Source organism: Streptomyces sp. NPDC048196 (assembly GCF_040652715.1).
In the GTDB taxonomy this organism is placed as follows: domain Bacteria; phylum Actinomycetota; class Actinomycetes; order Streptomycetales; family Streptomycetaceae; genus Streptomyces; species Streptomyces siderophoricus.
In genome coordinates, this window is sequence record NZ_JBEZMM010000001.1 from 676,383 (window position 1) to 732,842 (window position 56,460).

Annotated in this window: 52 protein-coding genes and 3 pseudogenes (1 of these 55 cut by a window edge); 22 read left to right on the top strand and 33 right to left on the bottom strand. The window is 69.3% G+C overall.

The annotated features are described in order from the left end of the window. Position 1 carries a 1-nt sliver of a hypothetical protein gene (locus tag AB0E02_RS03160; protein WP_362135347.1) on the top strand. It extends 167 nt beyond the left edge of the window, so only 1 of the gene's 168 nt is visible here; its start codon lies off the left edge, out of view; its stop codon straddles the left edge of the window (only 1 of its three bases is visible, at position 1). 22 nt (positions 2-23) lie between these two features. Here the strand turns inward: AB0E02_RS03160 and AB0E02_RS03165 are convergent, their stop codons facing one another. Continuing rightward, complete coding sequence (locus tag AB0E02_RS03165) at positions 24-626, bottom strand: TetR/AcrR family transcriptional regulator (protein ID WP_362135349.1); 603 nt, start codon at positions 624-626, stop codon at positions 24-26. Positions 627-697: 71 nt separating this feature from the next. Between AB0E02_RS03165 and AB0E02_RS03170 the strand changes: the two genes are divergently transcribed. The 4 genes from AB0E02_RS03170 to AB0E02_RS03185 all read left to right on the top strand — a co-directional run bounded on the left by AB0E02_RS03170 (position 698) and on the right by AB0E02_RS03185 (position 6,268). Beyond that, positions 698-1,525 (top strand): class I SAM-dependent methyltransferase, encoded by an 828-nt coding sequence (locus tag AB0E02_RS03170; RefSeq protein WP_362135351.1) that lies wholly within the window; start codon positions 698-700, stop codon positions 1,523-1,525. Between the two features lie 791 nt (positions 1,526-2,316). Further along, a complete protein-coding gene (locus AB0E02_RS03175; protein ID WP_362135353.1) occupies positions 2,317-3,498 on the top strand; it encodes an FAD-dependent monooxygenase in 1,182 nt (393 codons plus the stop codon). Further along, complete coding sequence (locus AB0E02_RS03180; protein WP_362135355.1) at positions 3,498-5,036, top strand: hypothetical protein; 1,539 nt, start codon at positions 3,498-3,500, stop codon at positions 5,034-5,036. The genes AB0E02_RS03175 and AB0E02_RS03180 overlap by 1 nt, the downstream gene beginning before the upstream one ends. A gap of 140 nt (positions 5,037-5,176) precedes the next feature. After that, positions 5,177-6,268 carry a DUF2993 domain-containing protein gene (locus AB0E02_RS03185; RefSeq protein WP_362135357.1) on the top strand — a complete coding sequence of 364 codons (1,092 nt, stop codon included), beginning with the start codon at positions 5,177-5,179 and terminating at the stop codon, positions 6,266-6,268. A gap of 37 nt (positions 6,269-6,305) precedes the next feature. Here the strand turns inward: AB0E02_RS03185 and AB0E02_RS03190 are convergent. Together AB0E02_RS03190 and AB0E02_RS03195 are read right to left on the bottom strand one after the other, a co-directional pair. After that, a pseudogene (locus AB0E02_RS03190) lies at positions 6,306-6,426 on the bottom strand (IS5/IS1182 family transposase); the annotation flags it as partial. Between the two features lie 22 nt (positions 6,427-6,448). Then, entirely contained in the window at positions 6,449-7,390 is a 942-nt protein-coding gene (locus tag AB0E02_RS03195; protein ID WP_362135359.1) for an AraC family transcriptional regulator, read from the bottom strand. 55 nt (positions 7,391-7,445) lie between these two features. Between AB0E02_RS03195 and AB0E02_RS03200 the strand changes: the two genes are divergently transcribed. Continuing rightward, complete coding sequence (locus tag AB0E02_RS03200) at positions 7,446-8,303, top strand: SDR family oxidoreductase (protein WP_362135361.1); 858 nt, start codon at positions 7,446-7,448, stop codon at positions 8,301-8,303. A gap of 309 nt (positions 8,304-8,612) precedes the next feature. On the opposite strand, the gene AB0E02_RS03205 is transcribed toward AB0E02_RS03200, so the two are convergent. Next, a complete protein-coding gene (locus AB0E02_RS03205; protein ID WP_362135363.1) occupies positions 8,613-9,263 on the bottom strand; it encodes a LysE family translocator in 651 nt (216 codons plus the stop codon). Between the two features lie 588 nt (positions 9,264-9,851). Between AB0E02_RS03205 and AB0E02_RS03210 the strand changes: the two genes are divergently transcribed. After that, complete coding sequence (locus AB0E02_RS03210; protein ID WP_362135365.1) at positions 9,852-11,297, top strand: oxygenase MpaB family protein; 1,446 nt, start codon at positions 9,852-9,854, stop codon at positions 11,295-11,297. 353 nt (positions 11,298-11,650) lie between these two features. On the opposite strand, the pseudogene AB0E02_RS03215 reads toward AB0E02_RS03210, so the two are convergent. The 3 genes and pseudogenes from AB0E02_RS03215 to AB0E02_RS03225 all read right to left on the bottom strand — a co-directional run. Further along, positions 11,651-11,858, bottom strand: a pseudogene (locus AB0E02_RS03215) (transposase); the annotation flags it as partial. A 22-nt stretch (positions 11,859-11,880) separates the two neighbouring features. Beyond that, complete coding sequence (locus AB0E02_RS03220; RefSeq protein WP_362135368.1) at positions 11,881-12,609, bottom strand: DUF6333 family protein; 729 nt, start codon at positions 12,607-12,609, stop codon at positions 11,881-11,883. 112 nt (positions 12,610-12,721) lie between these two features. Next, a complete protein-coding gene (locus AB0E02_RS03225) occupies positions 12,722-13,306 on the bottom strand; it encodes a hemopexin repeat-containing protein (RefSeq protein ID WP_362135370.1) in 585 nt (194 codons plus the stop codon). Between the two features lie 541 nt (positions 13,307-13,847). Between AB0E02_RS03225 and AB0E02_RS03230 the strand changes: the two genes are divergently transcribed. Beyond that, positions 13,848-15,089 carry a phage tail tip lysozyme gene (locus AB0E02_RS03230; protein WP_362135372.1) on the top strand — a complete coding sequence of 414 codons (1,242 nt, stop codon included), beginning with the start codon at positions 13,848-13,850 and terminating at the stop codon, positions 15,087-15,089. Between the two features lie 232 nt (positions 15,090-15,321). Here AB0E02_RS03230 and AB0E02_RS03235 read toward each other — a convergent pair whose 3' ends face one another. Beyond that, a complete protein-coding gene (locus tag AB0E02_RS03235; protein ID WP_362135374.1) occupies positions 15,322-16,020 on the bottom strand; it encodes a VOC family protein in 699 nt (232 codons plus the stop codon). Between the two features lie 438 nt (positions 16,021-16,458). Here AB0E02_RS03235 and AB0E02_RS03240 point away from each other — a divergent pair, with 438 nt between their 5' ends. After that, positions 16,459-17,586 (top strand): NADH:flavin oxidoreductase, encoded by a 1,128-nt coding sequence (locus tag AB0E02_RS03240; RefSeq protein ID WP_362135376.1) that lies wholly within the window; start codon positions 16,459-16,461, stop codon positions 17,584-17,586. Between the two features lie 145 nt (positions 17,587-17,731). Here AB0E02_RS03240 and AB0E02_RS03245 read toward each other — a convergent pair whose 3' ends face one another. From AB0E02_RS03245 to AB0E02_RS03295, 11 genes are all read right to left on the bottom strand, one after another. Then, complete coding sequence (locus AB0E02_RS03245; RefSeq protein WP_362135378.1) at positions 17,732-17,935, bottom strand: hypothetical protein; 204 nt, start codon at positions 17,933-17,935, stop codon at positions 17,732-17,734. Positions 17,936-18,113: 178 nt separating this feature from the next. After that, positions 18,114-18,611, bottom strand: coding sequence for a GNAT family N-acetyltransferase (locus AB0E02_RS03250; protein WP_362135380.1), 498 nt, complete (start codon positions 18,609-18,611; stop codon positions 18,114-18,116). A 79-nt stretch (positions 18,612-18,690) separates the two neighbouring features. Then, on the bottom strand, positions 18,691-19,080 hold the full coding sequence (locus AB0E02_RS03255; RefSeq protein ID WP_362135382.1) for a nuclear transport factor 2 family protein: 390 nt from the start codon (positions 19,078-19,080) through the stop codon (positions 18,691-18,693). Positions 19,081-19,432: 352 nt separating this feature from the next. Next, positions 19,433-19,726: a hypothetical protein gene (locus tag AB0E02_RS03260; RefSeq protein WP_362135384.1), complete on the bottom strand. Its 294-nt coding sequence runs from the start codon at positions 19,724-19,726 to the stop codon at positions 19,433-19,435. Between the two features lie 370 nt (positions 19,727-20,096). Further along, positions 20,097-21,383 (bottom strand): helix-turn-helix domain-containing protein, encoded by a 1,287-nt coding sequence (locus AB0E02_RS03265; protein WP_362135386.1) that lies wholly within the window; start codon positions 21,381-21,383, stop codon positions 20,097-20,099. Positions 21,384-21,524: 141 nt separating this feature from the next. Next, positions 21,525-22,499: an FAD-dependent monooxygenase gene (locus AB0E02_RS03270; protein WP_362135389.1), complete on the bottom strand. Its 975-nt coding sequence runs from the start codon at positions 22,497-22,499 to the stop codon at positions 21,525-21,527. Positions 22,500-22,559: 60 nt separating this feature from the next. After that, positions 22,560-23,231: an FAD-dependent oxidoreductase gene (locus AB0E02_RS03275; protein ID WP_362135391.1), complete on the bottom strand. Its 672-nt coding sequence runs from the start codon at positions 23,229-23,231 to the stop codon at positions 22,560-22,562. Between the two features lie 24 nt (positions 23,232-23,255). Then, the gene (locus tag AB0E02_RS03280) at positions 23,256-24,176 is read right to left on the bottom strand and encodes a VOC family protein (protein WP_362135393.1); all 921 of its coding nucleotides are present in this window, start codon (positions 24,174-24,176) and stop codon (positions 23,256-23,258) included. Between the two features lie 74 nt (positions 24,177-24,250). Next, positions 24,251-25,630 carry a fumarylacetoacetate hydrolase family protein gene (locus tag AB0E02_RS03285; protein ID WP_362135395.1) on the bottom strand — a complete coding sequence of 460 codons (1,380 nt, stop codon included), beginning with the start codon at positions 25,628-25,630 and terminating at the stop codon, positions 24,251-24,253. A gap of 427 nt (positions 25,631-26,057) precedes the next feature. Continuing rightward, positions 26,058-27,200, bottom strand: coding sequence for an extracellular solute-binding protein (locus AB0E02_RS03290; RefSeq protein WP_362135397.1), 1,143 nt, complete (start codon positions 27,198-27,200; stop codon positions 26,058-26,060). A 425-nt stretch (positions 27,201-27,625) separates the two neighbouring features. Then, a complete protein-coding gene (locus AB0E02_RS03295; RefSeq protein ID WP_362135565.1) occupies positions 27,626-30,325 on the bottom strand; it encodes a SpoIIE family protein phosphatase in 2,700 nt (899 codons plus the stop codon). 611 nt (positions 30,326-30,936) lie between these two features. Between AB0E02_RS03295 and AB0E02_RS03300 the strand changes: the two genes are divergently transcribed. Both AB0E02_RS03300 and AB0E02_RS03305 read left to right on the top strand, forming a co-directional pair. Continuing rightward, positions 30,937-31,551, top strand: coding sequence for a ParA family protein (locus AB0E02_RS03300; protein WP_362135399.1), 615 nt, complete (start codon positions 30,937-30,939; stop codon positions 31,549-31,551). Continuing rightward, positions 31,548-31,838 (top strand): hypothetical protein, encoded by a 291-nt coding sequence (locus AB0E02_RS03305; protein WP_362135401.1) that lies wholly within the window; start codon positions 31,548-31,550, stop codon positions 31,836-31,838. The genes AB0E02_RS03300 and AB0E02_RS03305 overlap by 4 nt, the downstream gene beginning before the upstream one ends. Positions 31,839-31,958: 120 nt before the next feature. Here AB0E02_RS03305 and AB0E02_RS03310 read toward each other — a convergent pair whose 3' ends face one another. The 5 genes from AB0E02_RS03310 to AB0E02_RS03330 all read right to left on the bottom strand — a co-directional run bounded on the left by AB0E02_RS03310 (position 31,959) and on the right by AB0E02_RS03330 (position 37,531). Beyond that, positions 31,959-32,420 carry a zinc ribbon domain-containing protein gene (locus AB0E02_RS03310; RefSeq protein WP_362135403.1) on the bottom strand — a complete coding sequence of 154 codons (462 nt, stop codon included), beginning with the start codon at positions 32,418-32,420 and terminating at the stop codon, positions 31,959-31,961. A 334-nt stretch (positions 32,421-32,754) separates the two neighbouring features. Continuing rightward, entirely contained in the window at positions 32,755-33,756 is a 1,002-nt protein-coding gene (locus AB0E02_RS03315) for a DUF1259 domain-containing protein (protein WP_362135405.1), read from the bottom strand. A 744-nt stretch (positions 33,757-34,500) separates the two neighbouring features. After that, positions 34,501-34,926 carry an SMI1/KNR4 family protein gene (locus AB0E02_RS03320; protein ID WP_362135407.1) on the bottom strand — a complete coding sequence of 142 codons (426 nt, stop codon included), beginning with the start codon at positions 34,924-34,926 and terminating at the stop codon, positions 34,501-34,503. 285 nt (positions 34,927-35,211) lie between these two features. Then, on the bottom strand, positions 35,212-35,748 hold the full coding sequence (locus AB0E02_RS03325) for an SMI1/KNR4 family protein (protein ID WP_362135409.1): 537 nt from the start codon (positions 35,746-35,748) through the stop codon (positions 35,212-35,214). A 334-nt stretch (positions 35,749-36,082) separates the two neighbouring features. Next, positions 36,083-37,531: a pyridoxal phosphate-dependent aminotransferase gene (locus AB0E02_RS03330; protein ID WP_362135412.1), complete on the bottom strand. Its 1,449-nt coding sequence runs from the start codon at positions 37,529-37,531 to the stop codon at positions 36,083-36,085. Between the two features lie 609 nt (positions 37,532-38,140). Between AB0E02_RS03330 and AB0E02_RS03335 the strand changes: the two genes are divergently transcribed. Together AB0E02_RS03335 and AB0E02_RS03340 are read left to right on the top strand one after the other, a co-directional pair. Beyond that, on the top strand, positions 38,141-38,680 hold the full coding sequence (locus AB0E02_RS03335; RefSeq protein ID WP_362135414.1) for a helix-turn-helix domain-containing protein: 540 nt from the start codon (positions 38,141-38,143) through the stop codon (positions 38,678-38,680). Next, the gene (locus AB0E02_RS03340; protein WP_362135416.1) at positions 38,677-39,972 is read left to right on the top strand and encodes an MFS transporter; all 1,296 of its coding nucleotides are present in this window, start codon (positions 38,677-38,679) and stop codon (positions 39,970-39,972) included. Before AB0E02_RS03335 ends, AB0E02_RS03340 begins: the two co-directional genes overlap by 4 nt. Before the next feature lie 201 nt (positions 39,973-40,173). On the opposite strand, the gene AB0E02_RS03345 is transcribed toward AB0E02_RS03340, so the two are convergent. From AB0E02_RS03345 to AB0E02_RS03370, 6 genes are all read right to left on the bottom strand, one after another. Continuing rightward, complete coding sequence (locus AB0E02_RS03345; protein ID WP_362135418.1) at positions 40,174-41,835, bottom strand: hypothetical protein; 1,662 nt, start codon at positions 41,833-41,835, stop codon at positions 40,174-40,176. A 38-nt stretch (positions 41,836-41,873) separates the two neighbouring features. Further along, positions 41,874-43,058 (bottom strand): hypothetical protein, encoded by a 1,185-nt coding sequence (locus AB0E02_RS03350; RefSeq protein WP_362135420.1) that lies wholly within the window; start codon positions 43,056-43,058, stop codon positions 41,874-41,876. After that, positions 43,055-43,420 carry a hypothetical protein gene (locus tag AB0E02_RS03355; RefSeq protein ID WP_362135422.1) on the bottom strand — a complete coding sequence of 122 codons (366 nt, stop codon included), beginning with the start codon at positions 43,418-43,420 and terminating at the stop codon, positions 43,055-43,057. Before AB0E02_RS03355 ends, AB0E02_RS03350 begins: the two co-directional genes overlap by 4 nt. Positions 43,421-44,213: 793 nt before the next feature. After that, entirely contained in the window at positions 44,214-44,744 is a 531-nt protein-coding gene (locus tag AB0E02_RS03360) for a GNAT family N-acetyltransferase (RefSeq protein ID WP_362135424.1), read from the bottom strand. Positions 44,745-45,362: 618 nt separating this feature from the next. Further along, on the bottom strand, positions 45,363-46,571 hold the full coding sequence (locus AB0E02_RS03365) for a PP2C family protein-serine/threonine phosphatase (RefSeq protein WP_362135426.1): 1,209 nt from the start codon (positions 46,569-46,571) through the stop codon (positions 45,363-45,365). A 611-nt stretch (positions 46,572-47,182) separates the two neighbouring features. After that, positions 47,183-47,554, bottom strand: a complete 372-nt coding sequence (locus AB0E02_RS03370; RefSeq protein ID WP_362135428.1) for a VOC family protein — start codon at positions 47,552-47,554, stop codon at positions 47,183-47,185. Between the two features lie 78 nt (positions 47,555-47,632). Here AB0E02_RS03370 and AB0E02_RS03375 point away from each other — a divergent pair, with 78 nt between their 5' ends. After that, positions 47,633-48,094, top strand: a complete 462-nt coding sequence (locus tag AB0E02_RS03375; protein WP_362135430.1) for a MarR family transcriptional regulator — start codon at positions 47,633-47,635, stop codon at positions 48,092-48,094. Positions 48,095-48,235: 141 nt separating this feature from the next. On the opposite strand, the gene AB0E02_RS03380 is transcribed toward AB0E02_RS03375, so the two are convergent. Then, on the bottom strand, positions 48,236-48,589 hold the full coding sequence (locus AB0E02_RS03380; RefSeq protein ID WP_362135574.1) for a hypothetical protein: 354 nt from the start codon (positions 48,587-48,589) through the stop codon (positions 48,236-48,238). On the opposite strand from AB0E02_RS03380, the gene AB0E02_RS03385 reads away from it, so the two are divergent. Both AB0E02_RS03385 and AB0E02_RS03390 read left to right on the top strand, forming a co-directional pair. Next, the gene (locus AB0E02_RS03385) at positions 48,549-48,857 is read left to right on the top strand and encodes a hypothetical protein (RefSeq protein WP_362135567.1); all 309 of its coding nucleotides are present in this window, start codon (positions 48,549-48,551) and stop codon (positions 48,855-48,857) included. The two genes, AB0E02_RS03380 and AB0E02_RS03385, sit on opposite strands and share 41 nt — an antisense overlap. Further along, a complete protein-coding gene (locus tag AB0E02_RS03390; RefSeq protein WP_362135576.1) occupies positions 48,824-49,072 on the top strand; it encodes a hypothetical protein in 249 nt (82 codons plus the stop codon). Before AB0E02_RS03385 ends, AB0E02_RS03390 begins: the two co-directional genes overlap by 34 nt. On the opposite strand, the gene AB0E02_RS03395 is transcribed toward AB0E02_RS03390, so the two are convergent. Next, positions 49,046-50,269 (bottom strand): helix-turn-helix domain-containing protein, encoded by a 1,224-nt coding sequence (locus AB0E02_RS03395; RefSeq protein ID WP_362135432.1) that lies wholly within the window; start codon positions 50,267-50,269, stop codon positions 49,046-49,048. The two genes, AB0E02_RS03390 and AB0E02_RS03395, sit on opposite strands and share 27 nt — an antisense overlap. Positions 50,270-50,392: 123 nt before the next feature. Between AB0E02_RS03395 and lysA the strand changes: the two genes are divergently transcribed. Further along, positions 50,393-51,703 (top strand): diaminopimelate decarboxylase, encoded by a 1,311-nt coding sequence (gene lysA / locus AB0E02_RS03400; RefSeq protein ID WP_362135434.1) that lies wholly within the window; start codon positions 50,393-50,395, stop codon positions 51,701-51,703. A 223-nt stretch (positions 51,704-51,926) separates the two neighbouring features. Next, positions 51,927-52,397: a hypothetical protein gene (locus tag AB0E02_RS03405; RefSeq protein WP_362135436.1), complete on the top strand. Its 471-nt coding sequence runs from the start codon at positions 51,927-51,929 to the stop codon at positions 52,395-52,397. Between the two features lie 88 nt (positions 52,398-52,485). Here AB0E02_RS03405 and AB0E02_RS03410 read toward each other — a convergent pair whose 3' ends face one another. Continuing rightward, positions 52,486-52,896, bottom strand: a complete 411-nt coding sequence (locus tag AB0E02_RS03410) for a MerR family transcriptional regulator (protein WP_362135438.1) — start codon at positions 52,894-52,896, stop codon at positions 52,486-52,488. A 65-nt stretch (positions 52,897-52,961) separates the two neighbouring features. Between AB0E02_RS03410 and AB0E02_RS03415 the strand changes: the two genes are divergently transcribed. From AB0E02_RS03415 to AB0E02_RS03430, 4 genes and pseudogenes are all read left to right on the top strand, one after another. Continuing rightward, positions 52,962-54,101 (top strand): alkene reductase, encoded by a 1,140-nt coding sequence (locus tag AB0E02_RS03415; protein WP_362135440.1) that lies wholly within the window; start codon positions 52,962-52,964, stop codon positions 54,099-54,101. Positions 54,102-54,395: 294 nt separating this feature from the next. After that, a pseudogene (locus tag AB0E02_RS03420) lies at positions 54,396-54,671 on the top strand (GNAT family protein); the annotation flags it as partial. 169 nt (positions 54,672-54,840) lie between these two features. Beyond that, on the top strand, positions 54,841-55,863 hold the full coding sequence (locus tag AB0E02_RS03425) for an endonuclease/exonuclease/phosphatase family protein (protein ID WP_362135442.1): 1,023 nt from the start codon (positions 54,841-54,843) through the stop codon (positions 55,861-55,863). A gap of 149 nt (positions 55,864-56,012) precedes the next feature. Continuing rightward, positions 56,013-56,219 (top strand): transposase, encoded by a 207-nt coding sequence (locus AB0E02_RS03430; protein ID WP_362135444.1) that lies wholly within the window; start codon positions 56,013-56,015, stop codon positions 56,217-56,219. Positions 56,220-56,460: the final 241 nt, after the last annotated feature.

Here is a 56,460-nt window from a genome sequence, read left to right on the forward strand (position 1 = left end):
ATCACAGAGTCACCAGACGGCCTTTAGGCCGGTCGTCGTTGGACGGCATCGGCGATGACCGCTGTCACGAGCTTGTTGACGGCTGTCGTGGTCGGCGGGCCGGGGTCGCGGTCTGCGAACAGGAGATGCCCGCCGCCGACCAGGGAGAGGGTGAGGGAGTCGATGTCGGCGTCGGCCGCGATGCGGCCCTGTTCACGCTCGGCGGTCAGATAGGCAGAGATCGCAGTCGTGGCCTGGGCGAGGATCGCGATGCCGCCGCCGGGCCTGGCTTGGCGCAGCCGTGCGCGTAGCTCGTCCCGGAAGGTGATGAGCGGGATGATGGCCACCGGAACCGGTCCGAACAGGGTGGTCAGCGCGGTGGTGAGGTTGTCGGCCACCGTGCCGGTGCCGACGGCCTCGCGCAGCGCACTCGCGTGCGTCTCAAGTTGCGCGGCCCGGTCGAGCACCAGGTCGGTGAGGAAGGCGTCGAAGTCGGTGAAGTGCCGATGCAGGACGCCTTTGGCGCAGCCCGCCTCGTCGGTGACGGCCCGGCTGGTCAGCGCGTTCGGCCCGTCTCGCAGAAGTATGCGTTCGGCGGCGTCGAACAGCTGCTGTCGCGCGTCGCGAAGGTGCACCCCAGTCGGCACTCGCAGATCCTCTCGTGCGTCAATCTGCTGACATTCTTGCCCAGTGGGCACACGCCCACTAAGGTGGGCGCATGCCCATTTTACCGCGAGAGCAATCAGAACCGTCTCCGGCGGAGCCGCACAAGGCCAGGCGGATGGCTGAATCGTTCGGTATGGACGCGCAACGCTACGACCAAGCCAGACCCGGCTACCCCGATGCACTGGTGGCGCGGATCGTCGCCGGAAGTCCCGGGCCTGACGTGCTCGACGTCGGCTGCGGCACCGGCATCGCAGCCCGCCAGTTCCAGGCCGCCGGCTGCACCGTGCTCGGCGTCGAACCCGATGCGCGGATGGCCGACTTCGCGCGAGCCCGTGGCCTGCAGGTCGAGGTGGCGGCCTTTGAAGCCTGGCAGCCGGCCGGCCGGACGTTCGACGCGGTCATCGCCGCCCAGTCATGGCACTGGGTGGATCCGGCCACCGGCGCCCTGAAGGCGGCACATGTGCTGCGTCCAGGGGGACGGCTGGCGATCTTCGGGCACGTGTACGAGCCGCCTGCCGAGGTGGCCGAACCGTTCGCCGCCGCCTACCGGCGGGCGGCGCCCGACTCCCCGCTCAACGGCCAACCGGTCCGACGTCCGCTCGAGCTCTACCAGGCGGCATACGCGAAGGTCGCCGACAAGATCCGCGAGAGCGAACAGTTCAACGATCCCGAACAGTGGGGATTCGACTGGGAGCAGTCCTACACGCGCGACCAATGGCTGGACCTGCTACCCACCACTGGTGGCCTCACGCAGCTCCGTCCCGATCAGCTGGCCGAGATATTGGACGCGGTCGGGGAAGCCATCGACTCCCTGGGCGGACGCTTCACGATGAACTACACCACGCTGGCCGCGACCGCCGTACGCGCTGGCGCCGCCTGAGTCCATCCGCTCCGCCGAGTCGCCGCCGACCTGGAAATCCGCGGACGCCGACCTGGAAAAACACGGACAATTCGACGCTCTGCCGGGCGTCGGCGGGGGAGTGCGGCCAGTCGCTTAGGCGGTCATTGACGGATCGATATGTGGGGCCGAGGTCGCGTCAGGGACGCCGGCCGAGCGGCTCGTGCGCCAGCCGCCGGGCACCATGTCGTGCGGCGATCCTTCACAGCCGCACCGGCGGCACCACCGGCCCAGCCACCGCCGCACCGGCGCACCACCGGCCCAGCTCAACGACTCGGCGCGCCAGCACAGAGACGCACGCCAGCGCAGACACGAGCGATCGACGTCATGGGCACACGGTCCCCCCCGTCTTCCGCAGACAAGGGCGCGCTGCCTCGCAGCAGTGCGCCCTTGTGCGTTGCCCGCGCATGGCCTTCTGCGCAACGGCAGCCCGCGGATCGGCCTGTGCCAGGACGACCTTTCCTGGACTCCGCGATCATTGCGAGACAGCCCTTGAAGCGTGTTGCACAACTCCGTGATCCGGGCATTTGCCCTGGATGGGTGGGGCGTTGAGGGCTGAGGCGTAGTGAGTTGAGGCGTCCACTGCAAAGGGAACGACGCTCCAGCCACTCCTCCCAACGCAGGTCCGCCCCTCGGAACGTTGACAGGCTTCTGTCGACATGTTGCTATGAGGCGCTGCTCAGCTGGACCTGCGTCGCATTGCATGCCGCTAGGGCACCGGATCGACCGCCACTTGACCGGGGGTGGCGCCCCCGAACTCAGAGCGAGGACCCATGCCGCAGCGCGCCGCGACCATCGTCGGCGGTGGGATCGGCGGCCTCGCGGCTGCCATCGCCCTGCACCGCCGGGGCTGGCGCGTCGAAGTGCTGGAACGAGCACCGGAGTTCACCGAGATCGGCGCCGGTATCTCCCTGTGGCCAAACGCGCTGCATGCGCTTGAGGTGCTCGGCCTGGCCGACGCCGTCCGGGCGTACGGTGCCGTCGAGGCCACGGGCGGCGTACGCGACCGCCGGGGCCGCTGGCTGTCCCGTACGGACAACGCGGAGCTGGCACGCCGCTTCGGCCATCCCTTGGTGGTCCTGCACCGCGCCGATCTGCTGCGGGTGCTCACCGAGGCGCTGCCTGCCGACAGCCTGCGGTCGGGCAGCGAGGTGTCCGTGGTCCGCGACGACGACCACAGTCTGGTCGTCGAACACCGTGGGGGCGCGTCCCGGCCCGATCTCGTGGTCGGCGCCGACGGGCTGCGCAGTGTGGTACGACACGCGCTGTGGCCCGACGCGGCCGGCCCCCGGTACGCCGGTTACACCGCCTGGCGCATGGTCACCGAGCCTCTCGCCGAGCCGCCCGCCGAAGGTGCGGCGACCTGGGGGCGTGGGGAACGGTTCGGCTACACGGCGCTGCCGGGCGGCCGGATGTACTGCTTTGCGACCGCGTCACTGCCGGCGGGAACGATCTCCGGCTCGTCGGAGTACGCCGAACTGCTGCGCAGGTTCGGATCCTGGCCGGATCCCGTCCCCGCCCTGCTGGCCGGCGTCCCCGCGGATGCGGTGCTCCGCCACGACCTGTACGACCTGCCGCCGCTGACCTCCTTCGTCCGCGGCCGGGTCGCGCTGCTGGGCGACGCGGCCCATGCCATGACCCCCAATCTGGGCCAGGGCGCGTGTCAGGCACTGGAGGACGCGGTCACCCTCGCCCACTGCCTCGACGGCACCCCGGACGTGGCCGCCGCGCTCCGCTCGTACGACCTGCTGCGCCGCCCGCGGACGCAGGCCATCACGCGCCGCTCCGCCCGGCTCGGCGCGGTCGGCCAGTTGTCGTGGCCGCCCGCGGTGCTACTGCGCGACACGGCCGCCCGGCTGACGCCGATGGGGGCCACGCTGCGTTCCATGACGTCGGTGCTTAGCTGGACGGCACCCGTTGACCCGGTGACCGCGACGGAGAGCGAGAGCAACTGATGCCGGACTGGACGTATCACCCGCTGCGCGGCTTGGCGGCCGCCGCCGTCGGCCGGCGCCGTTCGCAGCGAACCGCACTGCGGCTGCTGGCGTCGATCGGCTCCCGTGCGGCCGGTGCGCGGCTGATCGCCCGGGGATTCGGCCACCGCCATCCACCGGAGCGGCTCGCGGGCGAGATCGCCGGCGTGCCCGTGACCGTCCGGCTCGGCATATCCGTCCCGCCCTCGCTCGCTCGCGAGGCGGTGCGCGCCATGCACCCGCTCGGGGCCGGTGTCGTCGAGGTGGCGCCCGTCTCGGCGGCCGACGTCGAGACGGTACGTGAGGCCGCTGCCGGCCGCTCGATCCCGGTCGTGGCCCGGGCGTGCGATCCGGAGGTGGAGGCCGCCCTCAGGTCCCATGTCGACGGGTTCACCAGCAGCGGCGATCCGCACGTGGTGCATGTGTCCGACCCGTCCGTCACCGCCGCGGCCGCCGCGCTCGACGAGCCGGAGGCCGTCGTGCTCGCCCGGCCCGGAGTGCTCGTCGAGGCCGGGCCCGGCTGGTTCGCACGGGTCACCGAGGCGGCCACGCCCACCGCGCCCGCTCCGCGGCTGCGGGACGTCGGCCGCGATCCTCGCCGCTGGCCCGCCTGGTGGTGGGCACTGCTCGTCGGGCTCGGTATGACGGGGGCGGGGCTCGGGGCCGCGGCGATCACGCTGGGGCCGGTGCTGCTCTGGTACGACCGTGACTACCTCCGCATGACGCTGCACGACCTGCACGCCGCCAACCACCACCTCGTGCACTTCCTCCAGCACGACCGGATCACCATGGCCGGCACGATGGTGGCGATCGGCGCCCTCTACACCGGCCTTGCCGTGGGCGGGATCAGACGCGGCTGGCCCTGGGCCCGTGAGGTGTATCTGCTCTCGGGGCTGATCGGCTTCCCCACCTTGTTCTACTTCCTGGCCACCGGCTTCGTGGAACCCCTGCACACGGCCACCGTCATCGTGCTGTTCCCGATGTTCGTGGCCGCGGTCCGGCGGACCCCGCATGCACCGCGGTGGCGCCTGACGCCCGAGGGGCCGGAGCCGGAACGCCGACGGGCGCTGGTCGGCCAGTTGCTGCTGATCGTCACGGGGGCGGGGCTGTTCGTCGGCGGGGCGGTGATCTCGGTGGTCGGTCTGACCGGTGTCTTCGTGCCGAGTGACCTGGTCTTCCTGGGCACCAGCGCGCAGACGCTGGAAGCCGTGAGCCCTCGGCTCGTGCCGTTCGTCGCCCACGACCGTGCGGGGTTCGGCGGCGCCCTGATGGCCGCCGCCGTGGCGATCATCCTGCTCAGCGCGTGGGGCTGGCGGCGGGGTGAAGCCTGGGTGTTCTGGACGCTGGCTGCGGCGGCGGCCGCCGGCTTCCTGCCGACTGTCGTCGTGCACGGCGCGATCCACTACGTGGACTTCATCCACCTCGCACCGGTCTACTTCGGCATCGCCATGACCGGCACCGGCCTGCTGCTCGCGCGTCCGTACCTCTGCGCCAGGGTGCCGGCGAGGCCGAAAGACTGACGGGCCGCCCCGGCGAGCGCTCCACCACCGATCCAAGGGGCAGGCAGCTGTGTGTGGTTGGGCTTTTGGGCCCCGGCGTGGTCTCTCGAAGACTGTGCACAACTTGGTTCGAGTGCCGGGGCTGTGATCGCATGGTGGCGATGCTCTCCAACGAACCTCCAGCAGAGGCGCGGGTACCGACGAGCCGTGCAGCCGCCACTGCCGCCACCGCCCTCACCAACAAAGGCACCGACTCGGGTGCCGGAGCTGGCGCCGGCACCGACCACACGATCACCGGCGACGAGAAGGAGCGCCCACGGGCCGAGCGCAAGCCGCGTCGGATCGTGCGGAGGACCGCGAAGGTGGTCGTCGCACTGGCCGTCGTGCTTGCGTTTCTTGCGCTCGGCGACCGGTGGGCCGTGCTCTACGCGGAGAACCTGGCGGCGCAGCAGGTGCAGAAGGCGCTGAAGCTGCACGCCGAGCCCGAGGTGCACATCGACAGCTTCCCGTTCATCGGGCAGGTGCTCGCGGGCAACATCGACCACGTCGAGGTCAACGTCCCCGACGTCGACGCCGGGCCGGTCTCCGTCGCTCAGGTGAAGGGGACGGTGGACAACATCCGGATCGTCGGCAGCCTGCCGTCCTCGGTCAAGGGCGCGGTGCTGAGCCGGGTGCGCGGTGATGTCCGGCTGGACTTCCAGGACCTGAACCGCGAAGTCGGTGCGTCGCAGATCCACTTGAGGCCCGGCCCCGCGGAGAACACAGTGCTGGCCAGCGGCGACCTGCCGGTGGGCGACAAACAGGCCCAGATCCGGGGGCGTGCGCAGTTGCAGCGCACCGGGTATCGCGGCCTGCGCATGACCGTGCGGGACACGCGCGTGGTGATACCCGGCGTGCTCACGTACGTGCCTGGCGAGGGTGGTGGTGTGCAGCTGACTGCACCTGTCGCCGACAAGATGGACGAGGACGAGCTGCAACAGGCGACCGGACAGCACGTCCTTCCGCAGCAGATGATGAAGGGTCGCGTGCTGGACACGCTCGTGGACCATCCGTTGCTGCTCAAGCCCACCGGTATCGATCCCTCGCTCATCCAGGGTCTGCAGAAGCTCCGGGAGCCGAAGGTCGCGCAGCAGATGGAGTTCTCCGTGCAGCTGCCGGACAACCTGCCGGGCGACATTCGACTACGCGACATCTCCGTGACGAAGAACGGCATTCAGGCGCAGCTGACCGGCAACGACGTGCCGGTGGGCTAACTTGCTCCGACGAAAACTGCTGGCTCTCCGGCCGGGTCCCCTTTTTGCGGGCCCCGGCCGCATGCTGGGTGGGTACGCAGGATCGTGGAGTCCACCGACACGGCCCAGGTCAGGTCCTCATCGGCGTCGGCCCGAGCCATCAGCGCGGTGAAGATCCGCCCACACGTGCACTGATTCGTATCAGTGAGTCCGGCGACGCCAGATCGAGGGGCTGACGCCCCGGTTGCGCTTGAACGCCACGCTGAAGGCGAAGGGATCCTCGTATCCAACCTCGCGGGCCACGGCGGCGACGGTCGTCTCGGCGTCCCGCAGCAGGTCCGCCGCCAGGGTCATACGCCAACTGGTGAGGTAGGTGAGCGGCGGGTTGCCGACCAGCGCGGTGAAGCGGGCGGCGAAGGTCGCCCGGGACGTGCCGACCCGGGCGGCCAGCTCGGCGACCGTCCACCGACGGGCTGGATGCTCGTGCAGCAGGCGCAGCGCCTCGCCGATCACCGGATCGGACAGCGCCTGGTACCAGGCAGGTGCCGCCTCCGCTCCGGCCCACCAGGCCCGTAACGCCAGCACCAGCAAGAGGTCCAACAGCCGGTCCAGCACGGCGTCCTGACCGGGTTCGTCGCGGGTGGCCTCAGTGGCGAGCAGGTCCAGCGCCGCCCGGGTCGCGGGCCCGGCGGGTACGACCGCCAGCGGCGGCAGCATGCCGAGGAGGCGGTCGCCGACGTCTCCGCTGAGGTCGTAGGCGCCGCGGAGCATGGTCGTGGCCCCGGGCAGACCGTCGCCGTAGGTGCGGGGAGCCAGGCTCCGCTGCGTGTCCGGCGCTGGTGTGGACCGGTCGACGACGCGTTTGCTCTGCCCGTGGATCACGACCTGGGGTGGGGTGGAAGGGGCGTCGGCAATGGTGTACCGGCGGGGGCGGGTGATGAGGGCGATGTCGCCCGCTGCGAGCCGTACCGGTGCGGTGTCCGTGTCGTCGATGCGCACCGACGCGTGACCGGCGAGCGTGGTCACGACCGTGAGCGGTGGCGGGTCGGTGAAGCTCAGCGACCACGGAGGTCGCTGGATCAGTTGCCTGACCATCGCGTTCCTGGCCCGGGCTCGGTGCAACAGATCGCTGAGGATGTCCACGCCCCAACGCTAGACGAACACAAAGCAAGTGGGGACGTTCTCCCATGGATCGTCCATGCACTCCTGGGGTTGTCTGGACGGCATGAAGACCATCCTCGTCCTCGGCGGCACCGGCAAGACCGGCAGCCGCATCACCCGGCGTCTCAAGGCCGCCGGCCTGCCGGTCCGCACGGCCTCCCGCACCGGTGGCGACTTCCGCCTCGACCTTGACGACCCGGCGAGTTGGACGCCTGCGCTCGACGGCGTCACTGCCGTCTACCTCGTGGAGCCCAACCTGTCGGGGAGCACGGACCACCAGGCGCGCATACCGCAGTTGGTGAACGAGGCGGTCAACGCCGGCGTGCGCCGCTTGGTGCTGCTGTCCGCCCCACGCGCGGGCGAGGACGGCCATCCCCTGCATGCCGCCGAGCAGGCCGTACGCGCCTCCGGCGTCGACTGGACCATCCTGCGGCCGCAGTGGTTCGCGCAGAACTTCAGCGAGGGACCCTGGCGGCACGGGATTCTCGCCGGCACTTTGGCCCTGCCCACCGGTGACGGGCGCACTCCGTTCGTCGACGCCGAGGACATCGCCGAAGTCGCCGTGGCAGCACTGACCGAAGACGGCCACAGCGGCCGGATCTACGAGCTGACCGGCCCACGCGCGATCAGCTTCGGTGAGGCTGCCGACCTCATCGCCCGGGCCACCGCCCGTCCGGTCCGTCACGTTGACGTAGATCCGGCGGACTTCGTCGAGCGCCAGGTCGCCGCCGGCGCCTCACCCGATGTCGCCCGGCTGCTGACGGGGCTGTTGGTAGCCATCCGGAACGGCGCGGGCGCCGCGCTCTCCGACGGCGTGGAACGAGCCCTCGGCCGACCCGCCAGGACCTTCGAAACCTTCGTCACCAAGACCGCCGCCGCCGGCTACTGGGACTGAACTTCCGGCCAAGTCGAGCAGGGCCACGTTGAGCACCGAAGTGGTCCTCTCGCCTTGCCCACTTTCAAAGCGCAGGTCGAACGAGCCGTCGCCGTCCTGGTTGGGGTGCTCAAAGCCGAGCGGGTTCCGGGCCGCTTCAGCCGGCGACCTCTTTGCCCAGCCCGGCCTGCAACGGTTGACCGCCTTTGCCTTGCTGGTACTCGGAACAACACCGTTCCTCCGCAGGCACCGTATGAGGTCTCGAAGATCCTCTCGCAGGAGGATCAGCTACCGTCCGCCTGCAGTGGTCGCCCTGCAAATGCCCAGCCGTCAGCGCAGGGCGACCACGGCGCCCGTTCGTTCGGTGGCGATCCTGACGGCGAAGCCCGCCAGAGCCGTGCCCATCACATAGCGGTGCAGGCGCTGCCAGAGTGGGTGCCGGGCGAAGAACCCGGCGACGGAGCCGGCCGTCACGATGAAGAACGCGTTGCCCGCAACCCCCACCGCGATCTGGGTCAGCCCCAACAGCAGCCCCTGCAGGCCGACATGGCCGCGCTCCGGGTCGACGAACTGCGGCAGCAGCGAGATGTAGAGGATGGCGACCTTGGGATTGAGCAGGCAGGTGAGGAAGCCCATCAGAAAGAGCTTGCGGGACCCGTCCTGCGCCAGTTCCTGGGTCGCGAAAGCGGATCGGCCGACCGGCCGGACGGCCTTCCAGGCCAGCCAGAGCAGGTAACCCGCTCCGGCCAGCTTGATCGCCAGGTAGATCTCCGGCACCAACGCGAAGACTGTGGCGATTCCGGCGGACACCGCGAAGAGGTACACCAGGAAGCCGAGGCAGACCCCGGCCAGCGAGGTCAGCCCCGCGCGGCGGCCCTGGGCGATCGAGCGGGAGACCAGGTAGATCATGTTCGGCCCTGGCGTCAGCACCATGCCGAGCTCCACCACCGCGACCCCCGCTATCGCTCCCAGCCCGATCACAGCACTACCTCCGTATATATGTTCGCCCAGGCGCAACCTAGCAGCTCACGGCGGTGTCCGGCGCAGTGTGCCGAGCCGAGACAGCCGTCACCGCCTTACGCCAACTGTCACCAAGGTCGAGACGGGAGAACGGGGCATTCCAGCGCCAATCCCGCTGCGCGACAGCGATCGCCGAGCTCCTGGGCGCTGACCGGAAGCCGAGTCCCTGGCCGTTCATCGAACGCCGATTGGCCAGCTCCGCCGCCAGGTCCGTATTCCCAAGTCGCTTGCCAGCCGTGCTTGTTCAAGAAGTCGCCTCCCTGTCTTGGAGTTGTGTCAACTCCAACCGGACGCTCGCGGCGCTCAGGAGAGCCCGCTCTGCTCGCAATGTCGTGCCTGGGTAGAGGCGGGCCTGGTAGAAGTCCCGTGTCTGAATCGACCGTTTCTGCGACCCTGTGGCGTGTCTCGGATGGGTGAATTCGGGAACGTGGCCGCTCCCGGATTCCGGCTAGGACCGTTGGGCTGGGCGGATAGCCGGATGATCGCTCTTCTGATCGCTCTTCGGCATCCCCTGCTCATTCCGGTACACGTGCTTGAGGAGACGTCCCCTTGGCTAGCGCTGAACTTCCTGGTCCTGATTCGCTGCTGCGTCGCACGCTGGGGGAGTGGCGGATCGGGTTGGTGGCGTGGCGACTGCTGGTTCTGCAGACCGCGGATCCGGCGGTCGCCGCCGGTATGGCCAACTTCTCCACCTACCGCGCGCACCCGTGGCGGCGCATCGAGCACACCATGGACAGCGGGAAGCGGCTGTTCTTCACCGACCGTGAAGGGCTACGCCGTGAGGTTGCCCGTCTGGAGCGCACGCACCGCCGTCTGGCCGGGACCGACGACCAGGGCAGGCCGTTCACGGCGTTGGACCCGGCGGTGCGGGTGTGGGTGCTGGTCACCTTGTACGAGTGCATGACGGCGATGCGGGAACTGTCCGGACGCCCACTGACACCGCCTGAACTGGAGCAGATGTACGGAGAATTCCGTGCAGTGTGTAGCGAGTTCGGCCTCTCCGACGACCTGTTCCCGGCCACGGCCGCGGACGTGCCCGCGTATATGGACCGCACGATCCGCGAGCGTCTCGAATACAGCGACCCCGTGCGTTACCTGCTCTTCGACATGCTCCGTGAAGCACCCGCACCCCGCCGCCTCGGTCACCTCAAGCCGGCCTGGCCGCTTGTGCGCACGGTGGCCGCCCACGTGATCGGCGCGCTGACCATCGCTGACCTGCCGGAAGCCTTCCGTGAGCGCTTCGACTTGCCACGCACCCGCCGCGCGGCCCTGCTGTCCTTCTTCCTGCACCGTGGCATGCGCGTGCTGATGAATGCGCTGCCCGAGCACCGCCGCTACCGCACCCCACTGGCGGGCACCTCCTCGACTTCGCAGCCTCGCACCGCCTCCAACGACCGTCCTTCCCCGGCAGAGGCGAGCCCCGTCCGGCTTCCCGCACCACGCCGTCGCAAGGGCGCCGATTGCCGCCCTGCGCGTCTGCGGACGTTCTTCCGTCAGGTCCTCGACCAGACCGGCGACGGCCGCATCAGCTCGACCGATATGCAGGCCATGGCGCACAACGTGTGCTGGCCGCTCGAACTCACTCCTGAGCGCGAAGCCTCCGTCTATGCCGCCTTCGAGACCTGGTGGCAGCACCTGCGGGCCGGCATGGATGCTGACAACGACGGACAGGTGACCTGCGAGGAGTTCGTCACCGCCATGCTCACCGGGGTCGATGCCGGGCCGGGCTACCTCGAGCAGGGGTTGCATATCGCGCTGCGGGCGATCTTCCGCGCTGCGGACTCCGACGGCAGCGGACACCTGGGCGCCGATGAGTACCGCGCGATCTTCGGCGGCTCCCGGGTCCACCCCGCCGAGCTCAACCACGGCTTCCGCCAGCTCGACCAGGATGGAGACGGCCGCATCACCGAAGACGAATTCGTCCAGGCCTTCACCGACTACTTCACCGCCCGCACCGACAACACGGCCGGCAGCCAACTCCTCGGACGCCCATAGCGGACGAGGCGGACGAAGTGCCGGGTCAGGCACTGATGGCCTGATGGCCTGATGGCCTGATGGGTTGATGGCCTTGGCGGCTCAGTGGCGATGCCCGCAGGGGCCTGATGCGGATGGCGGCCGGAAGAGAGCGTCGCGTCGTCGCGCTCGCGGTCACTGACCCCGTGGTGGCTGCCGAGGCGATACGCATCGCGCCGACAATCCAGGCTGGGAGTGGGCCGCCAGCGGCACGAGGTGCGAAGGCGGCACCATGCGGAGAACGTCCGGTACTGGCCAGCCCGGAATGTCCAGCCCGCGGGCAGCACACCTACGAGGCGATGACGGCGGCCTTCGGGCAGGCGCAGCACAGCAGGCTTGGCCCGCACCCGCGCCTTCGTCCACTCGGTCAAGCGCCGGTGGAACGTCGCTCCGGACGGCCGAACGACGCGGACGGCAACTGCTGCCAGGTACATCCAGACGTGGCCACGAACACGAGCGTCGCCAGCACTTCCGGTCACCATGCCGGCGCCGTCCGCTGCCTTGAGGCCGCGACGGCGCATCCGGTACCACCCGCTGGAACAACTCCCAACAGCTGACGGGCCGTTCAGCTGCCGATGAAGTACAGCGATTCCATGTGACTGGTAGCGTCCTCGCTGTGTCGCACCCGCAGTGACGAGGCTTCCAGGACAGAGCTCCCCCACGGGTCCGCGTCCCGGAGGCACGCGGTTGCGAGGGCGCCCCAATCGTTCTGGTTCGGCTCGTCGTCCAGGTCGAAGAACACGTCGAGGTCCTCCAGGGTTTCCGTGGTGATGTCGAGGGCATCCATCACGGCCTGTGGGTCGCCGACGACGACGAACGGCTCATCGCCGGGCCAGCCGCAGGCGTGGAACATGGTGCCGTCCGGCAGCCATACGAGGTCTTCGGTGTGCTCGGCGCCGCAGTGGACCTCTACCCGTCCCACGATCCGCGCGTCGGGGAAGCGCTCGCGCAGCCGGTTCGCCTCGGCGAGCAGCGGCATGTTGTTGCCATCATCGGCGAACGCCGGGTCGGAGATCGACATGAGGTTCCCCCACACCCCAACCTGCACCACGTCCAGTTCGGCCCGGGTGGAGACCGTGAAGGTGTCGTTCTGCTTGCGGGGGCCGAGGTCTTCGATCACGTCATCGACGGTGTCGAGCGACCGGGCGAATTCGGCGGCTTTGGCGACGTCGTTGGGTGGAAGGTCGGCCGCGTCGACGTCGAACGGCGGGAGGAGGACCGTGAGTTCGTAGCGGGTGCCGCTGCCGGTGATGGGGCGGTCGGCGGGCACGGTCCAGAACGTGGGGTCGGGCATGCGGCCCACGGTAGCGGTGTGACGACCCGACCGGCGGCCGGCAGCCTGCGCCCCCTGACGCCGGACCCCTCGCCGAGTTTGGTGGGACGGCCGAAAGAGGTGACGAGCGCACCTACGGAAGGCCCGGCCAGCCGCTGGAGATCGGCTTCGGGTAGTCGGGGTCGACTTTGTCCCCGCCGATGTCGTAGCGCATGTACTCCGAGCCGCGGAAGAAGTACGCCTTGCCGTTGTTCCACACCACGCCACCGTCGAGGTCGGACGTCCAAAGGCCGGGCCAGGCACCGGAGATCGGCTTGGGGTAGCCCGGGTCGGCTTTGTCCCCGGCGATGTCGTAGCGGACGTATTCCGAGCCGCGGAAGAAGTAGGCCTTGCCGTTGTTCCATACCACGCTGGTGTCGATCCGGTCCGTGAAGAGGCCGGGCCAGCCGCTGCAGATCGGCTTCGGGTAGTCGGGATCGACTTTGTCGGCAGCGATGTCGTAACGGACGTATTCCGAGCCGCGGAAGAAGTACGCCTTGCCGTTGTTCCACACCACACCGGCGTCGACCCGTGACGTGAACAGCCCGAGCCAGCCGCTGGAAATCGGTTTCGGGTAGCCCGGATCAACCTTGTCGGTGGCCACGTCGTAGCGGTAGTAGTTTCCGCCGTCGAACATGTAGGCCTTGCTGTTGTTCCATAGAACTGGTGCTGTGACCATCGCTCGGACACCTCTCTGTTTTGCCACGCGCGGGACGGGATACGGAGCGCAGCCGCCGGCCGGTGCGTCACTGGGCAGACGGCTCAGCTTCCCCTTGGGTGAGAGCAGGTCGGAGCGGGTTTCGTGACACACGCCCTCCGTGTGCACCGAGGTGTGGACGGCCCGGGTCTGCGAGCTGATGAGAGCTGATGACCGATCCGTGGAGCCGGCGCTGAGGCTCGCCCAACCGGCGCGAACGTCCTGAGGGGGACCCTCTTACTGCCAGGGTGCACGATGACGGCGGGGCGCGCACACTCGAATGGGGCACCCGAGCGAGGTACTCCTGGGGGCACCTGAGCGGGGCACTCCGGTCCGCGACGGCAAGTTTTGCCGTGGACGTGCGAGGCCGCATCAGGGCGAGCCCGAGCATCCGCAGTGGTACTGGCGGGAGCAGACCTCGTGCATCGGCGAGGTCCCTTACTGACGCGTTCGCACGGGCCGGTTCGGTCGGGTCGCTGGCCTGTCGGTCGGTCGTCCAGCCGGCGGCTCGGATCGGAGAATCATGAGTGACAGACTGGCCTATTTCTTCAGGGCAGACCGCTATCTGCGGTACAACATCGACAGCGACTCGGTCGATGTCGGGCCCACCGAGATCTCCCGTTTCTGGCCTGCCTTGCCGGAGGAGTTTCAGAGCGATCTCGATGCCACGATCAACTGGGGGGACGGTCATGCCTACTTCTTCAAGGATGACCGTTATCTGCGGTACGACATCGGCAGCGATTCGGTAGACGTCGGTCCTACGGAAATCTCCCGTTTCTGGCCTGCGCTTCCGGCAGAGTTCCAGAGTGATCTCGATGCCACGATCAACTGGGGAGACGGTCACGCCTACTTCTTCAAAGGCGACCGCTACCTGCGGTACAACATCAAGAGCGATTCGGTCGACGTCGGTCCCACCGAAGTCTCCCGTTTCTGGCCCGCGCTCCCGGAAGAGTTCCAGAGCAAGCTGGACACAACCATCAACTGGGGGGACGGTCATGCCTACTTCTTCAAGGATGACCGCTATCTGCGGTACAACATAGGCAGCGATTCGGTCGACGTCGGCCCCACCGAGATCTCCCGTTTCTGGCCCGCGCTCCCGGAAGAATTCCAAAGCGACCTTGATGCCATCGTCAACTGGAGCGAGGTTTGGTCCTGGGAAAAATTCTCCCTGGACCAGCGGCTTCTCTACGTGATGGAACGACTCGTTGACCACTACGGGTACCCGGTGAACGGGGCGGCCGGGCTGCTGGGCAACCTCGTCGCCGAGTCCGGTGTGATCCCGCCGCGCGTGGAGGGAAGCGCCGCCGACACCCCGATGCGATCGAAGAACTTCGCGGGCGTAGTCGTGGACCACGAAGCGGACGACATCATGAACCGCAACCCGGCACAGAACGTGGGCCCTGCACTCCCCGGTATCGGCTTGGCCCAGTGGACGTCAGGGGGCCGGCGCGCCGGGTTGTTCACGCATCCGTTCGGCGGGGGCGGGCTCGGAGCGCGCGCGGTGTTCAACATGGATGCCCAGATCGACTACCTGGATACCGAGCTCCGTAACCACTTCAGCGGAGTCCGGGCCGTCCTGATGAGGACGACGGTGACGGTCAACGATGCCTGCGACGAGGTCCTGTACGACTTCGAAGTTCCTGGATCCATCCTGCAGGGTGGCACGAAGCTGCCCCGCTCCGACGCCCGCGTCCAGCAGGTCTTCGCGCAGCGCCGACCCTCGGCCCAACGCGCAGCGAACGTCTATCACGCTGCCCACCCGTAAAGGAGCGGTCGTTGACGAGTGGGCGCCATGACCGCGGACAAGGTACGTCGTCCCTGTGGTGGGACCGCCGCTCCCTTCTTCGCAGCCTTCGTCACCAAGACCGCCGCCGCGGGCCACTGGAACTGAACTTCCCGGCAAGTTGAGCAGGGCCACGTCGAGCACCGAAGTGGTCCGCTCGCCTGCCCACACCAAGGCGCGGCCGAACGAGCCGTCGCAGGCCTGGTGGGGGAGTTCACGGCCGAGCGGGTTGCGGGCCGGTCCAGCCGGCGGTCCCGATACAGGCTTCGTTGCCTTCCGGGTCGGCCAGCACCCAGTGCGAGGGAGCATGGGCATCGCTCACCAGGCGGCCGCCAGCCGCGATGGCTGCTGCTATGCGCGCTTCGGCCTGGTCGTAGGGCACCCAGACGTCGACGTGCATCCGGTTGCGCTGAGGGCGTGGTGTGTCCATCTGCTGGAAGTAGAACGGAGCTCCCCGCCGCTGCGGGTCGATCAGATCCTCAGGGCTGTTCGCCCGATCGGCATAGCCGAGCAGCGCACGCCAGAACCGCACCACATCCGGGCCGGCAAGGGCAGCGACGGTGACCTGGACGGTCTGCACGGCGGACGGGTCCGCCGGGATGTTGAGGGTGCGTGCCACGGCCGAGATCTGCCGGGCGAGTTCGACGTCCCGCTCGCTCAGCCCGTAGAAGTCGTCGGTGAGCGTGATCAGCCGCACGGTCACGTCGTCGTATCGCACATCGACGTCGGGGTGCCCGGCCCCGATGTCGGGCAGTTCGCTGATCGCCTGAACGAGCCTTGCGCCGACGGCCAACGACCCGGCGCGGAAGTATGCGCAGGCTCCCTCACTCAGGACACGCCAGTCTTCCAGGCCGACGGTCTCGTGGAACTGCTGCGGCCGGACACGTTCGATCTTGCCCGCTACGTAAGTCATGCGAGCAACTAGCGGGCAGAGCTGACAACGCCCTCTCTCGCTGGTCCGGGTCCGACAGCTAGTGGTGCAGCGCGCGTCAGCATGCCTCGGCATCCGGCGCGTGGACGAGTGTCAGTTCGGAGCAGCGTGGGACGGCCGGCTGCGACGTGCTGGTCGGCGGTGGTGGTTGCAGGGTCCCGCCGTTCCTGTGAGCAACGACAGAGGAGAGGTGACAGCGAACCGAGCGACAGCAGTGTGCGCGCCTCATCCGAGAGCTGGAGTTCCCCGCCGTGGCCCGGTACCGGAGGTACCGCATCCGGAGGTCTGTCTCGGGTACGTGGCCGGAATCACAGGGCGGGCTGCCGGGCGGGCGGAATGCCGTCGGCGGGGGTGAAGGTTGACGCCTGCAATGCATTGAGTGCATGTGCACATACCGCCTGGTACCCAGAAGGAGCCCCCGTGACCGACACCGTGTCCGCCGCCTCCCGCGCGGCCGAGATCCTGTCCCGGCCCGTCACGCTCAACGGCCTGACCGTCCCGAACCGCATCGCGATGGCGCCGATGACGCGCATGTTCTCCCCGGACGGCGTTCCCGGTGAGGATGTGCGGTCGTACTACGCCCGCCGCGCCGCCGCGGGTGTGGGGCTGATCGTCACCGAGGGGACCTACGTCGGCCATGAGTCGGCGGGGCAGAGCGACCGGGTGCCGCGGTTCCACGGCGAGCAGCAGCTGGCGGGCTGGACGAAGGTCGTCGAGGCCGTGCATGAGGCGGGCGGCACGATCGTGCCGCAGCTGTGGCACATCGGCATGGTCCGCAATCAGGGGGAGCCGCCCTTCGCCGACGCTCCGGCCGTCGGCCCGTCCGGCCTGGTCACCGCGGGCGCCGAGCCCACCGGCAGGGCGATGACCCAGCAGGACCTGGACGACGTCGTCGCCGCGTTCGCGCAGGCCGCCGCGGACGCCGAGCGCATCGGCTTCGACGGCGTGGAGATCCACGGCGCCCACGGCTACCTCGTCGACCAGTTCCTCTGGGCGGGCACGAACCGCCGCACGGACGCGTACGGCGGCGACCCGGTGGCCCGCACGAAGTTCGGCGCGGAGATCGTCGCCGCGGTCCGCGAGCGGGTGTCGGCCGAGTTCCCGGTCATCTTCCGCTACTCGCAGTGGAAGCAGCAGGACTACACCGCCCGCCTCGCCGAGACCCCCGAGGAGCTGGAAGCGATCCTGACCCCGCTGGCCGCGGCCGGTGTCGACGCCTTCCACGCCTCCACCCGCCGCTACTGGCTCCCGGAGTTCGACGGCTCGGACCTGAACCTGGCGGGCTGGAGCAAGAAGCTCACCGGACGGCCCACCATCAGCGTCGGCTCGGTCGGCCTCGACGGTGACTTCCTCCGCTCCTTCGCGGGACAGGGCGCCCCGGTCCGGGGCATCGACAACCTCCTCGACCGGCTGGAGCGCGACGAGTTCGACATGGTCGCCGTCGGCCGCGCTCTCCTCCAGGACCCGGAGTGGGCGGCGAAGGTGCTGGCCAACCGGTTCGAGGAGCTCAAGCCGTACGACGCGGCGGCGCTGAAGACGCTGCACTAGCAGGTCCGGTCCGGTGGCACGTGCCGGTGGCGGGGGTTCGGGCTCGTCACCGGTCCGTTCGGAGGAGGGGTGGTGGTGGGTCCGCCGGCGACCCCGCAGCGTGGCTCACGGCCGGAGCGATGTGGTGGGCGGGGTGCCGACCGTGTCAGGTGGTCCGCGGCTGCCTCATGAGGGCCGCGGCATCTGCGGCGATGTCCGCCACGATGCGGCCCGCCGGGCCGACGTCATGGACGAGCCCGGCGCTCTGGCCCGCGTAGAGGGCGAGAGCCTCCACGTCGCCCGACATGCCGGGCACGGGGACCATGTCGTCGTAGCGCGACCAGGCCCGTCCGTCGGCGCTCCGGGCCACCACGGCGCCTTCGCCGGGGCGGTTCGGAGCGTGGTGGTCTCGCCACCGGCCGCCGCGACGCGGCGACCGGTCAGGGAGCAACGGCCCGGTCCACGCCCACTGGACATCCGTCAACAGCACATCCACACAACGATCGGACGGTCTTCAACGCCGTGATTCAGGCACCGCCTCACACATGTCACAAGGCGCGCGGCAACGCGAGCCAGTCCTGCCAGGTAATGTCGCGGCCCAGATAACGGGGTTGCTGGAAGGGCCAGTTGGCGGCGATCCACTGCGGCACGAACGCGTCGAGCGCGCGCTCCACTTCACCGCCGACGAGGTCGTCCACCACCCACCAGGAGACCTCTCCGTCGGAGCCGGTGCGCTCGGGCGGGTCGATGTAGACGCAGCCGAGGATCGCCGTTTCGTCCTCGTCCAGCAGCGCGTAGTTGAACGACTGGTGGGCGGCTATCTCCTTCTCGTGCCGCAGCAAGTCGATGCGGTCCTCTTCATAGGTCATCGTCTCCTGGGGCCAACCCCAGGCCGGGCCGAAGATTTCCCACAGGCGTTCTCGGGAGCCCATCACGGCGGGGTAGTCGAGCGCGGTGTCCGCTTCCCGGATCGGCCGTAGATGAAGCGCGGTGTCAGGCACGGGTACGTGGACGGGGTGGACGAAGTCATCAGGCAGCCAACTCATAAGGCCCGAGGCTACCGCCGGTCGGAGCGGGCTGACCTGACGTGGTGAAGGATCCGTGCTGCGCGTGGTCTGCCGCTCGTCAGGACCAGAACTCGTCCTCGGTCTGCTGGTCCCCCTGGAACTCGCGGAAGGCGACGGCCTTGCCGTCGGCGACCTCCCAGGCGTGTACTTCCGGCGAGGACCAGGTTCGACCGTTGCGCTCCGCGCTGACCGTGCACAGCACCACGACCCGCGATTCGTCCGTGAGCACGTCGTCGATCTGGATGCGAAACGAGCCACCGGACAGCTCCATGACCCGCCCGAAGAAACCGACGAGTTCCTGGTGCCCGCGATAGTCGCCGGAGAGCGGGCTACGTCCCGGAACGTGCCAGGTGATGTCCTCGGCGAAAGAGCGAAGCACTGTGGGGATGTCGCCGGCCCCGAAGGCGCCGTACGCCCCCACGATCAGTTCGCGGTTGTCGGTGACCATCGTCGCCTCCTCCGTTCTCCGGAAGCCGGTCGTGTCTCCCTCCGCCATATCCATGCTGGTCTCACAGAGCGCGAGCGGCGAGCCGGACCGAAATCGCGAGCGGAAGGCGCCGGCGCCGAAGCTTTCGAGGGCGTGCAACCGTCGGTGGGCGGCCACCTGCGCTGCGTAGGCATGGGGCGGTGGGCCTCCTGGTCCGCGCTTACGGGTAGCGGGCCGGTCACAGCAGTGGCTCTATTGCCTGGGGCCCTCATCCCTTGTCGCCGCTGACAGAGTCGGGCCGCGTACGCAGCACGGAACGCACGCACGGGGGTCCCGTTCCGCCCGCCCTGCGCCGGATCCGCCGCCAGGGGCATCACTCTCCGTCGATGTCCGGCTGGATCTCGACCGTGAAAGCCGCGTCCTCGGGGCCGGCGCCTTCCCCCTGCTGCCAGACGATCACGCGCACGTGCTTCTGCTCGGCGCCGCGGCTGTCCCACTCGGACACCAGGTCGGTGACGACGAGGGCGGCGACGTACTCGGCGTCCTCGTTGGGATCGTCGGTGGTGACGGTCCCTCGCCACCGCTCGGGACGGTCGCCGTAAGGGCGCCAGCCCTCGGAGCCGTGCGGCTCCTCCACCCGGTACACCCAGTCTGTCTCGGTGCTCATGGAACCGATCCTGTCACCTTCCCGGCGGTCGCCGGGCGGCCGGCGGCCCGGCATCTCCGTGAACGGGTTGCACGGCACGCCCGGATCGGTGAAGTCGCGTACCGCGGACCGGCGGTGGAGCTCTTCCGGGCGGTGTGGGGAGGTGGCGGCGACGGTGTTGAGCAAGGCCGTGCCGATCTCGCCGTCCATCTGCCGGCCTGTCGCCACCCGGCCCCCCGGCCCCCGGCGCCCCGGCCACCCGGCCATCCCGCGGCCCGCTGGAGGTGTTGACCACGGCCGCGGCGAGCAGCGGCGCTGACCTGGGGAAACGCTGCGATCAGCGGTTGCGGGGTGTCGATCGGCGGGATTCGTGTTCCGGTCGGGGGTGCCGTCAGCCGAGCTCGGCTCGGGCGATCTCCAGGGCGAGGCGCAGTTCCAGTGTGCTGCCTGCGGTGGTGGGCGCGGGCAGGAGTTCCTCGGCGCGTTTGACCCGGTAGGTGACGGTGTTGCGGGCTACGTGGAGGGTGCCCGCGGCGGCTCTCAGGCTGCGTTCCTCGGCGAGGTACACGCGGAGGGTCTCGCGCAGTTCGCGCATGCGGGAGCCTTCGGAGGCCAGCGGGCCGAGGAGGTCGTGCACGAACCAGCGGGCGTGCTCGGGGTCGGTGGTGGCCAGGGCGACCAGGCGTACCTCGCGGTAGTCGGTCAGCCAGTCGCCGGGGGCGAGCCGGGCGACGCGTTCCGCCTCGCGTGCGCCGTAGTGGCTGCGGCGCATGCCGGCCGTGCCGTGGGCGGGCGGGCCCAGGGCGAGGCGGACACCCGGGGCGCGGTCGGTGTCGGTCCGCACGCGGTCGGTCAGGCCTGTGAGGTCGTCGGGGGCGTGCAGCCACAGCCAGGCGGTGTCCGCGGTGGCGGGGATCGTCAGCGGGTGGCCGGTGCCGAGCGTGCGGGCGAGTGCGGTCGCCGTGTGCTGGAGCCTTTCCGCTGCGGGCAGCGGGTCGTCGGCGCGCTCGCACCACAGCACGGCGGCCAGATGCGTACGGGCGACGTCGTAGCGCAGCCGTCGGGTCGCGGCTTCCGGGTCCACCGGGCGGGCGGCCAGCAGGTCGTCGATCGTCGCGCGGCGGGCCGCTTCGTCGCTGCCACGCCAGCGGTCCCGCTCGGCGAGGTAGGACTCGGCGATCAGGCTGGCGTGGGTGTCGGCGTGGGAGAAGAGTTCCTCGGTGATCCGGCGCAGCTCGGTGAGGCGTTCGCCCGCCGGGACGTACCGCTCGACGGCCGAGGTCAGTTCCCGGGTCAGTCGGGCGTGGCCGAGCCGCACCCCGCGCAGGATCCGGTCGAGCGGGAGGCCCCGGCGTGCGAATTCGCGGCAGCTCTCCAGGGCTTCCTCGGGCAGTGTGTCGCCGTCGCCGGAGCCTTCGGCGAAAAGGAGGCGCAGGGCCGCCAGGACCGTTGACTCGGTCGAGCGCCGCAGGGTGGCAAGCGGCGCCGGGCCGCCGCCGTGTTCGGGAACCTGCTCCAGGACCTCCGCGGCCATGGCATCGGCGGTCTGCAGCGCCCACCGGACCGGGTCGGGCCCGAGGACGGCGGCGGTGGCGGTCACGGCGGCCGGCGGGATCGCCGGATCCTGGTACGGGCGGTCCGGGTCCGGGCGGAGCTGCCGGAGCCACTGACGTGTCATGAGTGTCGCCCTTCGGGTGCGTGGGGCGGGAGCCGGTGACCGCACCGTGTCCTCGCGCGCCTGCCCCACCCCTATCACCGCTACCTCCTGTATAGGGGCCCGGCCCTCCCTCCCGGTGGGGACCGGAGGGAGGGCGTCACCTCACCGGGCGGTCACCGCAGCGGCGGACGAGGTGTCGAACGCTCGCCGTAGTGCCGCCACCAGGCCGGGCACCTGCTCCGTGCGGGACGCTCCGCCGAAGACATAGTGGTCCGGACGCAGCAGCAGGGCTTCCTGGCCGCAGTGCGCCAAGTGCGCGCGGTAGGTGCCGTCGAGGTCGATGACGTCGGCGGGGCCGGCCGCCGCCGGGTCGTCGGTGAGCCGCAGGAGGCGGACGCCGAGTCGCTCACACCAGCCGAGCGCCTCATCGTCGAGCACGGTACGCGGGTCCTCGGTGGCCAGCAGGGCGAAGCCGGTGCCGACGACCTGGTCGAACAGGCCGGTGCGGCCGCGGAAGCGCACCCGGCCTTGGCAGTCGAGCTGTCCGGCGGGGCCCTGCGGGGCGCCGTCCGCTCCCTGCTGCAGCAGTCCTCCGGTGAGGCGCTGCGGGGGCATGTCCGCCAGCGGATCCCGCCCGGCCCGCCGGTCGGCCAGCATCCGCGCATCCCGTATCTCCGCGGCGGTGGGGTCGGGTTCGCAGATGATGCCGCCCAGGAAGACGGAGAGTTCGATGGCGTGCCGCAGGTGCTGGGAGCGTTCGGTGGTGTAGGTGTCCAGCAGGGTGTCGTCGGCGTGGCCGGCGAGCACGAGGTCCAGTTTCCAGGCGACGTTGGCGGCGTCGCGGATGCCTGAGCACATGCCCTGCCCGGCGAAGGGCGGCATCTGGTGGGCGGCGTCCCCGGCCAGGAGCAGCCGGCCCTCGCGCCAGTCGTCGGCCCAGCGGGCCCGGAAGGTGTAGACGGTGTGCCGCTCCAGAGTGGCGTTGCCCGGGTGCAGGTCCCAGTCGGCCAAGAGCCGCCAGGCGCTCTGTGCGCTGTCGAACTCCGCGGCCGATTCGCCGGGCAGCAGCATGAACTCCCAGCGCCGGCGGCCGGGCCCGCCGGAGACGGCGGTGGTGGGCCGGAAGGGGTCGCACACCTGGAGATTGCGTGGGACGAAGTCCCGGCCCCGGTCGTGCGGGAGGACATCCAGGACCAGCTAGTCGTGCTGGAAGCCGCGGTCGGTCATCGCCGTCGTCATCCGGGAGCGGACGAAGCTGTTGGCGCCGTCGCAGCCGACGACATACTGCGCGTGCAGCGTGCGATGCCTGCGTACACCGCCACGTATCACGGGCTCAACCCCGGTGCTCTCCGCTACGGTCAGCGAGACTCCGTCCGCGTTGTCGGTGAGGTCCACGGCCTCCCAGCCGCGCAGCACCTCGACCCCCGCGGTGCGGCGGGCCTGTGCCTCCAGGGCGGCCTCCAGCTGCGGCTGGGTGAAGATGTTCATGGCCGGCCAGCCGGAGTGGCCGGTGTCCTCGAAGGCCAGCCGCAGGAGGGTCTCGCCCTTGCCGTTGCGCCATTCGTAGTCCGCGGCCGGTTCACTGAAGGCGGCCAGGTCGTCCGCGAGGCCCAGTGAGGCCAGGATGCGGGCGACCTCGTGGTCGAAGACCACTGCCCGGGGCAGCGGGTAGGGCCGGGGCCAGCGTTCGACGAGGCCGACCCGCCATCCCTGTGCGCCGAGTTGGATCGCGGTGGTCAGTCCCACTGGTCCGGCGCCGACGACAAGTACGTCGTACGCGTCGTTGCCGGTGACTCCGGTGGCCGGGACGGGGCCCTGGGCGATGTCCGTCCCAGTACCCGGCCCGGTGTCCTTGTGCTTCTCGTTCATGGTGTCGTCCTCCCTCGCGGTTCGTCAGCTCGCGTCGTGGGCGCCGGTCATCAGCGCGGCGAGGTCCTCGGGCTGGAGGAAGGAGGGCGGGACCGGCGGGCCCCAGCTGTAGAGCGAGCGGGCGTCCTCCCACACCCGGGGCGTCCACAGCTGGTCGTCGACGATGCAGTCCATGTCGGCGAAGTACTCGGAGAAGTTGCCCGCCGGGTCCTTGAGGTACCAGAAGAAGTTCGAGCCCACGTGGTGGCGCCCCAGGCCCCAGACATGGCGTTCGGGGTGGCCCTCCAGCATGCGCGTCGCGCCGCGCCCGACCTCGTCGACGTCGTCGACCTGCCAGGAGGAGTGGTGCAGGAACGGGATCGGGGCCTGCTGCACCAAGACATTGTGGTGATCGGTGGAGCAACGGAGGAAGGCGGCACCTGGGACCAGGTCACTGATCTTGAAGCCCAGGCCCTCGGTGAAGAACCGCTGTGAGGCGGGCTGATCGGTCGAGCCGAGCACCACATGCCCCAGGCGGCGCGGCCGGACCGGGCCCTCGCGCAGTACGGCCGTTGCCCGGCCGTCGGGCCGCTCGACACGACCGGGCCCGTTGTACGGCACCGGCTCGGCGGCCAGCTGCACGAGCCGGGGCTGGACCTCGACGGTGACGGTCACCTCCGTCCCCGGATCGACCGCGCGCAGACAGTGCCCGTCGCGGACGTAGGGCATCTCCAGCCGGTCCAGGGCGGTGCCGATACGGCCGAGGTCATCGGCGTCATCGACCGCGACGACCAGTTCGTCCAGTCGGCGTCGGGCGGCGTGCACGATCTTCAGCTGCTCGCCGCCGTCGGCCGAGGCGAAGCGCCCGCGGCCCAAGGCGGTGAGCCCGAAGTCGGCGTAGTAGTCGTGCGTGGTATCGACGTCGGGCACGCCCATGGTGATCCGGGCGAGACGGTGCAAGGGCATGACAGCTCCTCGAAAACAGGGGAGGGCGGGGAGGCCGGTCGGGATAACAGGGAGGGCGGGGAGGTCGGTCGGGATCAGACGCTGGGGCCGTCGGGATAACCGGGGCCGGCGACCATTCGGTTACGCAGCACGCCGATGCCGTCGATCCAGCTGTGCAGTTGCTCGCCGGGGGCAAGGAAGCGGCGTGGCTTGCGGGCGCCTCCGACGCCCGCAGGGGTACCGGTGAAGACCAGGTCGCCGGGCAGCAGTGGGCAGATGGCGGAGAGCCAGGCGATTTGCTCCGCGACGGGGAAGACCATCCGGCCGGTGCGGGAGTCCTGCATCGTCTCGCCGTCGACGGTGCAGCCGAGCGCCAGGTCGTCGGGGTCGTCGAACTCATCGGGCGTGACCATGACCGGCCCGGTCGGACTGAACCCGGGGAACGACTTGCCGAGCGCGAACTGCGGTGCCGGTCCCTGGAGTTGAATGCGGCGCTCCGACAGGTCCTGGCCCACGGTGAGCCCGGCGATGTGCTGCCAGGCGTCCTCGGCGCGCACCCGGTGGGCGCGGGCGCCGATGACTGCGACCAGCTCGACCTCCCAGTCCACCATCGTGCTGGGCAGTTCCACCGTGTCGTACGGACCGGCCAGCGATGTCGGGTACTTGGTGAAGACGGCCGGCTGCGCAGGGGTGTCGAGGCCGGACTCCTCGATGTGGTCGGCGTAGTTCAGCCCGACGGCGAACACCTGGCGCGGGCGCGGCACGGGAGCACCGAGCAGGTGGTCCGCCAACGGGATGCGCTCGGCCTCCGGGGCGGCGGGCGTCCGCGCCCAGGCGGTGAACTCCTCCCAGTGGTCGAAGACGGCCTGCGGGTCGGACGGGAAGCGGCCGTGACTGGCCTTCTCGACGTCCACCGCCCCGTCGTCGTGGACAAGTACCAGACGGTCACCAAGATTTGCTGTGCGCATGGCGCACCACCTCCGGAAGGAAAGGGGGAAGGGGGAAGGGGAGCGGGGTGTGCGCCGTCGGTGCGGCGGCGCGGTAAGAGGAAAGGCGGCCACGGGTGCCCGTGGAGCTCTCGCCCGGGCTCTGCGCCACCGCAGGTGCCGGCGGGCTCCCTCGTCGGTGGAGGCCGTCAGCAACAGTTCGTCGGGCCCGCTGTGGACGGCGCGCTCCAGGGTGGTCCCCACCCACGGCCCGTAGTGGCTCGCGGCGACGTGATGGCGCACCGTCCCGTCCGGCGTCCGCTCCCAGCGCCCGGCATGCGCCACGGTCCCGCCGGACACCCCTGCCTCGGTCGCCGCTTCTGCCAGGGCCATGGCCGGATCGGTCGTCAGCAGCGCGCTCATCCAGCCGTCAGGGGTGTACAACAGCATCCCGCCGGGCCGCTCGCCCAGCGGCCGGGATTTCTTCCCGGCCCGCTCGACCGAACAGTGCACCAGACTCCAGCCACCGACGATCTCGTCCTCGTCCACCCACGCCTCACAGGTCTCGTGCGGAACGGCCCGACCGGACCGGGCGCACAGGGGCACCAGGGAGCGGCATCCGGCGGCCGGGCCAGAGGGCGTCTGCCGCCCACACCCCGAGCCAATCGCAGCCCTCACCCGCCGTCCTCGGTCCGCGAGCCCAAAGAACCCGGCCGCAATTGCGCTCCGTGGCCCCCGCCTACGCCATCGCCGGCCCCGACCCCGCGCCCGACCGACCTGGTGGGTGCTCCCGGCTGCTGTACCTGGGCCTGGCGATCGCCGTCGGCCGGCGGTACGACACCGTACGTCCCCGTACGTCCCCGGGATCGACTGCCGGGGGCGCAGGTGGATCAGCCCTTCACGCGATCAATCATCCGGCGACAGCACGGACGGCTTCATGTTCGTCGGCGTCCGCACCGGGTCCGGCGAGGACGGATCAGTCGCCGACGGCCTGGGGCCAGTTGTGACGGACGGTGCGCAACGCCTTGTTCAGTTGGGCCTCGCTCGGGAACTGCGGTGTGCCCTCGACCGTCGGCAGCCGTGAGGCCAGGGTCTTGTCGAGGGTGCCGTTCTTCGCCATGACGTCCATCAGCACCGGGCGCGCGTAGTCCACGAGGCGGAGGTTCTGACCCTCCGGACTGAAGAGGTACTCCTCCCACAAGCGCGCCGCGGCCGGGTGGGGGGCGTGCTTGTTGATGGCTTGTGCGTAGTACTGCGAGAAGCTGCCGTCGAACGGGATGGAGACCTTCCAGTCCACGCCCTTCCTGCGGAGCTGGTCGACGTGCTGCAGGTTGAGGTAGTCCCACTCGATGCTGATCGGTGTCTTGCCCTGGGCGATGGCGGCCGGGTTGGGGTCGGTCCGGTTGTAGTTGCCGATCTTGTCGAGTCGGGCGAAGAAGTCGATGCCCGGTTGGATGTCGGAGAATGACCCTCCGTTGGCGAGTGCCGCCGCGTACACGGCGGCGAAGGCCGAACCCGCGATCGTGGGATCGCCGTGGATCGCGACCAGGCCCTTGTACTCCGGCCGGAGCAGATCCGCGAAGGAGTCGGGGCAGGTCCGGACGCGGGCGGCGTCGCAGCCGATGGAGATGTACCCACCGTAGTTGTTGTACCAGCGGGCCTTGGGATCCTTCTGTTCCGGTGGAATCTGGTCGAACTGCGCGACCCGGTAAGGGGCCAACAGTTTCTGCCGCGCCGCCAACTGGGCGAAGGAGTCCCCGAGGTCGAGCACGTCGGGGGCGCGCTTCTGCCCGCGGTAGCGCTTGACCGCGTCGATCTCCTGCTGGCTGTGGCCGTAGGGATTGTCGACGACGACCTTGATGCGGTACTTCTTCTCGAAGCCGTTGATCAGCCCTTCGTAGTTGGCCCACGGCCGCGGCAGCGCGATCGCGTTGAGCCTGCCCTCCTGCTTGGCGGCCTTGACCAGCGCGGCCGTGCCGCCCGCTTCCGCGGCGGACTGGGCCCGGGCCGGCGCGACCGGCCGGGTGGTTTGCTCTCCCTGGCAGGCACTCAGCCCGAGCGCCGCGAGTCCCAGACAACAGACGAGAGCGCCTGTGCGGACCCGATGGTGTGGTGCCACGACGCCTCCAGGAATGCGGGGTGGGGGTCCGCCGGTGACCGGCGGAGCAGACAGCGCCGGCCACGAGGAGTGCGGTCGCAGCACGGCCGGTACAGCGGCCCGACCGCCAACGGCGCACACCCGGAGGTGGGGCGGGCGGTACACCGAGGGGCCTGAGAGGCTCGTTGCGCGGGGTGTCCTCGGCATTCCACGGGGCCGTCGACGACTTGGCATGCGGGCGGTCCCGGCGCCACACCGAGGCGACATGCCACTGTCTGACGTTTCTCTCTTCAGCAACGGTCCGCACCAGAGTACTCCGCTCCCCTTGCGGAGCTCGGCCACGACGGTGATCGGGCCAGGTCACCGCGGCGAGCAGGCGCCACGCGGGTAGCCAGGCACTGACGAGCACCACCCTCGTCCCCGGGCGCGGCCGCCAGGCCACGGTCTCACCCCTCCCCGCTGTTCCCTTGACGGCCGGGGAGGTGCTCGCCCGGCCCTTCGTCCGGAGGCGGGGCGTAGGATCCGACCGCCTGAGCGGCCCAGATCGTCTTACCCCTGGGGGAGTAGCGGGTGCCCCACTGTTCGGCGAACTGCGCGACGAGGAACAGGCCACGGCCTTCTTCGTCGGTGTCCTTCGCCTGGCGGACGTGCGGGGAGGTACTGCTGCCGTCGGAGACTTCACAGATCAGGGTCCGGGTGTGCAGGAGCCGCACGTGGATGGGCTCGGAGCCGTAGCGAACGGCGTTCGTGATCAGTTCGCTGAGGATGAGCTCGGTGCTGTAGGCGAGGTCCTCCAGACCCCAGTCCGTCACCTGCCGGACGCAGGCGTTGCGGACCGGGCCGACGGCCGCCGGGTCGCGGGCCACGTCCCACTCGGCGACCCGTGCCGGGTCCAGCCGCCGGGTCCGGGCCACCAGCAACGCGACGTCGTCGGCGGACCTGGTCGGCAGCAGCTCCTGCATGACGGTGACGCAGGTCTCCGCCGGCGTACGGTCCGGTCCGGCCAGGGCCGCACGCAGCGCTTCCAGCCCCTCGTCGAGGTCGCGGCTGCGGTCCTCGACCAGCCCGTCGGTGTAGAGCACCAGACGGGACCCCTCCGGCAGCGACAGCTCAGCGAGCTCGAAGGGCAGGCCGCCGCTCAGACCCAGCGGCGGTGACACCGGCGGGTGCAGGAACTCCACCCTGCCGTCGGGGTAGGCCACGGCCGGCGGCAGATGGCCGGCCGTGGCCGCGGTGACCCGTCCGGAGACGAAGTCGTACACGACGTACAGGCAGGTGGCGCCGGTGATGGCCGGCCCCGCCTCGGTGTCCTCGTCCTGGATGTCGATGCGGGTCACCAGCTCGTCCAGGTGGCCCAGCAGCTCGTCGGGGGAGAGGTCCAGGGCCGAGAAGTTGTGCACGGCGATGCGCAGCCGGCCCATGGTGGCGGCGGCGTGCAGGCCGTGCCCGACGACGTCCCCGATGACCAGCGCGACCCGGGCGCCGGGCAGCGGGATGACATCGAACCAGTCGCCGCCCACGCCCGCTTGCGCGGGGAGGTAGCGGTGCGCCACCTCCAGGGCGTCCTGCTCGGGCAGACCGCGGGGCATCAGGCTGCGCTGGAGCGTCATCGCCATGGTGCGTTCACGGGTGTAGCGCCGGGCGTTGTCGATCCCCACGGCGGCCCGCCCTGCCAGTTCCTCGGCGAAGGACAGGTCCTCGTCGTCGAACGGCGGGGAGCTTCCCGACCGCCAGAAGTCCACCGCTCCCAGCACTACGCCCCGGGCGAGCAGCGGTACGACCATCAAGGAGTGCACCCCGTGGTCCAGGATGCGTCGGGCGCGTTCGGGGTCCTGGGACCGCCAATCGGAAGAGCCGGCCAGGTCCGGCACGGCCATGGAGCGGCCCTGGTCCACACCCGCCGCCACCGGGGTGCCCGGAACGAACCCCATCAGCTCGTCGACGGAGTGGAGCGGATGGTCCGCGGCCAGGCCGGCGAGGGCCGCCCGGTGCAGCTTGGTACCCGCCGCGGCGGGCTCCTCGCCCTGCAGGACCGGTTCCCGCAGCTTGACGGCGACGATGTCGGCGAACCGGGGGACCGCCACCTGCGCCAGCGCCGCGGCGGTGCGTTCGACATTCAGCGTGGAGCCGATGCGTACCCCGGCGTCGTACAGCAGCCGCAACCGCTCCCGCGCCCTCTCGGCACGCCCTGTCAGCCATCTCAGTTCCGTGGTGTCGCGCAGGGTCACCACGCTCCCGTGATGGGCTCCGTAAGGGGCGGTGGACCGCTTGTTGAGGGCCAGCAGGCGGTCCTGGGCCAGGTGCACCTCGTCGGTGGCGGTCCGGTCCGACGTCAGGAGGTCGACGGTGCGACCGTCCAGGCCCAGGTCGCCGACGTGGTGTCCCTCCGCGTCCGCCGGCAGGTCCAGGAGCCGCCGTGCCTCGTCGTTGGCCAGCAGTAGCCGCCCGCCGCGGCCGACGATGAGGACGCCCTCCCGGACCGCGTGGAGGACCGCATCGTGATGCTCGTACATCCGGGTCATCTCGGTCGGCCCCAGACCGTGGGTCTGCCGGCGCAGCCGGCGGCTCACCAGTCCCGCGCCGCCTCCGGCGAGCGCCAGCGCCCCCACTGCAGTGCCCAGGAAGAGGGGCAGCTGCCGGTTGACCGATTTCTGTACGTTCTCCACCGTGACCGGTGCGGAGACGATGGCGATGACCCTGCCCGAGGAGTCCTTGACGGGGGCCGCAGAGATCACGGAGAGGCCCAGGGCGCCCTGGAAGGTCCTGGTGAAGGGCTTGCCCCGGGCGGCTTCGGCATAGGGGCCGATGACGTGTTTGCCGATCTGCCGCGGGTCGCTGTGGGTGAGGGTGATCCCGTCGAGTTTGTACACGATGAGGGCGTCGACGCCGGCTGCCTTGCGGGCCGCCTCGGCGCGGGGCTGGAGCTTGGCGGTCGGATTGTTGCTGTTCAGCGCGTCCTGGAGCCCCCAGGAGTTTGCGAAGGACTCAGCGGCGGCGAGCGTCCGGTGCCGGGCGTCGGTCATGATGTCCCGCTGCGTCTGGACGACGATGGCCAGCACCGCCGCCGCGATGAGCAGAACCACGAGCACCAGCTGGAGCAGGAAGACCTCCCGGGCGACGCTGCGCGTCGTCAACCAGGCCCGCAGGCCCCGCGAGCCCCCGGCCCCCGCAGGGTGTTCGTCCTGCCGGTCGTCCGGATCGCTCCCGGTGCGGAAGACGCCCCGGGAATCGGAACGGCTGGGCGCACGGTTCAACCAACGCCGAAAGCGCCCTGAATGTCCGGTCATGGTCCATATTTACCCCGTGGCGTTCGGGAGCTGGCAAGGCATGCCGCTGCGGACCGTGCGACGACCGAGCATCGGCGGCCGTGATTGCCGCAGCCCCTGGTGGCTCAGTCCGCGCGGGCGGTAGTGGATCATGCACATGCCTGGCGGGGCCGGCACATGCCTGGCGGGGCCGGGCGGCGCGGGAGACGCGGCACCCGTGCGCACGGCTCACCCAGGGCCGTATCGACGGCCGGGCCCTCCGCTGCGAAGCGACCGGTCGGCGTACCGGAACACCTCGTGCGGATCATCCGGTCGGTGTCCGACCGCCTAGAGACGCAACCGGTGGTGCACACGGTTGGCCGCGACCGCCACGGGGTGTCCGACGTTTCTCACTGCTTGCGGGTGAACCACGAAGCCACGCCCTCGCGCCGCCCGAGAATGAGCGATCATGCCCCTTATTGTCGGTTCTTGTGACATTGAGCTGTGCTTTTGTGAACCTCAAGCCGGGCGTCGGAAAGACGACGAGTGCTGTGTGGCTGGCCCACGCGCTTCATGAGTCGGGACTGTCACCGCTGCTCGTCGACGGTGACCCGGCCGCCTCCGCGCTGCGCTGGAGCGAGCTGGCCGACGGCTTTCCGTTTCCGGTGATCGCCCTGCCGGTGGGGGACGTCCACCGTCGCGTGAACGACTTCCTCGGCAACCGGCAGGCCGTCGTGCTCGATGCGCCTCAGCTGGAGGACCATCCCCGCATCGCCCGCAGCATCATGAGGTACGCCGGCGAGTGGATCGTGCCCGTGACCCCCGCCCCCATCGAACTGGACCGGATGGCGCCCATCCTCGGCGAGATGGCGGACGTGCAGTCCCTGCGCAGCGAGCCGGCCCGCACGGCGGTCCTGCTCAACCGCACCAATCGACCCGATGCCACCCGCACCGGGCCGGACGCGGACGCTCGCGAGGCACTCACCGAGCGCGGTTTCGAGGTGCTGGACACCCAGATCGCTCGGCTCGACCTGTACGCCCAGTCCTTCGGGACCCCGGTCCAGGCCAAGGGCTCGGCATACATGGACTTCGCAGAGGAACTGATCAAGCGTCAGGATGAGGTATGAGCCAGCGCAAGGAAAGCTACCGTGCTGCACTGCGGCGCGAGCAGGACGTCTCGTCGCCCCGGTCCGCCAATGTCACCACGCTGCAGAACAGATACATCCGAGTGACCGTCGAGGTCGATCCCGACCTACGAGGCGATCTGACGCGATGGCTGGGACGGCCGGTCTCCTCGGTCGTACTCGCCGGAACGAGCATCCTGCGCACCCTGGCCGTCACCGCCGGCTGTGTCTCAGGGCCCGGAGACCGGGCTGCGTCCGTCCCGCGTGAGGATCGGGCTTCGGTTCGCTGACCAAATGGCTCACACGGTAGGGCGGCCGGCCCTGCCTGAGGTAGCTGCCACACGGCGAAGGCGTTGGCCGGGCATGGCAACGGCCGTGCTCTGGTGCGACGGCGCTGCCCACTGACGGCACTAAATATGGATGAGGATCTGTCGTAGGGGATGCCCGAGCGCGTCCGTAAGGGTGGTCAGTTCCTCGTCGGTCAGCCATGCCCGGTTCGGATACAGGACCTCGATCCTGAACCGCGCGAACCCCATCGGCCAGTCATACACCAGCTCGTTGAGCGACGTCTCGACGTCACAACAGGGAACCGTCACCACGAGCGTCGGGAAGCCCTCGTCGTAGCGTTGCGAGACGGCCTCGGCCCACCAGTCGGGTGCACACTCCGCACCGCAGTGCGGGCAGGAGATCCTCTTCAGGTTGGCGCCGCACCAGACGACTTCGACACTGTCGTGCCACTTGGCTTCCAGACCACGTCGGGCATCGTCGTCGGGAAGCATCCACGACAACGCAGCCGCAGCGCGATCCGCCGCATCCTTACCGGGCCGCCAGTACGGATCCGTCGGAATCACCGTCAGGTAGTTGTCACTCACTGGCCCGCCTCCCCGCCCCTCCCCGGCCACGATCCGCCCCGCGCCCGCCAACCCAGCAAAACCTATCCGGTCACAGCACCAGCTCATTCCACGGGGCGCCTCCGGCCAGAACGCCGCCCGGCCGAAGAGGCCGACGTGCTCGTGCTCAACGCGATCACCGGCGGGTCGACGGACACGAACGTGATGAGCGCGTGGGAGTCCGGACGGCGCCGTACGGACAAGCGGAACGAAAAAGTCGCCACCTACTGCAGCCGAATCCCCGACTCAGGTCACCAGGCGGAAGACACCGCCCCAGGCACGCTCCGCCAGGTCGAGACTGCTGTCTGCACGGTGTTCAGCCGGCGGGCACCACGTTGGTTGCGTCCACCGCGGGGCGCAGGGCTCGGGCGAGCCTGGCGCCATCGCCAACGGCCCAGAAGTGGACGAAGAACAAGCGAGGTTCATCCGTCAAACCGTGGTTGTGCAGCTCAACGAGCTCCGCCCCGGCACGCCGCAGGGCCGTGAGAACGTCTTGGACTTCCTTGGCGATCATGGCGCAGTCGCCACTGATCGCGGCTCGACCTCCGCCGAGCGGCTGGAAGTTGAACGCACTGGTCGACCCCAGGCCGGGGGGAAGCACCAGTCTGCCGTCGGTGATGGTCTCGCGGCGGACGAAGATGCACTTGTAGATGCCGTCGTCGACGGAGCCCTTCGCACCCAGCGCGGCATCGATTCGTTCGGTGTCCAGGTCGACGTGCTGTCGCCGGGTCGACGGCAGCGGGGGCGGGGTGCTGGTGAGGTCGAACGCTGCGCGGAGACCGCGGGCCACAGCCATCGGGTGGTGACCATGCGCATGGATGTGGATCCACCAGATATGGGGACTCTGGGAGAGGAGATGCTTGTGGATCGCGGTCAGCCCGATCCTGTGCTCGTGCAGAGCATCGATGAACGGCTGCAGTTCGTGCTCGGTGACCACCACATCACCCATCACCATCGTGCTCTTGTCGGCGTAACGGACGAAGGACACGTGCGAGCCGAGGGCGAGCTCCGGTTTGACGGCGACGTGACGGGAGTGCACTCGCAGGTCCCGGCGTGGGAAGGCGGTGTGGTACATCATCTTTCGCTTCATATCGCCTGCCCGGCCCAGCGTCTTGGCCACGCTCTTCCAATGCGACCGAGCAGTGGACACTGGCTTGATCAGGCCGTGGCCGTTCGCCTCGGCCGTCCCTGTGGGCAGGGCGCGAGCGGGGGACGGTGCCCCGGCCAGCATCGGAGCCAGGGCGGCCGCGGCCAGCACACGGCGCCGCGGCGCACCTGCGTGCGGGTAGCTGTCCTGCTGTCTACCTTCAGCCGTCATATCAACACCTCCGTGACGGCATGGAAGCACGACGAGGTGGAATAGATGCCTTTACCATCATCGCTTGGGGCCAAGTGGACTAAGAAATCCCCCAGGCTGCCGCCACAGCCCCTCAGCGACCCTACGAACGGCCAGTCCAGTCCAAAGCCCATGCGCTGTAGTGATGCTGCCTGTGTGATTGCGGTGGTGGCATGGCCACGCAGGTCGTTTTCCCTCCACCTTGCTTGCAACTTGATCTGGCGTCAGGTCCACGGCAGTCTCACAGAACTGTCTCGCACGCACGAGACTCAAGATCTGGAGAGGGCCCAGCGAACGGCAACTGGGGAAAGCGTGCCCGGAATGGTGCCCGGAAACGTGATCGCCTTCCTTCCGTTCCGGGCGATGTCTTCAGATGATCTTGCATGGGTGGATCACAGGTTGGGTGATATGCCGCTTTGAACTGTCGTATGGCGAGGGCGAGTTCGTCAGACCGGTCACTGCTGCCCGAGTCCTTGGGGGCGGAAGCAGTTGGACGACCGCACCGCGCTCAAAGGGCGCTTCGCCCGCCGGCACTCGGACGCTCCCGCGGCGGCCTGACCAGCAACGTTCACTTGGCCTGCGATGCCTGGGCCGCCCGCTCGGTTTCACCGCCACAGGCGGGAACGCAGGCGACTGCACCCAGCTCCACGGCAATCCGGGCCTGGCTCAGGCGGCGGGGTGTCGGCCACATCGCCTCTGATGTGGGCGTGACGTTTGAAGACAAGCCTAGAGCTCGATCTGCCCTGTCAGCCACCATTCGAGGTACTTGCCCAGGCTCGGCGCCACCCAGGTGCGGCTGTCGTCCTCGTGGTTCCAGACGAAGACATCGGGCCGGTCGATCTTGGCGAGGAGCGCGAACAAGTCTCCGTTCCCCGCGTCCGCGAAGAAAAGCAGTGGATCGAACGGCATGTACAGGGTGGTGAGCTCACTGTCCTCGCGGAGACTCTGGTTCTCGGAGACGATGCGCTCGGCAGACCAGATGAGCCCGGCTCCATACTCACCCTCGATGCCGTTGCTCTCGCGGAGTAGGGCAGTGAGGGCAGCGGGCATTGGATGGCCGAGGACCGTGGCGCAGCGGAGCAGCGACGACTCCGATGCAGGAGCCTGGAAGGCGGTCGTGCCGGGCAGGGCAGCGACGACTTCGGTCCACATGGTTGATTCGACCTCCACGAGACTGTGCCGTGAGAGAGCCATCAAGCAGCCCATCGGCGAGGCCAGTGCACCGCGACTCGACCAACGGCCGACTGATCACGGAGCGCACAGTACCGCCTCGGCCGAGTCGGCTGCTCGCCGCGGCCAGAACAATGCGGGACAACCCTCGGCCAATCGACAACGTACCTGCATCAAATGAAGTCGACTCGTCATTGCCTGGCTCACGGTCCTGATGGGAATCGACGGCGCTGCCGTGTCCGCGAAGGTGGGGCGGCCGGGGGCTCGTCAGAGCGGCTGGCTGTCGATGGGGTCGCTGGAGCCGGGGGTGAATGTCGTGTCTAGGTGGTACTGCGCGATCCCGAAGGGTGGGAAATCGGCATCGGCGAGGATGCGGTAGAGGAACTCGGAGGTGGACATGTCGTACCGGTGCCATCCGCCGACGTCGTGGGACCGCGCGAGGATGGGGTAATCGCCCGGCTGCTCGGCATCGATGAGCCAGCAGTATTCGTCGGCCCATTCGGTGGAGCCCCACTCAACCAGTCCCTTGCCGCCCGGCGCGTAGGTTGCACAGGGATCGGCGGCGGAGACGTCTGTGAACTTGTTGTCCTGGTCGGCCGACAGGGAGACTCGCCACTGTGTCAGGAGGTCGAACGAGACGCCCTCGTCGCGCGCCAGAAAGTAGACGGAATCACTGAAGGCGCCGCCGCCGAACGCCTCGTAGAGCTCCTTGTAGTCCGCCGGCAGCACAGCCCCCAGCTCTCCTTCGATCGCCGCCCAGTCGACGGAGATCCCGAGCGGCTCCCACCCGGTCAGTTCGATCACTCGCTGAACCCACATGCAACCATCTTTCAGCACCGGCCTTCGTGCCGATGTCCCTCACCCCTCTCAAAGCCGAGGCCAACCGCTCCTCACATGGCCTTGATCGTCCAGCCGGGCGAACCCATGCGGTCACAGCGCTTGGTAGCCCTTCGTACCGCCCTTGAAGGGCAGGCACGGCTTCGAGGGCCAGGGCGACGTTGTGGCCCAGCGGCGCCGTGCCGTGGTGGTGCCAGTGGATGACACGGCCGGGACGTAGTCGAGGTGTCCGCAGACCAGCGGGACGTCGGCGGGCCGGTCGACGGCTCGCTTCAGGGGCGCTCGGACGTGGGTTGCCGGGCTATCCCTTGTTTCCCAGCCTGCCCAGTGCCTTGGCCACCCGGTCGACGGCCGTGCAGACCTCGTCGGGCTGGCGGGCGGTGTAGCAGAGGCGGAAGAAGCCGGGGGCGGGGCAGGACATCACGCCTCCGGGAAGAAGGGTGACTTCGGCGGCGGGGCCGGCGAGGTAGTTGAAGAGGAAGACCTCGTTGGGGTCCAGGTCGTGAGCCTTGAGAGGCAGCACTTCACTGACATCGTCGCTGCTCTTCGGCGGGCGCTTGCCCAGCCAACTGGTGAGGTCGAGCCAGAAGAACTGCGCGGCATTGCTCTGGGGCTCGTGGACGTACGGGATCTTGTTCGCGTCCAGCCGGGCCTTCACCTTGGTGAAGCTGGCGTCGAGAAGCCCGGGGCAGCGCTTCATCGCATAGGTCGTGTACAGCTCCGAGCTGCCGTTGACGGTGGTGGTCAGGACCGCGCCGATGACGAAGTGCTTGAGGGAGTCGAACGGAGTGAACCAGGACATCGGGTGGCGCTTCTCCGCCACGTCGTGCGTTCCGAGCATGGCGCGCTGCACCGGCCCGTACTTGGAGACGAGGAAACCGGTGCGGAGGCCGGAGAGCCCGAAGTCCTTGGCGAAGCCCCAGACGACGTGCACCCGCTCAGGCGACTTCGCGTAGGCGCTCAGTGCAACGGCGCTGGTGAACGGCACTGTGGTCTTGGGCAGTTGGGAGTGGCAGTAGATCTCGTCGGAAACGATGTGCATGTCCGTATGGTCGAGTGCCCAGGCGTAGATCTGCTCCAGCAGTTCCTTGGGGTAGTTCACGCCCAAGGGGTTGTGCGGGTTGGTGAGGACCAGCATCCGCGGTGCCTTGCCGGTGCGCTTGCGGGTCGCCTCGTACTGGTCCTTGATCAGGTCGAGGGTGAGTTGGAAGCGCTTGGGGCCCGAGGTGGGAAGATTCACCGGCACACAGGTCAGTTTGGGCCGCTGCTCGAAGGACCAGTTGAACCCCTGCCAGAACGGTGCGGGCAGCAACACCGCGTCCCCGTCGACCAGTGGCGGGGGCCCGGACTCCGAGCCTCTCGGCTTGTCCTTGAGGGCAAAGGCCAGGCACTCCAGCGCCGAGGCGACCCCCGCCGTACCGAAGACATCGTCCGCAGCCACCTTGGCGCCGAACGCCCTGGTCAGAAGCTCGGCCACCTGCCTGCGCAGGGCCGGTGTGCCGTAGGGGGAGAAATAGTTGATGTACTGCTCGGGCAGCAGACGGGTGTAATCGAACACCAGCTTCTGCATGGAGTCCTGGTAGACGAGGACGTTCTCCGCCACGGAGAGGTCGATCGCGGTCGGGGGCGCCAGGTGCTGGTGGTAGAAGGCGAGCGCCTGCTCCAAGTCGGGGAGGTGCGTGAGGAGCTCGACCGCCTCTTCGGGCCGCACGGTCTGACGCTGACTGCTGGAGGTTGATTCGGTAACCATGGGTGTCTGTTCTTTCCCGCTCGCAGGTCACAGAGAAGGCGGGCGCAGCCTTGCCGGTCCGCACACGCATGCCGCCAGCGGACCACGCCCCACCCCTGCCCGCCACCGCTCGGCGGCCATCCGGCTCGGCCGGCCACCCGCGGCCCGGCGCCGCTGTCGTATCAGGTGGTGACGCCTGGGCCTTTTGGGGCAGTCCGATCCGACAGGCGATCTTGTGGCCTCGTTGTTCATGAGGAGCTGTCTGGGGGTGTCATGCCGCTGCTCGGACGAGGCTGAGGAACTGCTGAACTCCCTGTACTTTCCGGTGGGGTGTGTAGCCGTCTGCGAGGTGGCTGATCCGGCGGACGCAGCGGGTGGCGCCGGTCCGTTGGGTGAGCGCGAGGCTTTGCTGGCGGTGGCGGCGCTGTGGTCTACCTCGCTTTGACGCAGCGGGCTCATCCGTGGGTGGTGCGTTGATCACTTGAGGGTGCCAAGGGTTTTTGACAGCTCCCCGGATCGGTAGCGGGTGGGGGGCCTTTGACGGAAGGTCTCGCGCGCCGGACGGCAGATTCTGGATGTCCGCGCGAAATCCCCTTGCGCAATGGTCAAGAACCGTTGACCATTGCTCGTATGCCTACCGATGATCTTCCCGAGACGTTTCACGTCACCACCGACGAGCAGCTGCGCGCCGTCTCCAATCTCACGCGTCACCGGATCATGGCCGTGCTCCGCTTCGAGCCTGCGACGATTACGCAGATCGCCGAGCGGGTCGGCCTTGCGAAGGGGAGTTCCAGCTATCACGTGCGGCTGCTGGAGCGGGCCGGCCTGGTGAAGGTGGTGCGGACACGGAAAGTGCGGGGGGTCACCGAGCGGTACTACGCGATGGCCGCACGGTCGATCGAGCTGCCGGATCCCGGTGTGGGGCAGCCGGATGTGCTGATGCGGCATGCGGTGGCGGACCTGGAGGCATCGCCGGCGGAGGGCGAGCGGTACGTACGGATGGCCCATCTGCGCCTCACCGAGGAGCAGTTCGCGCAGCTGGGGGCGCGGCTGGAGGCACTGGCGGACGAGTACCGGAAGCTGTCCGACCCGTCGCTGCCGGACGCGTCACTCGTCTTCGCACTGTTCCACCCGGCACCGCGCGAGCAGGCCGACGAGGGCGCCAAGTGACCTCAGGCGTACGGAAGTTGCCGACCGGGTTCGGACGACTGTGGACCGCTCAGACGGTGTCGTCACTCGGCGACGGGGTGTCGCATGCCGCGCTGCCGCTGATCGCGTTGACGTTGACGCGGGATCCGATGGCGCTCGCCGTCGTCACGGCCGCCGGGACGCTGCCGTGGCTGCTCTTCGGGGTGCTCGGCGGTGCGCTGGTGGACCGCTGGGACCGCCGGCGCACGATGTGGGTCATGGACGCGGCGCGTGCGGTGCTGCTAGCGATACCGGCGGCAGCGGCCGCGCTCGACGTGCTGAGCATTCCGCTGCTCGCGGCCGTCGCCTTCCTGCTCGGCCTCGGTGGACTCTTCTTCGACACGGCCGCCACGGCCTATCTGCCGGATCTCCTCGGCCGCGACCCCGCACTCCTGGAGCGAGCCAACTCTCGCTTGCGCGGCGCCCAGACCGCCATGTCCGGCTTCGCGGGGCCGCCTGCGGGCAGTGCGCTGCTCGCGCTCGGGCGGGCGGTTCCGCTGCTCGCCGACACGGTGTCGTTCATGCTCTCCGCACTGCTCGTACGGTCGCTTCCCGCCGTACCCCGGCCCGTGCCGGAGACCCGCGAGTCGCTGCTTCGACAGGCGCGGGCCGGGGCCTCGTACGTCTTCCGGGACCGGTTGCTGCTCGGGCTCGCGCTCCGCCCGGCGGTCGGGAACGTCGCCTTCCTCGCTGTGGAGACCGTCCTCGCCCTCTTCGCGCACGACCGCCTCGGCATCGACACCTACGGCTTCGGCCTGCTCCTCACGGCGGAGGCCACCGGCGGTCTGCTCGGCGCAGGCATCGCCTCCCACCTTGGCCGACGACTCGGCACCGGCACCGCACTGACCTGCACGGCTGCCGTCGAGGGGCTTGCCATCCTGGGCCTGGCCGCTGCCCCGAACCCGTACGTGGCCGGGCTGGCGCTCGCCGTCTGCGGGGCCGGCATGGGCGCCACGATGGTGCTCGGCCCCTCCCTCCGGCAGGCGATCGTCCCGGCCCACCTCATGGGCCGGGTCGCCTCCACCTCCCGCATGCTGGCCATGTGCGCCGCCCCCATCGGGGCCTTCCTCGGCGGCTGGCTGGCCACCACCTACGACATCCGCACCCCGCTCTACGCAGCCTCCGTCCTCCTCCTGGCGATGACGGCCGTCACGGCATCCATGACCAGCAACCGCCGGGTCGAAGCGGCGCTGCGTGCCGCAGCCCCGGCCGGCGGTCCAGATCGCCCGGCATCCAAGGAACCCGCCCAGGAGAGTGCACCCGACTTGTTGTGACGCCTGCCGCGAAGGCATCACAACAAGTCGGGTACCAGGCACCCGCGGGCGCGGCGAGGGGCCGGGTCGGTCGGGTGTGCTGGCTGTCAGCCCTCGTCGTCGGCGGAGCGACATGCGCTCTGCTGGGGCAAAACCGATCCGTCGAAGAGCGGCTCGCCTCCGCTCCCGCGGGCACCACCACTGTGGTGTGCAGGAGGGCGTCTACCGGGTGCGCGGCGTCCGGAGCCGGGGCCTGATCGTCGCGCGGGTCTGACTGGTCGTTCCGGGAGGAGTTCCTGACGGCGAGGCGTCGGTCGGTGGGGGAGTGGGCGGATGACTTGGGGTGGCCGGCCGCACTTCGAGGGGGATCGCGAGCTCGGTTCCCGAGGCGATCTGGTAGATGCGGATGGTGTACCTGCCTGCAGCGGTGTCCTGCGGGATGGCGGCGGTGAACTCGATGGCACCGTCGTCTGCTGCGGTAGTCGCGTCGGCGAACAGCGTGGAGCGGTATTGCACGGTGCGGTGCGGTGCGAAGCCGGTGCCGGTCACCGTGACCGTCCGGCCGGGCGTGACCGGGTCGGGGCTGGCGTGCGCGCTCACGGGGCCGCTGCGCTTCTCCTTCTCGTACCGAAGCTCGGCATGGGCCTGGCGGCCGGACGCGGCGCCCACAGCGGTGACACGATAGGTGCCACCGGGTTCCGCGAGCCCCCACCCCTCTCCCACGCGGCCGACCGCGACTCCTGAGCTGTTTGCCCGCTCGTGGGCGTAGCTGCCGCTGTGCCCCCAGGGGCCCAGGTAGATATCGACGGTTTCCCCCGGCTGGAAGCCGGAAGCCGTGGCTGTGGTGGGCCGGCCGGCTTTGAGGGTGGAGGGATTGAGGGTCAGCTGGGGTGTGGTGTGAGGCGTGGGGACGTCGGCCGGGAGGACCCGCAACGGCGCCGACGCCTTCCGGCCGGAACGTGTCCCCTGTGCCCGGAGGAGGTAGGAACCCGGCTTGTCCGGATGGTGGAACCGGGTCGCGATTTCCCCGGACCGCCCCGCGGTGAACGTCCCGATGCTGCCACTCGACGGGCCGGTCCAGGTGAGCACAACCGGCTCGCCCGGTTCCATCCCGCCTGACTTCGCCGTGCAGGTGCCGCCCGCCTTCACTGTTGAGGTGGACAAACGGAGCCACGCGGCGGGCGCGGACGGCGATGTTGCCGTCGGGGAGGGGACGTCGACGTGCTGGACCTCTGGGGACTCGGGCAGGGCGAGCTTGTTGAGGGTTGCGGTGAGCTCCGCCGGTGTGGAGACGAACCGGACCTTGGGGGCCTTCGTGGCCTCGGCCAGCTGGGCGAGCGGCTGCCGTTCCTTCCGTGGGACCTTGTAGCCGACGAACCGGAAGTCCAGCTGCACTGCGCTGTCCTTGGCCCGTCGGCCGACTGCCTGTTTGAGCGCGGATTGATCCGCCGTGCAGGCGTCGATGCCGTGCGAGGTCACCACGATGATCCGGTTCCGCTTTTTCCCGCGGAACGGGTAGTAGCCCGAGAAGTCATCGATCCCGGCGAGGAGTCCGCTTTCCATGGTGGGCTTCCCGGACGCCGACAACGCGTGCACGGAGGTGTTGATCTTCTGCGCATGCCCCGTGCCCGGACCTACGACCGACGCGGTGTTCCCCTGGTCGCCGCAGCTGCCGCCGAAGCGGCGCAAGGACAGGGAGTCTTCGTCGGCGGAGTTCTGCGCGGCCGAGCCGACGGCGTCCGCGGTATCGGGAAGGTCCGTGTCGTTCTTGGCCAGTGAGGTGTCGACGAGGAAGGCGGTCCGGTAGTCCGGGACGGTCCGGAGGACCAGGAAGGCGGCGATGCCGGTCAGCAGCGCGACAGCGGCACCCCCGATCAGCAGCACGCGACGCCAACTCCTGCGCCTCGGGAGGGAGTTGCCCCTCATGAGGGCTCGGTCAGCTTTCCGCGAAGGGTGGCGAGGAGCTTGTTCATGCCGTTCACCTCGTCGTTGTAGTGTGCGGCGGCCCGCTGGAACGCTTTCCTCCGCGGTTCCAGCGGCGTGCCGGCCCGCGCGGTTTTGAGCAGCTGGGAGGCTGCGTCAACGACCTGCTTCTGTTTCTCCCGCAGCCGGACCGCCCTGTCGCGCACGTGCTGGGCATCCGCGCTCTTGGTCCGGCCGGTCAGGTCGTCGAACTCGGGGCCGGTGCCGTTGACCGCTTGTCGAGCCTGCCGCAGAGTGCTGTCGGCGGCGTCCAGACGACCCTCCTCGGTCGCCCGGACGGCCGTGTTGACCTGGGTGACTGTGGCGTTGAGCGTGCTGACGATCCGCTGGGCTCCTTTGAGGACCGGTTCCACGTTGGAGAACCCGTCGAGGGTCCTGGCGAGGTCGGGCGCGTTCTTCACGTACACCGGAGGCGGCGCGTTGGCGGCCGTGGCCATCCGGTCGAGCGTGCGGTGCTGCCCCTTCGGTACCTGGTAACCGATCACCCGGAATTGCAGGGAGAGTCCGGCCGCACCGACCCGCTCGCGAATCTCCTTCTCGACGAAGGAGACGTCGTCCTCGCAGGCGTCGACACCGTGACGCGTCACCACAATGATCCGGTTGACCTGGCGGGCCTTGCGATCGAACGGCTGGGAGAAGTCCTCGACGGCCTGGACGATTCCGCGTACCAGCGTCGGTTTGCCGTCCGCCCGGACCCCACCCGCTGCCTGGGTGATCTTCTGCTGGTTGCCGACGTCGAAGCCGACCACCTGCGACGTGTTGTCGGAGGCGCCGCACTCGCCGCCGAAGGTGCGCAGGGCGAGCGCGTCGTGATCGCCCGAGTTCCCGACCGTCTTACGCAGTGACGTGGAGATCGCCGCGATGCCCTTGGGATCGGGGCCGTCAGCCGTGTCGATCAGGAACTGGGTGCGGTAATTCGGGGCGAGCTCCGGTGCGAGCCAGTCGAAGTAGAGCCAGCCTGCACCGACACCCAGGACGGAGACGAGCAGCACGACCAACGGCATGCGCACGAGCGGAGGCAGCTCGACTCTGGTGTCTCCGGTGGTGATGTCGCCGGAGTTGTTGCCGCCGATGAAGACGGACCGCTTGCCGGACCGCCGCCGCTTGCGGAACAGCGGTCTCATCTTGGCGTTTCGTTCCGGGTGTCGCCCGTTGACAGCGGACCGTCGTTGTCGCCGCCGATGGCGATGGCCCGCTCTCCGGAGGCGGTGGGAGCGGCCCCGGGCATTCCCCGGGACGCTGGGGTCGAGTGGCCGGGCGGCCTGGGGCCGGACGGAACATGCACGTCGCCGGTGGTGACGGCACCGGTGTTGCTGCCGTGGATGGCCACCGCGCGTGCCCCGGACGCCTGCACGGTCGGCTGCCCGCCCGGCCCCGGGGTGGCGCCTGCGCGGCCGGCGTAGCCGTAGCCCCACATGGCCGCCAGTGCGGCCAGCGCCGCTCCTGCCCCGCACGCCACCGTCCACCGCACAGCCGTGTCCTGCATCACCGGCAACAGCAGCGCTCCGCAAAGCCCCGTACCCGCTGTGAAAGCAACTGCGGTCACGGCGACCGCCACCACCCACCTACCGAACCGATCCACCGCCCACCCCCCGATTCCGGCCGGCTCGTGTCCCTGTCCTGTCCACGATGGCACCGATGGGCCTTACGTGTACGCTTTTTGACTCTTCATCAGGAAATTGCCGAACCGTCGGGCCGCTGGACGGTGGCTACGCGGCGGTGCCGGAGGAGAAACGGCGGCGCCGGAGGGAAATGGCGACGCCGTCGGGCTCGGCGGCACGCGCTCTTCGCTGCCGGCGGCATCCTGGGGGCCGCGATGCATCAGGTGCTCGGGTCCTGGGACGGCTGGGCAACGCGGCCGGCATCGTGGTCCTGGCCTACTTGGCCCAGGAACGACCGCGCGGCATCGGCGTCCAGGGCGGCACGGGCTCCAGGTCATCGCGGTCGCGCTCTGCGCACACCCACGAGACCAGCCTGGCCTGGAGCTCTTCAATCGGATCACCGCCCAACCTGACCGGCACGTTCCTGAGGAGCCACAGATCGGCCAACTATTCGCTCAAATCGCTGAGATGTGTATGCGAGACGCCGCAGGATGCAGGATGGGTCAAGGCTGCAAGGGTCCACTTCTTCTTGGTCACACTCGAAGAACCCGAGCGGCCACTGCCACGTCACAGCTGCCCGCCGCTGATCAATGGGTGTGGCTCTTCTGTGGGAACTGTCCGAGCTCGGAACTTCGCTGCAGAAGAGCAAACGTAGCCGGCCAAGCACCGGCCCGAGCATCAGGGCCTCAGCAGTCCGCCCACCCACCAGTCGTGCGGCTTGCCATCGTTGGCGATGCCGCGATTGCGCAGTGTCCCTTCGACGGTGAAGCCGAGTTTCTCGGCGACGGCACGCGAGCCGGTGTTCCCGGCCATGGCCCACCACTCGATGCGGTGGACGTCGAGGGTGGCCCAGCCCCAGTCGCACAGGGCTTGAGCGGCCTCCACCGAGTACCCGCGTCCGCGCTGTTCCTTGACCGCCCAGTAACCGAGTTCCCAGACGCCGCGGCTGACGAGGGTCAGGCAGTACGAGCCGACCAGGGCGCCGGTGTCCTTGCGGAACGCGCCGAGGGTGTAGTCCCTGTCCTCGGCCCACTGAGCGGGCAGCTTCTCGCCGACGAGCTTCTCCGCGTCCGCACGCCGGTACGGCACCGGCACCGGGGTGTAGAACTGGATGTCCTCGTCCTGGCAGGCTTCATACACCGCATCCACGTCGGCAGGTGTGAAGGCCCGCAGCACCAGACGGTCGGTCTCGAGAGTCACTGCATCCATCGCGGCAGTATGACCACCATCAACAAGCGGCGACAGCGAATATCCCGACCGAGCACCGCCCATCACCACACCCCGGGCTGGTCAACGGTCGTCGCAACACCCCAGATCAGCTGCCCCCGAGACGGAGCTACACCCACCATCAAGCGCGGACGTCGGCCTGGTCGACGGATGCCTTGGACTTCGTGCTTTGGGCCGAGGCCTCGGGGATTCGGGCGGGCTGCGTGGGGCGTCCGGGGGAGGGGGACGTAGCCGGACAGGCGCAGGGTTTCCCATACGTACGGGTCGGCACCGGCGGCATCAAGAAGACCGAGTAGTTCTCGTCCTCCGCAGGCATGTACTCGTCCTCCGACAGGAAGAATCCGCCGGCGCCGGCCGGATTGTTTTCTGCAGTCCCAGGAGCGAGGCGTTTCGCACTCAGAACCGCAGATCGCCGCAGCCAGGGGAGACAGGAAGCGCCCTCGGCTGCACGACACGCAGCGCCCAAACATCTGGCCCAGGGGTGCGGTGATAGCTGTTACGGCTACCAACGCATTGCTTGTAGCGGACGGCACCACAAGATGGGTGAGCAGGCGCTTGACGACAACCGTCACCACCCCACGCATCCCCGGACCTCCTCTTCTACTGCCTTGTATCACCCGACGGTGGAGGTCCGGCAGCAAGTGCGTCTGCAGCCGCGTTGGACTCCGTGTCATCCCTGAATCGATCAATGACGAGTACCGCCACGTCGTCTGTCAGCTGCCCCCGGGTATGGCGGATCAACGCCTGATGCAGCCACTCCAGGAAGTCCGGGGGCGTACAGGCAGGAGCTGCTTCCAGCGCTTCGGGGAGAGGGAAGAAGTCGTTGTCGATGTTGCGTGCTTCGACCACTCCATCGGTGTACAGCAGGAGACGGTCACCCGGTGCGAAGGTATAGCTGTCCGGCCCAGCGGTAGGGCAGTTCATGATGTCTTCAAGGCCCAGGGGCGGCCGTGGTGAGGCAGCGTGCAGCGCTTCGATCTTGCCCTGGCGCAGGACCAGCGGAGGAGGGTGCCCGCAGTTGACCACCTGGATCACTGATCCGTGCACCACCTGAGCCGCCAGCGCGGTGACGAAGTCCTCCCCGATATCAGCCTTTTCTTCTTGGTCGAACGCGGTCGGCACGGCGCAGTCCCGATTCAGCGCTGCGGAGCAATGGTTCATCACCTCCACCAAGTCGCTCTCGTAGTGCACTGCTTCCCGGAACGCGCCCAACACGGCTGCTGCCGAGCGCACGGCCGGCAGCCCCTTGCCTCGGACATCCCCCACGATCATCCGGACCCCGTACCGCGTGGAAACGGCCTCGTACAAGTCGCCGCCGATCTGTGCCCCCGCCTCGGCGGCCAGGTACATGCTGGCGACGTGCACCTGGCCCAGTCGGCTCGATACGGGACGGAGCAGGACTCTTTGTGCTGCTGCGGCAATGCGGTGGATCCGGTCGAGTTCGCTCTGCCTGCGCGTGCGCACAGCGTTACTGGTCATGACACTGGCTGCGGACACCACCAACAAGGCCAGGAGGTTGCTGTAGATCTGCTGGCCACCCCATGCCTGGTGCAGGGTGGTGGTCGTCACGCTCACGATCAGAGCCCCGCCGGCTGCCGCGAGCGTGCCCTTCGGTCCCATCGTCAGGGACGCCAGCGCCGGCATGGCGATGAGGAGGGGGCCGGTATACACGACGTGGGCGGGCGAGAGCTCGATACCGAGCCCGAGCAGTACGATCAGGAAAGGTACGCACTGCGCGAGTCTGAAGAGCAACCGACTGTGACCGCCCGCTGCTGAGAGAGGTGTCGTCGGGCGGAAGAGTGTCCGCATGGATACAGCCTCCCTCGGCGAGGTCGAGGCTTCCACTCAGTCGCGCTGCGTGCTTCCACGCCGGGGCCCTCGAAGGGCTTTGTGGCCGGCCCTCGCTGGCGAATCTGCCGAGCGCCGGATCGGCCTACCGAGAGCGGGTGGCAGAGGCTGAGGCACCCCGTCCATGTGGTGGGCCGCTGATCGTGGACGTTGCACACAAGCCCGTGTCAGCACATGCCGCTGCTGTCGCGTCCCTGGCGTTGTCGCGGCTCCCAGGGAAGGTGACCCTGCCAGTCCCCAGACCCGCGAGTTCGCGGCCACTTCTTGGCCGGCCCCGACCGCCAGTCACGACTGGCTGAAGCTGTTCCCTTCCTGGCGAGCTGCCGACCCCAGGCATACGGCTCGCTCCCGTCACGGCCTGAGGGGCTTGGCACCACCCGTCGGTCGAGATCCCTGCTGGGCCCAGGACCGACGGGCCGCCCACCTCGCATGGATGGTGGGCGGCGATCAGGCGGGTGGTGAGGTCTGCTGGAGCGGCCGCTCATCCCCGTGTGACCGTGCAGCTCGTAGCGGCAAGCAGCGCCGGTGTCATCTGGCGCGAAAAGTCATCCCGCGAAGGGCGGCGGTTTCGATCAGCCTCCGTGCGCGGTGAGTGTGTAACCCTCCGGGCCCTCGAAGGAGAACTTCGGCCCGAAGGGGCTGTCCGTCATCGGTTCGACGATCTTGATCCCGGCGGCAACCAGCTGGTCGTGGAGCTGACGGGCGTCGGGGGTGCGGAACCAGAGCACCACGCCGAGGCCCGGCCGCGCGGTCTCGGCGAGGCTGACGCCCGGGAGGAGCGCGCGGACGGCGAACGGGACCGGCTCGGTGTCGAACACGATCGCGTGAGGGGGTGAAACCGCGGCTCGACGCAGACCCAGGTGCTGCTCGCAGAAGACTGCGGCAGCTTCCACGTCGTGAACCTGCAGGGCGATGAAGTCTGGGCCGTCGATGGCAACAGGCATGAGCTTCCCTCACTCTTCGATGTCAGGACTTTGACATTGAAGGTTAGGGAGCCGCGTCCCTCATGTCAAAATGCTGACATGAAGAAGAGTGTGTCGACGGAGCCGTTCCGCCCGGCGGACGATGTCACCCACCACGTGGGGTACCTGCTCAAACGCGCCCAGGCTGCCCTGCGCGGCGCCATGGACAAGGTGCTGCGCGAGCACGGGCTGACCGTGCCGCAGTACGCCACCCTTGAACTCCTGGCCCAACACCCCGGTATGTCGAACGCCGACCTCGCCCGCGCGACGTTCGTCACCCGACAGTCCGGGAACGTCGTCCTGCGGGGCCTGCAGGAAGCAGGGCTGATCGCCCGCCCCGCCACCGCCGATCACGGCCGGGCCCGGCCCGCTCGCCTTACCGAAGAGGGCCAGGCGCGTCTCGCCGCGGTCCAGGACGCTGTGTACGCCGTCGAACAGCGCATGGTCGAGGCGATCCCACCCCAGCGCGTCGCGGCGCTCCTCACCGATCTCGACCGTATCGCCGTAGCCCTGGAGGACTGATCCGTAAAGGCGGCGGTAAGCCCGAGCATCGCCGTGAGCAGAGCGGAAGCTGGGCGGCCACCACCGCAGCGTGACCTGCGCGCTTGCGATCCGTGCCGCCCCGCCCGCCCACGCGCTCAACTGGCCGCCCCCAAGGCCCAGTCACATTTCGACCTCGACCTCGACCTCGATAAGAGCCCGCTGCTCGATGCCGACCATGACCCGGTCCGCAGCACCGACACGCCCCAACAGCCCGTACGGCGTCGCCGCCGATGCCGACCCGGCGACGACGCCCTGCGACGACGCCCTGCGGTGCATGCACCAGCGCGGTCGGCACCGCGTGGTGGACCAGGTGAAATCGCCGAACTGCGGGGAGACCGCGAGGGCGTGGTCCGCGTCGTCAACAAGCTGGTCCAGGAAAACCGGCAACTTCCCAGCGGCCGAGCACCGGAGGGTGGGCCACCGGGTGGAGATCGTGGCGCCGGCGGTTCCCGAGGCGGTCGGCCAGCTCGGCATTTTGGAACGGTGCCTGCGACTTGTCCAGGGAAGCCGGGCCCGCTGCGTGCCCTGGGCCGACTACGACGCGTGCGCGGCCGCGCTGGTTGACACCCTCGGTGCGGTGGAGGGCGCGCACCTGGCGGACCGGGTCTTCGGCGTCAGGCGCGGCGCTGAGGCGGCACTGGAGGTCCTCCAGACAACGATCTCGGCCCTGACGGGAACTGCTTGCACCCGGCGGGTGCGGTGGGCGCGGTGCTCGCCGAACGGAAGCGACCGTGGGATGTGAAGCAGACCGGCCGTGTGCGTCGTCAGCTTGCCGGCGCCGAACGTCGCCTGGCCGATCCTCTCTCCGACGCCGAACATCGTCTGGCCGATCCCGGCTGCCAGACGATTTTGCCTCGCGAGCATCGGGCCGGGATGCCGATGAGGCTGTGGCTTCTCTTCCACGGGCGGGGCGATCGGGCGATCTGGCGCTCAGCGGCGGGTGGCGTCGACGCGTAGCTGCAGCCAGCAGGAGAGGCGGTCGTCCGGCTGGTCCAGGTCGAGGGCGAACAGCTCGCGGGCGCGGCGCAGCCGGTACTTGAGGGTGTTCTGATGCACTGTCAGCCGACGGGCCGCTTCGCCTACGTTGCCGACCGCGTCAAGCCAGGCGGCGACCGAGGCGGCGTAGTGCGTGCCGTGGGTTCGGTCGTGGGCGAGCATCGCCTCGACGCCCGGGTGGCGCAGCCGGGGCCGCTGGGCGAGCTCGTCCGCCAGGTGAGCGAGGAGCACTCGGGCATGGACATCGGTCAGTGCGGCGACGTCCGGCGCCTTGGGGTCGGCCGTGGTCACCCGTAGCACGTCATCTACCTCCGAGCGCAGCTCGGGCAGCTCGGTCAGGAGCGTGGCGGGCCGGCTGAGGGCGGCGCGCAGTGGCTGCCTGCCGGGACGGGAGGCGGCGGCGAGGGCCTGTGCCGCCAGTCGGCGGGCCGAGTCGGGGTCGGCGTCCGGCAGCAGCGTGTACACGGTGCGCGGGCCGGTGCAGACGGCGGCGGAGGGGCGTACCGCGGCCCAGTGCCGACCGAGCTCGGCTCCCAGACGGGCCAGCAGCGTGCCGGCGTCCGGGGTGACGTCGACGGGGGCGAAGCCGAGGAGGGTCAGGGGCGTGTTCGCCGGGATGCCGAGCCGGTAGGCGGTGTCCGTCGCGGGTGCGGTGCCGTCCAGGCCGGCCCGGAGGGCCTGTTCCCGGGCGTGCAACTCCAGGGCGGTGGCGCTGCGGCGGCGCAGCATGTGCAGTGCGGCGGTCCGGGCGCCGTCCAGCAGCGCCCGCTCACCGGCCGCGTCGAGTGGGCTCCGGTCCTCGATCGCCCAGATGGTGCCGAGAGGGAGGTCTCCGGCGCGCACGGCGACCGCGGCGCGCGGCAGTTCGCCTTCGGCCAGCCCAGGCATGCGTAGGACGCCGGGTGCCGTGAGCACCTGCCGGTACTGGCGGAGCTGCCGTTCGGCCTGTGGGCCGGGCTGTTCGGGGACCCGTCGGCCGAGGATGCCCTGGCGGCGCAGTTCGTCGATGGCCTGTCCCGGCCGCGTCGAGTAGGCGACGACCCGGGCTTCCAAGTCCTCGATGGCCACCGATCCACCGATGACCGCGGCGATGGCGTCGGCGAGGGCGAAGAGTTCCTCACCGGCCCCGTGGCCGCTTCCGGCGTGCGAGCTTGTCATTTCCGACGGAACCATGCCTCGACCCTAGGCGATCGCGACAAGGCGCGGCCCGGTGCGTGGACCGGAACATGATGCGGCCGGCCCGAAGGGCGGGACCGGCCACACGGCAAGCAGGAGGATTCCATGGCCATTCCGGTCGCTCGCCCAGCTACCGCTGGGAAGTCCCGGACCGACGCCGCTGCCTCCCACGAGGCACTGCTCGGACTGTTCCCGCCAGGCACCGCGCTCGGCCAGGACGGAGAGCTGGTGATCGGTGGCTGCCCGGTGACCGACCTCGCGGCCCGCTTCGGCACGCCGGCACTGGTCGTCGACGAGGCCGCGCTGCGGTCCCGCGCCCGTTGCTACGTCGACGGGCTCGCCGCCCGGTGGGCCAACTCGCGGGTGGCGTTCGCCTCCAAGGCATTTCCTTGCACGGCGGTGTACCGCCTGCTGGCCGAGGAGGGGCTGAGCATCGACGTCGCGGGCGGCGGCGAACTGACCCTGGCCCTGGCAGCGGGAGTCGACCCGGCCTCGCTGGTGGTCCACGGCAATGCCAAGACCGAGGACGAACTGCGGATGGCGGTGGAGGCCGGAGCCGGACTGATCGTGATCGACAACTTCGACGACATCGACCGGCTGGAGCGGCTCGTGACCGACGAGCAGCCCGTCCTCGTACGTGTGACACCCGGTATCCGCCCGGACACCCATGCCGCGGTGTCCACCGGTCAGGAGGGCTCGAAGTTCGGCCTGACCCTGCCGCAGGCCCGGGAGGCGATCGCCCGGCTGCGGGCCGGCAGCCGGCTGCGCCTGGACGGGGTGCACGTCCACATCGGATCCCAGATCCTCGACACCGAGCCGTTCGCCCGCGCGGTGGAGGCAGTGGCGGACCTCGGCACCTTCGCCGTCTACGACCTCGGTGGCGGCCTCGGCACCCGCTACACCTACGAGGACCGCCCGCCCACCATCGAGGAGTATTTGAACACCCTGGTGGCCGCGGCCCACCGGACCCTGCCCGCCGACGCGCAGCTCATCATCGAGCCCGGCCGGTCGATGGTGGCCGAGGCCGGAGTGACGCTCTACCCGGTGGTCACCGTCAAACATGGGAAGCCGACCTTCGTCGCCGTCGACGGTGGTATGGGCGACAACCTCGAAGTCGCACTGTACGGACAGCGCTTCGAGGCCACGGTCGCCACCCGGGTGGGCGGCGGCGAGCCGTACCACCTGGTGGGCCGGCACTGCGAGTCCGGCGACGTACTCAGCGCCGGCGTACCGCTGTGTGACCCCCGTCCCGGCGACCTGATCGCCGTGCCGGTCACCGGTGCGTACTGCTTCTCGCTGAGCAACAACTACAACGGCGCGCTGCGGCCGCCCGTCGTCTTCTGCCGCGACGGCGAGGCGCGGGCCGTGGTGCGCCGTGAGACCTACGGCGACCTGCAGCGGCGCGACCGCCCTTGAGCCGCTGCCGCGGTCCTCCGCGGTCTCCGGTGCCGCGATCGCGGTGAGCTGGGGGCAGTACCTCAACGACCGGCGCACGGGGGTGCCGCCGGTGACGTAATCGGTACACGGGCGGCGCTCTGGCGAGAACCCGCTGGGGCCGTGGTGGAGCTGGTCGGGGATACCGCGCGAGGATCGCTTCGCCGTGTGGGAAAGATGGACCTCTGATCTGGAAGAGGCAGGGATGGGGTACGACCTTCAAGCTGTGATCGCCGAAGGGGAGGTGCTGCGTGCCATGGCGCGTGATCTGCCTGCTGCTCGGCTGGCGTCCATCGGACAGGGCCTCTTACTGATGCCAATGACAGACGTCCTCTTCGATTCCGTCTCAGACGGCAGCGACGTAGGCGCTTTGGGGTTTTGGCGACTGCCAGTAGGGTTCGATGCGGCTCTCGCTGAGTGGTCAGCCGGTGGGCCGGTGGCTTATGTGGAAGCTGAGTACTTCGGCGGTGCGGGCGAGCAGCGGGCTGCCGTTTGGGATGGCGGCGCCGTTGTGCTGGGACCGCTCCGCGTGGAGGAAGGCATACCCTTTCCCCCTGCTGGCAGCCCGATTTCTCAGGCGCTGCGGCGGTTGGGCGTAGTGGCATGCGTCGGCCAGGACGAGTTCTCGGCTGTGGGATTGGACCGGCATCGACACGGGGAGTCGTGGATCACCTGACACGCGACTTCCGGATTCCCCCAACTCACCTGCAAGTTCCCCGACCCGCTCACGGAATCTGCCTCTGGTGATGGGGGCCAGGTTGGCTCTATCCGTCGTTGGCCCCGACCGTGTCGGCGCGAGAGATGACGGAGTCGTGTACTCCGGCCGAGGCTGTGGCGATGACTTCGTCCAGGACGTCGCGGGAGCGGAGCAGGTCCGTGATGAGTCGATCGATGCGACCACGTTCTGCAGTGAGTTCGTCGACCAGCCGTGGCGTGGCAATCTCGTTCGGGGCCCCGTCCGTGTCCCGCATGCAGGGGAGCAGCTGCGCGATCTTCTTGCTGTTCAGCCCGGCGGCGTAGAGGGCTTGGATGCGGATGACCCGGTCGACCGCCCACTCACCGTAATGCCGTTGGCCACCCGGGGTACGCTCGGCTCTCAGCAGCCCCTGCGCCTCGTAATAGCGCAGCGAACGCTCGCTGACGCCACTGCGCCGAGCCAGTTCACCGATCCGCATTCCCCACCTCGCCTGCCAACCCCGGACTTGAACCTGACACCAGTGTCAACTTCTACCGTACCGGCATGACGAACACACCGGCTGACTCCGGCCTCTTCAAGCCCGCCATCCTCGGCGCCCTGCCCCTGTCCAACCGTTTGGTGATGGCGCCCATGACCCGCAACCGCGCCACGGCCGACGGCGTCCCGCAACCGATCATGGCCAGCTACTACGCACAGCGTGCATCAGCGGGGTTGATCATCGCCGAGGCATCCACCCCGAACGCCGTCGGACAGACCTACCCCAACATCACCGCGATCTACAACGATGAACATGTGGCCGGATGGCGACACGTCACCGACGCCGTGCGCGCCGCGGGCGGCCGGATGTTCCTGCAGCTGCAGCACGGCGGCCGGATCGGTCATCCCGACACCAGCGGGCTGACGCCGGTTGCGCCCTCGCCCATTCCGCTCCCGGAGACGATCTACACCCCCAGCGGTCACCAGAACGCCGTCGTGCCCCGTCAGATGACGATCGACGAGATCCACACCACCGTGGCCGACTTCGCTGCTGCCGCACGCAACGCCATCGACGCCGGCTTCGCCGGTGTGGAGGTGCATGCCGCCAACGGCTATCTTCTGCATCAGTTCCTGGCGCAGGGAACCAACCACCGCACCGACGCCTACGGTGGATCGGTGGATCACCGCATTCGGTTCACCGTCGAGGTGGTCCAGGCCGTCGCCGACGCGATCGGCTCCGAGCGGGTAGGCGTGCGGATCGCACCCGGACTCACCGTCAACGGCATAGACGAGGGCGATACCCAGGAGATCTACCCGGCGCTCATCGCCGCCCTCGCCGATGCCGGCATTGCCTATCTGCACCTTGTCTTCGCGGATCCGGACCAGCCGCTCTTCCAAGAAATCCGTAAGACCTGGCCAGGCACGTTGATCGCCAACCCGGTCCTCGGGTGGGGGAAGCCGTTGCCGGTCGACGGAGGAAAGCACGAGAGCGAGCGGCTTCTTGCCGCCGGAGCCGACCTGATCTCACTCGGCCGTCCGTTCCTCGCCAACCCCGACCTCGTGGAACGACTGCGCATCGGAGCACCGATCAACCAGGTACAAGACCAAGGCCTGATGTACACGGGCGGTGAGACCGGATACACCGACTATCCTCTGCTGGCCGCCGCCCAGCAGGGCGTTGAGACGCTCGAACGTGTCGGACTGTGACGACTGCGAGTCAGCCGCCCTCACTGTCGGCCGCCCCCGCTATCTCCTCCCCGCCCCTCCCCACGGTAGCCGTCATAGTCGGCCACGGCGCCTGGTGGGGGTTGAGGCCCCCGCAGCCGATGTGTGGGGGACTGGGCAATTGAGGACCCGGTGGCAACCCTCCGGCCTGCCGAGCCCGGCACTACCGCGGTCCTAAGCGGTCGGCTTCGAAAGCCTTCGGGGTTGACGGCGGCTCAGGTGGTTGATGTGGCTTCGAGGAGGGTTTCTGCGGCGGCGGTGCGAGCGTAGACCGCTGGATGGGTGTCCTACTGGACGACGGCAACGGCCCGTGGCCGGGGCATAGCTTCCCGGGCCTGCGGTGCTGTGGCCCGCTGGGCTTTCGACGACGCGGAACTCTTCCGGCTGGAGCTCGGGCACCGGGTGAACAATCCCGCCTCATGCGGAGTGGCCCGGGCTGCCGGCTTCGCGGTGGAGGGGCAGCAACGACAGAAGCTCGAATACGACGGTGTCCGCTTGGATGTGGAACTCCATGCCCGCCTGGCAACAGATGCGGAGCCCGTCCCGTTGTGAGGCGGGCCCGGCCACGGCTCGTTCCGCCCGCGCCGCCCCGTCCCCCGGGAGCAAGGGCCTGGGGACCGTCAATACTTCCCCTCCCACTTCTAAGAAGGCGCCTTACGGCCGTTGCCTACGGTCGCAGCCTCCAGGCGGTTTTACGGGGCACAGCAGTGAGGACGGCGACATGGCGCAGGCATACATGACGGAGTTGGGACCGGGCCAAGACCCGGAGCGGACCGCCTCCCGAGCGTCGGGCCTGCGTGACTGGTGGCGACCGGAGGGCATGTGGCACCGCGGCATCGCACTGGGGGTGCTGGCAGTCGTGCTCGGCCTGCTGATGATCCTGCACGCCCAAGTCCCCAACAGCGTGGGAAACCTGGGCAGTCTCATGGAGACGTTCCTGCCGTGGCTCGGCATCATCGGCATCCCGGTGCTGCTGGTCGCCGCCGTGCTGCGCCGCTCCGCGACCGCCATCGTCGCGCTGGTACTGCCTGCCGTTGTCTGGGTCGTCCTCTTCGGCGGCCAGGTCACGGACAAGAGGGGCACCGGGGGCAACCTCACCGTCGTCACCCACAACGTCTTCGCCGACAACCCCGACCCGGTGGGCACGGCCAAAGACATCGTCAAGGCCGGCGCGGATGTGGTGGCCCTGGAGGAACTGGCCGGTGACGCACGGCGCACGTACGAGGAGCGGCTTGCCAAGACCTACCCGTACCGCACCGTGCAGGGCACGGTCGGGCTGTGGAGCAAGTATCCGATCGCGGACGCCGCGCCGGTGGACACCAAGATGGGCTGGACCCGGGCGTTGCGTGCCACGGTCCGGGTGCCCGGCGGTCGGCAGGTCGCCTTCTACGTCGCCCACATGCCGTCGGTAGAGGTCCAACTCGACGCGGGATTCACTGCCAAGCGGCGCGACAGGAGCGCCGCTGCCCTCGGTGAGGAAATATCCCGCGAGCGCCTCAAGCAGGTCATCCTGCTCGGTGACCTCAACGGCACGATGAACGACCGTTCGCTCGCCCCGGTCACCGCGCAGATGCGCTCGGCCCAGGGGGCAGCCGGCGAGGGCTTCGGCTTCACCTACCCGGCTGGTTTCCCGATGGCACGGATCGACCAGATCATGGTGAAGGGGATCGTCCCGGTCTCCTCCTGGTCACTGCCCCGCACCGGCAGCGATCACCTTCCGATTGCCGCCTCCTTCCAGATCTGACAAGCCGGAACGACCGTCGGCCACTTAAGCGGGCCGGGGCTCCGTAGAACCGCCCGCCGCACGGCAAGGCGCTCCCGAGGGGACTGGACGAACCGTTCGGCCCCCTCGTCGTATGCGGGTGGGGGAGAGGGCCGGAGATTCTGGTCGTCGTGGGTCTCGCCGTCGAGCAGGGCCAGAAGCCTGTGTCCGTGCTGATCACGGCCGAGCAGCGGGGCGATTCCCCGCAGTTCGAACCGGTTCTGGAGGCGATCCGGGTGCCCCGGTTGGGGCGCGGTCGCCCCCGCAAGAGGCTCGATCGGGTGCGGGCCGACAAGGCGTACGACTCCCGCCGCAACCCAGCCTACTTGCGCAGATGAGGGGGCAAGGCGACCGTCCCGGTCCCGGCGGGCCGGGTCCGCATCCGTCAGCGACTCGGCTTCCGGGGCGGTCGGCCGCCGACGTTCGGCAAGACCGACTACCGCCAGCGGCATGCCGTCGAGTGCGGGGTCACTCGTCTCAAGCGCCACCGAGCCGTGGAGACGAGATGCGACAAGCTCGCCGTCCGCCATGAGGCGGCCGTGCTGGTCACAGTCTTCAACGAGCGGCTGTGACCAGCAC

Coding starts and splice junctions, on each gene's coding strand:
- AB0E02_RS03415 (WP_362135440.1), top strand. CDS start 52,962: ATGACGAACACACCGGCTGACTCCGGCCTCTTCAAGCCCGCCATCCTC.
- AB0E02_RS03315 (WP_362135405.1), bottom strand. CDS start 33,756: ATGACGGCTGAAGGTAGACAGCAGGACAGCTACCCGCACGCAGGTGCG.
- AB0E02_RS03395 (WP_362135432.1), bottom strand. CDS start 50,269: ATGACAAGCTCGCACGCCGGAAGCGGCCACGGGGCCGGTGAGGAACTC.
- AB0E02_RS03375 (WP_362135430.1), top strand. CDS start 47,633: ATGAAGAAGAGTGTGTCGACGGAGCCGTTCCGCCCGGCGGACGATGTC.
- AB0E02_RS03380 (WP_362135574.1), bottom strand. CDS start 48,589: ATGCCGAGCTGGCCGACCGCCTCGGGAACCGCCGGCGCCACGATCTCC.
- AB0E02_RS03355 (WP_362135422.1), bottom strand. CDS start 43,420: ATGCAGGACACGGCTGTGCGGTGGACGGTGGCGTGCGGGGCAGGAGCG.
- AB0E02_RS03280 (WP_362135393.1), bottom strand. CDS start 24,176: ATGCCCTTGCACCGTCTCGCCCGGATCACCATGGGCGTGCCCGACGTC.
- AB0E02_RS03225 (WP_362135370.1), bottom strand. CDS start 13,306: ATGGTCACAGCACCAGTTCTATGGAACAACAGCAAGGCCTACATGTTC.
- AB0E02_RS03180 (WP_362135355.1), top strand. CDS start 3,498: ATGCCGGACTGGACGTATCACCCGCTGCGCGGCTTGGCGGCCGCCGCC.
- AB0E02_RS03255 (WP_362135382.1), bottom strand. CDS start 19,080: ATGGTCACCGACAACCGCGAACTGATCGTGGGGGCGTACGGCGCCTTC.
- AB0E02_RS03360 (WP_362135424.1), bottom strand. CDS start 44,744: ATGGATGCAGTGACTCTCGAGACCGACCGTCTGGTGCTGCGGGCCTTC.
- AB0E02_RS03410 (WP_362135438.1), bottom strand. CDS start 52,896: ATGCGGATCGGTGAACTGGCTCGGCGCAGTGGCGTCAGCGAGCGTTCG.
- AB0E02_RS03330 (WP_362135412.1), bottom strand. CDS start 37,531: ATGGTTACCGAATCAACCTCCAGCAGTCAGCGTCAGACCGTGCGGCCC.
- AB0E02_RS03350 (WP_362135420.1), bottom strand. CDS start 43,058: ATGAGACCGCTGTTCCGCAAGCGGCGGCGGTCCGGCAAGCGGTCCGTC.
- AB0E02_RS03175 (WP_362135353.1), top strand. CDS start 2,317: ATGCCGCAGCGCGCCGCGACCATCGTCGGCGGTGGGATCGGCGGCCTC.
- AB0E02_RS03265 (WP_362135386.1), bottom strand. CDS start 21,383: ATGACACGTCAGTGGCTCCGGCAGCTCCGCCCGGACCCGGACCGCCCG.
- AB0E02_RS03365 (WP_362135426.1), bottom strand. CDS start 46,571: ATGCGGACACTCTTCCGCCCGACGACACCTCTCTCAGCAGCGGGCGGT.
- AB0E02_RS03320 (WP_362135407.1), bottom strand. CDS start 34,926: ATGTGGACCGAAGTCGTCGCTGCCCTGCCCGGCACGACCGCCTTCCAG.
- AB0E02_RS03260 (WP_362135384.1), bottom strand. CDS start 19,726: ATGAGCACCGAGACAGACTGGGTGTACCGGGTGGAGGAGCCGCACGGC.
- AB0E02_RS03230 (WP_362135372.1), top strand. CDS start 13,848: ATGAGTGACAGACTGGCCTATTTCTTCAGGGCAGACCGCTATCTGCGG.
- AB0E02_RS03170 (WP_362135351.1), top strand. CDS start 698: ATGCCCATTTTACCGCGAGAGCAATCAGAACCGTCTCCGGCGGAGCCG.
- AB0E02_RS03250 (WP_362135380.1), bottom strand. CDS start 18,611: ATGAGTTGGCTGCCTGATGACTTCGTCCACCCCGTCCACGTACCCGTG.
- lysA (WP_362135434.1), top strand. CDS start 50,393: ATGGCCATTCCGGTCGCTCGCCCAGCTACCGCTGGGAAGTCCCGGACC.
- AB0E02_RS03335 (WP_362135414.1), top strand. CDS start 38,141: ATGCCTACCGATGATCTTCCCGAGACGTTTCACGTCACCACCGACGAG.
- AB0E02_RS03370 (WP_362135428.1), bottom strand. CDS start 47,554: ATGCCTGTTGCCATCGACGGCCCAGACTTCATCGCCCTGCAGGTTCAC.
- AB0E02_RS03220 (WP_362135368.1), bottom strand. CDS start 12,609: ATGCCCGACCCCACGTTCTGGACCGTGCCCGCCGACCGCCCCATCACC.
- AB0E02_RS03425 (WP_362135442.1), top strand. CDS start 54,841: ATGGCGCAGGCATACATGACGGAGTTGGGACCGGGCCAAGACCCGGAG.
- AB0E02_RS03405 (WP_362135436.1), top strand. CDS start 51,927: ATGGGGTACGACCTTCAAGCTGTGATCGCCGAAGGGGAGGTGCTGCGT.
- AB0E02_RS03305 (WP_362135401.1), top strand. CDS start 31,548: ATGAGCCAGCGCAAGGAAAGCTACCGTGCTGCACTGCGGCGCGAGCAG.
- AB0E02_RS03185 (WP_362135357.1), top strand. CDS start 5,177: ATGCTCTCCAACGAACCTCCAGCAGAGGCGCGGGTACCGACGAGCCGT.
- AB0E02_RS03200 (WP_362135361.1), top strand. CDS start 7,446: ATGCACTCCTGGGGTTGTCTGGACGGCATGAAGACCATCCTCGTCCTC.
- AB0E02_RS03235 (WP_362135374.1), bottom strand. CDS start 16,020: ATGACTTACGTAGCGGGCAAGATCGAACGTGTCCGGCCGCAGCAGTTC.
- AB0E02_RS03275 (WP_362135391.1), bottom strand. CDS start 23,231: ATGAACGAGAAGCACAAGGACACCGGGCCGGGTACTGGGACGGACATC.